A 56,715-nucleotide genomic window follows, 5' to 3' on the forward strand; every position below is an offset into this window, starting at 1 on the left:
GGGGGGAGCGGCCTGCGCCGGTCGTAGGAGTCATCGTCGTCGTCCTCGAGTTCCGCCAGGGGCGCACTGACCGTCGACGGGCCGGGGCTCGACGCGGGCGGGGACTCCAGGATCAGCTTGCCCGCCAGGAACGCGGCAGCGTCGCCTGCGTCGGCGAACACGGCGGGCGCGACGTAGTGCCCGTCGAACCAGCCGACCCGCCAGCCCTCGCCCGTCTGCTCCATCGTCCACGCCGGACCCGACGGGGTCCCCACGGTGTACGCCGACTCCGGCACGCCCAGCTCGTCCAGCCGGGCGCGCAGGCGCTCCACGACCTCCGCCGCGGGCGTGACCGGCGGCAGCGGCTCGTCGACGGTGACCGGGTCGGGCACGTTCGGCTCGTCCTGGGCGGACTCCTCCGGCACCCGCTCCGGGTGGTCGAAGGTCGGCGCGGCGGGCTCGCCCTCGGCGGGCTGCTCGGGCTGGGCCATGTCCGGCGGGCGCACCGGCGGACGCCTCGGCCCGGCGATGAACGCCGCCGCCGCGGTCCTGGCCTGCTCGTCGACCTCCGGCATGTGGAACTCGGCCCGGCGGATGTGCGCCACCAGCTCGGGGTCCGGCGGGACGCCGTGCGTGCGCAGGTAGAAGTTGACCGCGGCGGGCCAGATCCAGACGCCGTCGGTGTGGAAGGCGATCGGGACCGTCTGGCGGCGCTCCTCGTCGAAGAGGTCGGTGTCGTAGCCGCGCGCGGGCAGCGCCAGCGGTGCGGCGTCGAGGTAGTGCTGGACGCGCTCGCGCTCCTCGCCGTCGACGGGCGGGCGGTTGAGCACCGGCCCGGCCGGGCCCATGCCGTCGAAGAGGCGCGCGGTGCGGAACGGCGGCTGCAGCGCCGCCAGCGTCCTGGTCAGCCACTCCGGGACGTTCTCGTCCTCGCGGGGGAACATCCGCAGCTCGTCGAAGAACGCCGGGGGCGGCGGCTGGTTCTGCCAGCGCGGCTCGTCCCGGTCGTACTCCAGGTTGTAGGCGGCGGGCCGGTCGAGCTGGTACCGGGCGTTGAACCAGGTGCCCCGGCCCTCCCGGTACATGCCCGCGCGCAGCCGCGCGAACAGGGCGCCGATCTCGGGGGCGACCGGCAGGTCGGCGGTGGTGTCGTCGGGGAAGACGACCTGGCCGTGCACCTCCGTGTAACGGCCGATGGCGCGGAACGACACCTCGATCGAGGCCCAGTCGGTCGGCGCGGCCCGCAGCAGCGCCAGCCCGATCTGCTTGACCAGGGCGTCCTGTTCGGTCGGGTTGAGCTGGGTAGGTCCTGCCACGCGCCTATCTTCCCCTGTCCCGGGTGCGAGAGCACACGGTGGACCCGCCGCCCCGGTCCTGCCTGCGGCGATGACGCAAAGTCAGCGGCAACGTCAACCCGAGCGGGTGATTTACCGCCCTGTTTGTGCCGGCGGCACAGGTGTGCCAGTCTCCGCGTGCACCGACGGAGGTCAGCATGTCCGACGGCGATCTGGCGCCGCACCTGTCCCGTCTCGGCCTGCCCGACGACGAGATCCACGCCTACCAGTACCTGCTGCGCACCGGCCCCTCCACCGCCGAGGAGATCGCCGCGGGGATCGGCCGCCCGCAGCCGGGCGTGCGCGTGGCGGTGCGGGCGCTCACCGACGCCGGGCTCGTCGGCACCGGCGGCCCGCACGGCACCGTGTTCACCCCGGTGCCGCCCGCGTCCGGCCTGGAGATCCTCAGCCGCAGACGGGCCAGCGAGCTGGAGCAGGCCCGCGTCGCCACCCTCAACGCCTACGACACCTTCCGCCGCGCGGTCTCCCCCCAGCGCACCGACGACCTGATCGAGGTCGTCACCGGCACCGCGATCGCCCAGCGCATCCAGCAGATGGAGCTGAGCGCGCGCACCGAGATCCGCAGGCTGGAGTCCCCGCCGTACTTCACCGAGGGGCACGTCAACAACGCCGAGCTGGAACAGCTCGCGCGCGGCGAGGTCACCTACCGCGTGGTCTATGCGCGCGCGTCCGTTGAGGACCCCGCCCGCTACGCCAACAACATCCAGCCGTGCGTCGCCGCGGGCGAGCAGGCGCGGGTGCTGCCCGAGGTGCCGGTGAAGCTGACCATCGTGGACCAGCAGTTCGCCACGGTGTCGCTGCCGGTCGCCGAGGCCGACGTCAACCGGTCGCTGCTGGTCGTGCACCCCAGTTCGCTGCTCTCCGCGCTGGTCGGGCTGTTCGAGGCGTCGTGGCGGCTGGCGGTGCCGCTGCAGGCCGGGGCGCACGCGGTGTCCCCGGTGCAGCCGATCGAGCAGCGCCTGCTCGGCCTGCTCGCCGCGGGCGCCAACGACGACTCCATCGCCCGCCAGCTCGGCATCAGCAGGCGCACGGTCTTCCGCCACCTCCAGCGGCTGATGGAGCACGCGGGCGCGACCTCCCGCTTCCAGCTGGCCGTCCACGCGGTGCGCCACCGGTGGATCTGAAACGGCTCGCGGGGCTGCTCGCGGCCTTCACCGGCGGCACGGCGATCGCCGTGCAGAGCCGGATCAACGGGGAACTCGCGCGCGGCCTCGGCGACGGGCTGTTCGCCGCGCTGGTGTCCTTCGGCGTGGGGCTCGCGCTGTTGTGCCTGGTCGTGGCCTCGGCGCGGAACCCGAGGGCGGCGGTGGGCCGCTGGGTCCGCGCGCTGCGCTCCGGCGAGCTGCGGCCGTGGCAGTGCCTGGGCGGCGTCGCGGGCGCCTGGTACGTCACCACGCAGGGCCTGACGGCCTCGATCCTGGGCGTCGCGGTCTTCACCGTCGCCGTGGTCGCCGGGCAGGTGGTCAGCAGCCTGGTCGTCGACCGCGCGGGCATCGGCCCGGGCGGTCCGGTCCCGATCACCTGGCCGAGGGCGGTCGGCGCGGCGCTGGCCGTGCTCGCGGTGGCCGTCGCCGTCTCCGACGAGTTCGGCGAGCCGAGGACGCTGTGGCTGGCGGTCCTGCCCGCGCTCGGCGGCGCGGCCATGGGCTGGCAGCAGGCGGTCAACGGGCTCGTGCGGGCCGCCAGCGGCAGCGTCCGGTTCGCCACGCTGGTCAACTTCGCCGTCGGCACGGTCGCGCTGCTCCTCGCGTGTGCCGTCGACGTCGTCGTGCGCGGCTGGCCCGCGCCGCCGCCGACGGACTGGTGGCTCTACACCGGCGGGGCCATCGGGATCGTCGCGCTGACCACGGCCGTCTTCGCCGTCCGCCACATCGGCGTCCTGCTGCTGGGCCTGTGCGCGGTGTGCGGGCAGATCACCGGATCGATCGCCGTGGACCTGCTGGGCCGGGGCGTCTCGACGGCGACGCTCGCGGGCGCGGCGGTCACCCTCCTCGCGGTGGTGGTCGCGGCGGCGCGTCGGCCCGCAATGAGAGGATGACGGCCGTGACGGCGACGATTCTGGACGGCAAGGCGACCCGAGACGCGATCCTGGACGAGCTGCGCGTGCGCGTGGCGGCCCTCGCCGAGCGCGGCGTGGTGCCCGGCCTCGGCACCGTCCTGGTCGGCGACGACCCGGGCTCGCAGGCGTACGTGCGCAGCAAGCACAACTTCTGCCGCAAGATCGGCATCAACTCGATCCGCCGCGACCTGCCCGCCACCGTCAGCCAGGCCGAGCTCGAGGCGACGATCGACGAGCTCAACGCCAACCCGGACTGCACCGGCTACCTGATCCAGCTCCCGCTGCCCGGCCACCTCGACGCGGGCCGCGCCCTGGAGCGCGTCGACCCGGCCAAGGACTCCGACGGCCTGCACCCCACCAACCTGGGCAAGCTCGTCCTCGGCGACGTCGCCCCGCTGCCGTGCACGCCGGTGGGCATCGTGGAGCTGCTGCGCCGCTACGACGTCCCGCTGGCGGGCGCCCGGGTCACCGTCGTCGGCCGCGGCGTCACCGCGGGCCGCCCGCTGGGCCTGCTGCTGACCCGCCGCAGCGAGAACGCGACCGTGACCCTGTGCCACACCGGCACCAAGGACCTCGCCGCCGAGGTGCGCAGGGCCGACATCGTGGTCGCCGCCGCGGGCAGCGCGGGCCTGATCACCGCCGACATGGTCAAGCCCGGCGCGGCCGTGCTCGACGTCGGCGTCACCCGCACCGACCGGGGCCTGGTCGGCGACGTGCACCCGGACGTGCGCGAGGTCGCCGGGTACCTGGCGCCCATGCCCGGCGGCATCGGCCCGATGACCATCGCCATGCTGCTGCGCAACACCGTCGAGGTCGCCGAGCGGACCGCGCGGTCGTGAGCGAGCCGGTCGGCGGCCGGGGCGAGCCGCCAAGGACCCGGCACCCGGCGCTCGTCCACCTGCCGTTCGTGCTGGTCATGGCCGTGGTCGCGGTCGGGCTCGTGCGGATCAGCATGTACCACTGGCGCGAGGGCAGCGTCTGGATCGGGCTCGCGCTGCTGCTGGCCGCGGGTCTGCGCGCCCTGCTCCGCGACGAGCAGGCGGGCCTGGTCGCCATCCGCGGCCGCGCCGTCGACGTGCTGACCTACGCCGCCTTCGGCACGATGGTGATCGCGGTCGCGGTGACCATCGAGGGCGGCCCGCTCAACTAGCCAGCCGCGCGATCCTGGCCAGCGAGTCCTCCTCGGACAGCGCCGTGCTCAGCAGCTCCACCACGACCCGGTCGTAGTGGCGCACCTCGGCCTGGTCCTCGACGAACAGCCGCGACGTGCGCTTGTCCAGCACCACGACCGCGCCCCGGTGCGGGAACTGCAGCCGCTGGAACGGCCCGCCGAGGCCGGGGTGCCCGTGCGGCAGGTCCGGGATCACCCGGATCGTCACCGACCGGCGCGCGCCCGCCTCGACCAGGTACCGCAACTGCTCGCGCAGCACGTCCGGCCCGCCGACCGCGGTGCGCAGGACGGCGTCGGCGATGATCGCGTAGTAGCGCGGCGGCTGCGGCTTGCGCAGCACGGACTGCCGGTGGATGCGCTGCGTCCAGCGGTCCAGCACGGAGTCGTCGTCGAGCATGGCCACCTCGCGCAGCGCGGCCTGGGCGTACGGGACGGTCTGCAGCAGCTCGGGGATCAGCGCCGACTGGTAGTCCACGATCATCGCCGCGCGCGTCTCCAGGAAGCGCAGCGCCGAGTCCGACCCGCCCGCGCCGTCGCTGAGGCTGGCCGCGAGGTCGATCAGGTCGTCGCGGCTGAGCCCGGTGACGCCGTAGAGGCCGAGCAGGGCGGCGACGTCGTCGGGGGCCTGGGGCGCGCGGCCGTTCTCCATCCGGCTCAGCTTGGCCGCGCTGATCCCCACCTTGGCCGTGACCTCGGCCAGGCTCAGCCCGACCCGGTCGCGCTGGGTGCGCAGCTCCGCGCCGAGCAGGGCGACACGCACGTCCGACATCGTTCTCCCTGGGCCAACTGGGGGGACGCGCGCCATGATCGCCGCAGGGTGCCCGCTCGAACGCCCGCGCGTTACGGTGTCGCGTTAGAACCACCCGATGGGGTCGGCCGGAGACCCTGCTCACCGTCTACCGCCGCCGCCCCCGGCGGTTGGTAGCCTCCACTGCGCCGGGCGACGCCGCAGGCATGGCAGCCCGCTGACACCGGGAGGGAACTGCCAAGTGGCACCCGTCAACGTGACCGTCACCGGAGCCGCGGGACAGATCGGCTACGCGCTGCTGTTCCGCATCGCATCGGGGCACCTGCTCGGCCCCGACACCAAGGTCAACCTGCGGCTGCTGGAGATCCCGCAGGCGGTCAAGGCCGCCGAGGGCACCGCGATGGAGCTGGACGACTGCGCCTTCCCGCTGCTGTCGGGCATCGAGATCACCGACGACGCCAAGAAGGCCTTCGACGGGGTCAACGTGGCCCTGCTCGTCGGCGCCCGGCCCCGCACCAAGGGCATGGAGCGCGGCGACCTGCTGGAGGCCAACGGCGGCATCTTCAAGCCCCAGGGCGAGGCCATCAACGCGGGCGCGGCCTCGGACGTGCGCGTGCTGGTCGTCGGCAACCCGGCCAACACCAACGCCCTCATCGCGTCCGCGCACGCCCCCGACGTGCCGCGCGAGCGCTTCACCGCGATGACCCGCCTCGACCACAACCGCGCGCTCTCGCAGCTGGCGGCCAAGGTCGGCTGCGCGGTCACCGACATCAAAAAGATGACGATCTGGGGCAACCACTCGGCCACCCAGTACCCCGACCTGTTCAACGCCGAGGTCAACGGGCAGTCGGCGGCGTCGGTGGTCAACGACGAGGCGTGGCTGGCCGACACCTACATCCCGACCGTGGCCAAGCGCGGCGCGGCGATCATCGAGGCCCGGGGCGCGTCCAGCGCGGCGTCGGCGGCGAACGCGGCGCTCAACCACGTCCACGACTGGGTCAACGGCACCGCCGAGGGCGACTGGACCTCCATGGCGATCCCGTCGGACGGCTCCTACGGCGTGCCCGAGGGCCTGATCTCGTCCTTCCCGGTGACCTGCTCCGGCGGCGAGTACTCCATCGTGCAGGGCCTGGAGATCAACGAGTTCTCCCGCGCCCGCATCGACGCCTCCGTGGCCGAGCTGGTCGAGGAGCGCGACGCGGTGAAGGCCCTGGGCCTCATCTAGAGTCCGATCGCGACGGCCCCTCCCGCTTTCCGGCGGGAGGGGCCGTTCGTCTTGTTACGGTGCCGGGGTGAGCCTGATCGCCTGGCCTGTGCCGGTTCCCGACCTGCCCGCCGACGTCCACCCCGCGCTGGCCGACGCCGCCCGCGCCGCCTCCGCCGCCTACGGCGTGATCCGCCGCTCGCACGGGCGCGCCGCGCTCGCCGAGGAGGTCGGCATGGGCGCGGACGGCACGCCGACGATGCGGGTGGACGCCGTCGTCGAGGAGGCGATCGCGGAGTCGGCGCAGCGCAGCGGGGTCAACCTGCTGTCGGAGGAGATCGGCTTCCTCGACCACGGCTCGGCGCTGACGCTGGTGGTCGACCCGGTGGACGGCTCGGCCAACGCCGCGTCGGGGGTGCCGCTGTCGTGCTTCGCCGGGGCGCTGGTGCGCGACACCCTGCCCGCCGAGGCGCTGACGACCTGGTTGGACACCGGTCGGGCGTGGTGGGCGCGGGTCGGGCACCCGACGGCGTTCCGCACGAGCGGGCGCACGCGGCTGGCGGGCGCGACGGTCAACCTGCTGCGGCCGAAGTCGGCCAACCGGGACGCCTGGCTGCGCGTGGCGGACCGGGCCGGGCGGCTGCGCATCCTGGGCACCACGTGCCTCGAGGCGATCCTCGTCGCCGAGGGCTCGGTCGACGCCTTCGCCGACGCGGGCTCGGACACCCTGCGGATCGTCGACCTCGCGGCCGCGTTGGTGACCGTGCCCGCGGCGGGCGGGACGGTCATCGACGCGCGCGGCCGGGCCCTGGAATTCGACCCGGACCTGACCCGGCGGTGGTCCGGGATCGCCGCGGCGACCCCGGCGCTGGCCGAGGAACTCGCCGCCACGATTCTCGGGTGACCCGAGGCTCACGCGATCGGGTCGCCAACCCGGCAATCAGCGCTACGGAGGGGACGTCCGGATTAACTCCGCCGTAACTCCTTCCCCCGATAGAGGGAAACTGCAGGTAATGGCATCACGGACCGCTGCCGCCCGCGTTTCCCTGTCGACGGACCCGGGAACGACTACCCCGGGGCCTGGAGGACAGGGAGGCACCGATGACCAGCGAGCACACCGAGCAGCTCATCTCGCTCTACAACGGCAGCATTCCGGTTCGGTCCCGGTGGACCTACCGGACGGCCGAGCCGTTCACCATCGCGGCCGCCTTCCAGACCGACAACGACAGCTGGGTCGAGTGGGTCTTCGCCCGCGACCTGCTGCTGGCCGGGCTGTCCTCGGCGGCCGGTGAGGGCGACGTGCGGTTCCGGCCGGGGTCCGACGCCAGCGACCGCGTGCTCTACGTCGAGATCGAGTCGCCCGACGGCCACGCGATGCTCGTCATGAGCCACGCCGACGTCGCCGACTTCGCCGCCGTGACCGCGGCGATGGTGCCGGTCGGCGAGGAGGGCGACTTCTTCGACGTCGACGCCCTCATCGCGGAGATCACCAACGTCTGAACCGGCGATTTCAGATGATCTGATCATATGATCGCGCTATCGGCATGATGCGATCATATGATCGGATCATCTGGAACCCGCTCCCGCGGCGCGATGGCCGCCCTCCCCGAGCGCACGGGGTGGGCGGCCATCGGGGTTCAGCGCGGGGTTACAGGCAGGCCTGGCTCAGCGCGTTGAAGGCGTCCAGCTTCTGCTGGGTCCAGTCGGCGAGGTTCGCCGGGTCGAGGTTGGCGGGGATCTCCCGCAGCTGGGTGGCCATGTCCGTCAACGCGGTGCTCAGCGTCGTGTCGGACACGTCCTGGGCGAGCGTGGTCAGCTCGTCGGCCTTCTGCTGGGCCTCGTCGACCGCCTGCTGCGGGTTGTTGGCGTCCGGGGTGAACCCGGCCAGCTCCAGCGCCTTGACGCACACGCTCGCCTTGTCGGCCGCGTTGCCCGCGGTGTCGGCGGCTTCCTGGATCTCGGCGCAGGCGGTCAGCGCGCCCAGCAGTGCGGCGGCGGTCAGGGTGGTGGCAATCCGAGAACGCATCGTGCCCCTGTCAGTAGGAGTGGACGGCAGCAAGGCTACCGATCAGCCGGGGCCGAAGGCGCTGCCGGTGCGCTCCGCGCCGGGCTCCGACGCCAGGCACAGCACCGACGCCCGGTCCGGGCTCGGCAGGATCTCCACCGCCCATCCTGCCGTGTCGACGCCCGCGCGGGCGGTCATCACCCGGGTCGAACAAGCCGCGCTGACCTGCGGTAACGCCAGGATCTGCGTGCCGGTCATCGTGGCGGCCTCCGGGGGAAGCGGGAGGCCGCTGAACGCCTGCCAGGCGTGCGGGTCGGCGCAGGGGATCGGGCGGGCTGTGATCTGCATGTCGGCGCTGTTGACGAGCCCGCCGAAGCACCGGTCGGCCACGCAATAGCCGTCGGTCTCGTGGCCGGGGCATTCAGCCATCCCGGCGGGCGCGGCGACGGCGCTCTCCGGCGGCGGCTCCGGCTCGGCGGTCCGCTCGTCCGGCGGAAGAAACCCACGGCCGAGGAAGCCCGCCGCGAGCAGGGCGGGGACGGCGAGCACCGCGGCCGCCCTGCGTCGCCGCTCGACCCGGGGCGCCTGCCGGGCGGGCCGCAGTCCGCTCAGCTCGTCGCGCAGCCGCTCGGCCGAGTCCGTCCGCGCGGCCGGGTCGGCGGCGAGCGCGCCGAGCAGGGCGGCGTTGACCGCGGGCGGGGCGTGCTGGATCGGCGGCACCGGCGCGTTCAGCGCGCCGACCAGCTGGTCCAGGGAGTCGGCAGGCCAGGGGATGGTGCGGGGGATGGAGCCCGCGATCAGCGTGTAGAGGGTCGCGGCGAGGGAGTAGAGGTCGCCTGCCGGGCTCGGCGCGGCGTGGGCGAACACCTCGGGCGCGGCGTAGTGCGGGCTCAGCGCGCCCACGGTGACGGTGCTCTCGGCGTGCGCGTCGAGGATCGCGGCCAGGCCGAAGTCGGCGAGCTTCACCGCGCCGAACGCGTTGACCAGGATGTTCGCGGGCTTGATGTCGCGGTGCAGGATGCCCGCGGCGTGCATCCGCGCCAGGGCGTCGGCCAGCCGCGCGCCCATCTCCACGACCTCCTCGACCGGCAGCGGCCCGCGCTCGCGCAGCACGTCGGCCAGCGACCCGCCGGTGCACAGCTCCATGACGATGTAGGGCCTGCCGTCCTCGGCGACACCCGCGTCGTAGACGTTGACGACGTTCGGGTGCCCGGACAGCCGGGCCGCGGCGCGGGCCTCGCGCAGGAAGCGGGCCTGGTCGCGCTCGGTGGTCAGCACCCGGTTGTCGAGCTTGACGGCGACGTCGCGGTCGAGCCGGTGCTGGCGGGCCAGGTGCACCGTGCCGAACCCGCCCTGACCGAGCGGCCGCACGAACGCCAGCCCGGGAACCGTGGGAAGCATGGCGCGGACTCTGGCACAGTGGGCAGACATATGGACGAGCTGCCCACCGTGATCGCCCGCGCCCCCGGCGCGTGCGGCGAACTGGTCCTGCGCCGCGTCGGCGCCCACCACGAGATCATCGCCGACGGGATGTTCCTGATGGACACCCGCGCGGGCGAGTCCGAGCGCCTGCTGGTCGACGCCGCGGCCGACCGCATGCCCGACGGCGCCCCGCTGGTCGTCGGCGGCTTGGGCGTCGGCTTCTCCCTGGCCGCGGCCCTGTCCCACCCGAGGGTGGGCGAGGTCGTCGTGGTCGAGCGCGAGCAGGCGGTCATCGAGTGGAACGCGGGCCCGCTGGGCAACGCCGACCTGCTGGCCGACCCCCGCGCGCACTGCGTCCCGGCCGACCTGGTGACGTGGCTGTCCACTGTGGAGGAGCCTTTCGGGGCGGTGTGCCTGGACATCGACAACGGTCCCGAGTGGACCCTGGACGAGGGCAACGCGGGCCTCTACACCGACACCGGCCTCGACCTGCTCGCCTCGGCCCTGACCCCCGACGGCGTCCTGGCCGTCTGGAGCGCCGCGGCCAGCGCGGACTTCCACACGCGCCTCCGCGCCCACTTCGCCGACGTCGAGGAACTCACCGTCCCGGTCCCCCGGGGCGAACCGGACGTGGTCTACCTGGCTACGCCTTCGCCGCGGCCTTCATCGCCTTCTTGAACGCCCGAACCTCAGCCAACGACCCGGCGTCGACGACATCGGCGACGCTGCGCTTGGACCCCTTCGTCCCGTAGTCCCCGGCCGCCTTGCGCCACCCGTAGGGCGTCACCCCGAGCTGCTTGCCGAGGAGGGCGAGGAAGATCTTGGCCTTCTGCTCCCCGTACCCCGGCAGATCCTTCAACCGCTTGAGCACCACCTCAGCGGTCGGCTTGTCCTTGGTCCAGATCTGCGCCACATCCCCGTCGTAGTGCTCGACGAGGTACTGACACAGCGCCTGCACCCGCTTCGCCATGCTGCCCCCATACCGGTGAATCGCAGGCGGGGTGGTCGCGATCGTGGCGAACGCCTCCGGGTCGTACTCAGCGATCTCCCGCACGTCGAGCTTCCCGAGGCGGTCGTACAGCTTCTTGGGCCCGTTGAACGCGACCTCCATGGGGATCTGCTGGTCCAACAGCATGCCGATGAGCAGTGCCAGCGGACTCTCCTCCAGCAGCGCGTCGGCCTCGGGATTCTGGGCGATGCAGAGCTTCGGCGTCATGGCGGAAGGATCGCATATCCGGCGGTCCGGGCCACCCTTGGACGCGAACAGCGTCGCTCCGCCGCTTGGTGTCGTCCGATCGGGGTGGAGAAGGCACGTGCGCTCGAATCGGGGCGACGAGATGAGCGTCGGTTGGGTGGGTCTTCCGGATTCGGTTCTCGCGGAGTTGCGTCTAGCGGGATGGGCTGCAAGGTGCTCGACCTCGGCGCCGAGCCGTGGCCACCGCCGCCGGGCACGGCCCGGTCCGGGACGGCCTGAGGACGGCCTGAGGCAGAGCGGTCGTGCACGCCCGTTGGGCATCGCCGGAGATGTGATCGGCTGCCCCGGCCGTTCACCCTGGTCACCACGTCCACACGTGGAGGCGGCGATGCTGAAAGAGGCGAGTACCACCAAGCACCGCAAGGTCGCGGTCGCGGCGTTCCTGGCCTCCACTTTCGAGTGGTACGACTACTTCATCTTCGGCACCGCCGCCGCTCTTGTGCTGGGGGACGTCTTCTTCCCCGTCGCCAGTCCTGTCGCCGGGGTGTTGGCGGCGTTCGCGACGTTCGCGGTCGGGTTCGTGGTGCGGCCGATCGGGGCGGCGATCGCGGGGCATATGGGGGACAGGTACGGGCGCAAGCCCACGCTGGTCCTCGCGCTCATCGCCATGGGGGCGGCGACCACCGGGATCGGGTTGACGCCGTCGTACGCGGCCATCGGGATCGCGGCGCCGGTGATCCTCGTGTTGTTGCGGTTGCTCCAGGGGATCGCCGTGGGGGCGCAGTGGGGTGGGGCGATGCTGCTCGCCACCGAGTACGCACCGCCCGGCAAGCGGGGGTTGTACGGCAGTTTCGTGCAGGTCGGCGTGGTCGTCGGGGTCGTGCTGGCCAACATGTCGTTCGCCGTGCTGCAGAAGTCCGACGCGTTCGCGGCCTGGACTTGGCGGATCCCGTTCCTCGTGGGGCCGCTGGTGCTGCTGCTCGCCTGGTTCATCCACGCCCGCATCGCCGAGACGCCGGAGTTCCGGGGGGCTGAGCGGTCGCCGGTGCGGGAGGTGCTGAAGCACCACCGGGGCAAGGTGCTGCTCGCGGGCGGGTCCTTCGCCGTGCACCTGGCGACGTTCTACATCCTCATCACCGGCTCGCTCGACTACACGACCCGCGAGCTCGGCATGGACCGCGGGTCCGTGCTGGTCGTCGCCATGATCGTCGCTGGGGCGCAGATCGTCACGATCCCGCTCGCCGCGCGGCTGTCGGACAAGGTGGGGCGGTTCCGGGTCTACACCATCGGCGTGGTCGGGCTGCTGGTGTGGGCGTTCCCGATGTTCCTGCTCATCGACACCGCCGCCATCCCCGCCCTGATCGTCGCCCAGCTCGTCGGCGCGACGTTCCTCAGCTGCATCTACGGCCCGCAGGCCGCGCTGTTCGCCGAGCTGTTCGCCCCGCAGGTGCGCTACACCGGCGCGTCGCTGGCCTACCAGATCGCCTCGGTGCTCGGCGGCGGCCTGGCGCCGTTCCTCATGGTCCTGCTCCTGGAGTCGACCGGCACCTCCATGGCCGTCTCCGGCTACATCGCCGTGCTCGCCCTGATAGCCCTCGCCTGCGTGGCGCGGCTCCGGGTTGCCGAGCGCTGAGGGCGGGCGCAGGCTGGCGGGGACGGAAGGAGCGCCCCATGGCGGTCTGCGACGTGTGCGGGAACGACTACTGGATGGCCTTCGAGGTCCGCACGGTGAGCGGTCAGGTGCACACCTTCGACTCCCTGGAGTGCGCCGCCCACCGGCTCGCCCCGGTGTGCGAGCACTGCAAGTGCCGCGTCCTCGGGCACGGCGTCGAGGTGCAGGGCAGGTTCTTCTGCTGCGCCCACTGCGCCCGCAACAGCGGCGACGACCTCGGCGCCGAGATCAGGGACGCCGTCGGCGCGCACCCGGGCTAGTAACCGATCACCGCTCGCGCGCGATGATCACGGTGTGGCGCGAGCATGGTGGGCGGTGGTGGCCGCGGGAGTGGTCCTGACCGGGTGCCAGTCGACGGTCGACGGCGGCGCTGTGCGGGAGGCGGCGCTGGAGTTCCGGCCGGTCGTCGTGAGCTACCCGACGAACGCGCTGACACCCGGTGTGACGTCATCCGCGTGCCCGGGGAAGGCGGCCTCCGCGGACAAGGCGTGCAGGCAGTCGGCCGACCTGGCGCCCGCCGGTTCCACCCCCGCCGACCCGGCGGCGCAGATGGCGGCGCTGAACGCGCTGGACTGCGGCGGCGCCGACCCGCTCGACGCCGACCCCGCCCTGCCGCTCGCCGCCTGCGACCGCGACGGCGTCGAGCTGTTCATCCTGGACAAGGCCTTTCTGGACGAGCGGCACGTCGCCGAGGCGACCTCCGGCATCGACCCGCAGGGCGTCGGCTACGTCGTCACCCTCTCCTTCACCGCCGAGGGGACCGACATCTGGGCGAGGCACACCGAGAGCCACGTCAACGAGCGGGTCGCGTTCCTGGTGGACGGCAAGGTCGTCTCGGCCCCGACGATCCAGGGCGCGATCCACGGCGACACCACCATCCACGGCGGCGTGAACGGGTTCACCAGGGACGAGGCCGAGAACCTGGTCGCCGCGCTCGGCGGCTGAGCCTAGGTCCAGGGGATCAGGTCGATGCCCGGCAGCACGTTGCCCGCGCGCTGCAGGGCGACGGCGGACATCCAGACGGCGACCGCGGTGATGAGCGGGCCGACGATGGCCATCTCGACGCGCCCGCCGGTGCGCATGCGCATGATCTTCGGCGGGGCCACCGGGTACCAGGTCTTCCACGCGATCGGGACCGGCCACAGGATGGGGCAGCCCTGCTCGGTGATGGCGTCGCCGAGGTAGTGGGCGACGCAGCCGATCGCCACGGCCACCCCGCAGGCGGCCGCGTCCGGGGAGGTCGGGTCCGTCCACTTCAGACAGGCGTAGGTGAGCACCAGGCTGGTGCCGGTGATCCACAGGGCGTCGTTGCGCGGGCACCACTTGTGCAGGATCCCGCGCACGGCCAGGCCGCAGAAGAAGAACATCAGCACCGGCAGCGCCCACGACTTGCTCGTCTGGATGATCGCGGTGGTGACCACGGCCGCGCCCAGGGCGAACACCAGCGTGTGGGTGAGGCCGCGGTGGCCGCCCTCGCGCTTGGAGTCGCGGTTGGTGCGGGTGGCCTTGTAGACGACGCTGCTGAACCAGTTGAGCATCTTCGACGCCGCGGCCGACACCGGCCCGAACGTCGTCGACACGGTCGACTCGGGGTGGTCGAGGTCGGGTAACAGCGCCGCCCCGGCGGCGAGCACCGCGCCCACGAGCCAGCCCTTGACCGACAGGCTGCCCAGGGCGGTGCCCTCGGCCAGGGCGGTGGCCGCCGCCCACCCCGCCAGTCCGCTCATCGCGTGCGTCGGCCCGGTCGCCATCGGCCCCCCACATCTCGTCTGCCCGTCGCGTCGGGCCACCCTACGATCGGTCGACCGTCGTCAGCGCCGTTTTCGATCACGAAACGCGAACACGTGTTCCCTGAGGGACGGCCCGGGATTTCTCAGGGTGGCGATCCGGGCTGATGCCCGATGGCGGCGGAGTCGATCAAGGACAGGCTTGCGGCCATGCGAATCCGAACCGCCGCGCTCGCCGCGGCCCTCCTGGTCGGCCTCACCACGGCCACCGCCACGACCGCGACCGCCACCACCCCGCAGGCCGCCACGGCCTCCGTCCCCCCGCTCGACCCCGCCGCCATGCGCGCGGCCATCTCCGACCTGGGCGACGACACCAGCGGGGCTTTGGTCCGCGTCCGCGGGTGGGCCGGGTGCTGGGACGGCACCGCGGGCGTCGCCGACATCCGCACGGGCAGGCCCGTGCCGATCGACGGCCGCTTCCGGATCGGCAGCATCACCAAGGTCTTCACCGCCGTCGCCGCGCTGCGCCTGGCCGCGGACGGCGAGCTGGACCTCGACCGGACCGTCCAGCACTACGTCCCCGGCCTGCTGCCCGAGCGCTACCCGCCGATCCCGGTGCGGACGCTGCTCGACCACACCTCCGGCCTGCCCGGCGTGCCCATCGACCACAAGGACCCGGACTGGTTCCTCGCCCACCGGTTCGACACGTGGACCCCTCGGCAGATGTTCGACCTCGCGTTCACCGACCGGGAGATGGAGTTCGCCCCCGGCACGAAGCAGCACTACGGCAACATCGGCTACCTCGTGCTGGGGGCGGTCATCGAGGAGGTCACCGGCAGGCCGTACGCCGAGACCGTCCGGGACGCGGTGGTCAAGCCGCTGCGGCTGCGCGGCACCAGCTTCCCGGGGGCCAAGACGGGCATCCCCGGCCCGCACGCCCACGGCTATGAGCTGGTCGACGGCCAGTACGTCGACATCACCGAGGCCAACCCGACCTACCAGTGGTCGGCGGCCGAGGCGATCTCCACCGCCGAGGACCTCGACCGGTTCCTCGTCGCCCTGATCACCGGCCGCCTGCTGCCGCGCGAGCAGAACGCCGTGCTGTTCGCCGTCCCGGACGTGCCCACCTTCGACGGCGACGACGACCCGGCCAACGACGTCCCCGCCCAGCGCGGCGGCGGGCTCGACCGGTTCCAGGTCGGCGACGTCCTCTTCTGGGGCAAGACCGGCGACCGCCCCGGCTACAACAACGGCATCGGCGCCACGCCCGACCTGGCCCGCCGGGTGGTCTTCTCGGTGAACACGCTGCACATGGGTGTGCCCGAGCAGCCGCGGGTAAGCCAGCGCGTCATCGTGGCGGCCGCGGGGCTGGCCTAGCATCGGCCGGGCGGTGACAGTGCCCACACGGGTGCCCCCGACGGCCCGCTACCAGTACGCTTGTACCGTTTAGCGCGGGCAGACCACAGGCGAGAGGAGCATCGCGGCTCATGGCCAAGATCAAGGTCCAGGGAACCGTCGTCGAACTCGACGGCGACGAGATGACGCGGATCATCTGGCAGTTCATCAAGGACAAGCTGATCCACCCGTACCTGGACATCAACCTGGACTACTACGACCTGGGCATCGAGCACCGCGACGCCACCGAGGACCAGGTCACCATCGACGCCGCGAACGCCATCAAGCAGCACGGCGTCGGCGTCAAGTGCGCCACCATCACCCCGGACGAGGCCCGGGTGGAGGAGTTCGGCCTGAAGAAGATGTGGATCTCGCCCAACGGCACGATCCGCAACATCCTCGGCGGCGTGGTCTTCCGCGAGCCGATCATCATCAAGAACATCCCCCGGCTCGTCCCCGGCTGGACCAAGCCGATCATCATCGGCCGTCACGCGCACGGCGACCAGTACAAGTCGACGAACTTCAAGGTCCCGGGCGCGGGCACGGTGACGATCACCTACACCCCGGCCGACGGCTCCGAGCCGATCCAGCACGAGGTCGTGCGGATGCCCGAGGACGGCGGCGTCGTCATGGGCATGTACAACTTCAACAAGTCCATCGAGGACTTCGCCCGGGCCTCGTTCTCCTACGGCCTGCAGCGCAACTACCCGGTTTACATGTCCACGAAGAACACGATCCTGAAGGCCTACGACGGCGCCTTCAAGGACATCTTCCAGGCCGTGTTCGACGCGGAGTTCAAGGCCGAGTTCGAGGCCAAGGGCCTGACCTACGAGCACCGCCTGATCGACGACATGGTCGCCGCGGCGCTCAAGTGGGAGGGCGGCTACGTCTGGGCGTGCAAGAACTACGACGGCGACGTCCAGTCCGACACGGTCGCCCAGGGCTTCGGCTCGCTGGGCCTGATGACCTCCGTGCTGATGACCCCGGACGGCAAGACCGTCGAGGCCGAGGCCGCGCACGGCACCGTCACCCGGCACTACCGCCAGCACCAGGCGGGCAAGCCGACCTCGACCAACCCGATCGCCTCGATCTTCGCCTGGACCCGGGGTCTTGCCCACCGTGGCAAGGTCGACGGCACGCCCGAGGTCGTCGGGTTCGCCGAGACGCTGGAGCGGGTCATCATCTCCACCGTCGAGAGCGGCAAGATGACCAAGGACCTGGCGCTGCTGATCGGCAAGGACCAGCCGTACCAGACGACCGAGGAGTTCCTGAACACCCTCGACGAGAACCTGCAGAAGGCCATGGCGGGCTGATCCGCCGCTGACGGGGCCCCCGCCGGACGTGCTCCGGCGGGGGCCTTTTCGGGTGACACGGGTTGTCGCCGCCGCCGGGCTTGGGCCACCGTGGGATTCGTCGGAATCCGCCGTACGGGGAGTGTGCTGACGTGTTGGTGCCGAAGCGGGCCCTGCTCATCGGCGGTGTCGCTGTCGTCGCGCTCGTGTACTCGATGGGCATGGAGCCCCCCAACGGCGAAACCGCCCCGACCGGCGGCGAGGGCGCGTGCAAGGTGATCGTCACCGCCGACGTGCTCAACGTGCGCGCCAAACCGGATGTCAAGTCCGAGATCGTGGGCAAGTTCAACATGGGTGCGGAGACCGTGGCCGACAAGGCCGTCGAGAACGGTTTCCGCAAGCTCGCGCAGGACCGCTGGGCCGCCGAGGAGTTCCTCAAGCCCCTGCCCGGCCACGACTGCTGAGCCCCTGCCCGGCTACGGCTGCTGAGGAGCCCCTGCCCGGCTATGGCTGCTGAGCTACTTGCTCGGCCACGGCTACTGAGCTACACCATCGGCCCGGGTGTAGATCCACTACCCCGGGGGACCGTTCACCGCATCGAGAGATACGCTCGGCGACGCCAGCGGGCGATCTTCACCAATGTGGGTCTCCGCTGTTGACACAGTCGGTAGCTTTTCTTCCGGTCCACAGCGGTGCTTAGCCCAATAGAGGGACGGTGCAACGGTGTCAGGCGTATCGGCCACGCTCGCCCAGGTGACGGCGGCAACCGTCAGCGAGGGCGGCGTGCTGGTCGGGAGCATCGCGGTCGCACTCGGCGGCGGTGGTTTGCTGCTGGGCCTACTGCGCCGCAGGCGCGTGGCCACCAAGGCCGTCCCCCTTCCGGCCCCCCGCGTCCCCGTGGTAGCGGACGAGCGCTCACACAGCTGACCCCAGCTCCAAATGATCTGATCATATGTTCAGATCATCCGGATGATAAGACCATCTGAATGTCGAGATCATCCGAACTCGCATTCCAGATGCCCTAATCATCTGGATGATGTGACCAACGCCAAGCCTCAATCGCTGCCCCGGTTCCATCGCAATCGTTCCCCGAGCCACTTCAGATGATGAGACCATCCCGATGGTCAGATCATCTGAATGCTAGTTCGGATGGTCGCGTCATCTGGATGTAGAAGCCCCGGCGATTCGGATGATGTGAACATCCGAATCGCCGGGGCTGCTGTCGTCAGTCCCGATCTTCAGCTGGGTTGGCCCGCGGGCCTGCGGTGAACCACGAGGGGCGGGGCCGCCAGTCGGGCTTGTCGGTCAGGGTGGGCGGGACGGGCAGGTAGAACTGTTGGTTGCAGGCGGACCTGGCAGTGGCCTGGCTTGGCCTGGCTTGGCAGCGGCCTGGCTTGGCAGCCGTCGGGCTTGGCGGCAGTCGGGCCGGTTAGCGGACTGCGTCCAGGGCGTCGATCAGGCCGGAGCCGTAGAAGCCTCGGCCGGAGGTGCCGCCCTGGCAGGTGGCCAGCCAGGCGCCGGTGCCGTCCGGGTCGTAGACCTTGCCCGCCGGGCAGGCGATGCGGTCGGCGTCGCGTTGGAGTTCGACGATCGTGCGGTTCGCGCTCCAGTCCGGGTGGGTCGAGCGGATCAGGGCGACGACGCCCGCGGCGTGCGGGGCGGCCATCGAGGTGCCCTGCTTGTAGCCCCAGCCGCCGTTGAACACCGTCGACAGGATGCGGCCGTTGGCGTCCGGGGTGTCCGGGATCTGCCGGGAGTCGCCGCCGGGGGCGGCCACCTGGGTCTCGCTGATGCCGTAGTTGGAGAAGAACGACTTGCGGTTCTCCACACCGGTCGACGACACGCCCACCACGCCGCGGACCTCGGCGGGGAGCTTCACGCACTGGTTGCCCGCCTCGCGGGTCACCGGGGTGCCGTTGTTGGGGCTGCCCTCGTCCAGGATCGTGTGCGAGAGGTCCCAATTGCTGTTGCCCAGGGCGGCAACGTTCACCACGCCGCGGCGCGCCGAGTAGTCGATCGCCCGCGTCACGGCCACGGCCACCGCGTGCTGGTCGACGTCGTCGTGGCACCACAGGTACCACGGGTCGATGAAGTACGAGCTGTTGGTGACGGAGACACCGTGCTCGGCCGCCCACACGAACCCGCAGATCGCGTACTCCGGGTAGATGTAGCCCGCGTCGTTGACGACCTTGATAGAGGCCATCTTGACATTGGGCGCCACACCGACCACGCCGACGCCGTTGCGCGCCGCGCCGATGATGCCCGCGACGTGGGTGCCGTGGTCGCTGGTGGTCGGGGCCCACGCGGCCGGGTCGGTGTTCGGCACGCCGCGGTCGGTGCAGCCGACGGAGTTGGCAGCGTCGACGTTCGGCGCGAGGTCGGGGTGGCTGGCCTCGATGCCGGAGTCCAGGACGCCCACCAGCACGTCGGCGCTGCCGCCGCTGATCTTGTGCGCCTCGTCGGCGCCGATCGCCCGCAGGTTCCACTGGCTGACGCTCATCGGGTCGCCGGAGGCGGACTCGGTGCCGGGCGCGCCCGCGGCGACGACGTCGGTGGTCGCCTCCAGCGCGCGGGACTCCAGACCGCCAGCGGCCAGCGCGGGCTGGGCCAGCTCGGCGAGGTTCTGCGTCGCGCCCGCGCCCTGCACGCCGGGCTTGGTCCGCACGACCGAGGCGAAGTCCGCGCTGGGCGAGGCGGCGACGATCACGCCGATCTGCGGCCAGCTCTGCACGATGGTGCCGCCCGCGTCGCGCACCGCCTGCTCGACCCGGGACAGGCCCTCGGCGTTCTGCGGTCCGAGCACGACGAAGTGCGCCTCGGGTCCGTCGGCCTGCGCCGCCGCCGCGGGCGCGCCGACCGACGAGACCAGTCCCGCCGCGCAGGCCATGACCGCGGCCGCACCCAGGAAACGGGATCGTTTTCGCACTGAGATACCTCCGAACACCGTGACGTCGTTGTCTGGCCCATCCGTGCCGGTCAGGCGGCGGATCGGCCGCACGCGAACCTGCCACCGCATGACCCTAGGCGGCAATCCACCGGATGGCCCAGAACCTCACCCGACCGGGGCGGGCCATGCCCTGCCTGGGACAATCGGACACGTGTCGACCGAGAACACCGAGCGCAGGCCGCGCGTGCTGTCGGGCATCCAGCCCACCGCCGACTCGTTCCACCTGGGCAACTACCTGGGCGCGGTCCGCCAGTGGGTCGCGCTGCAGGACACCCACGACGCGTTCTACTTCATCGCCGACCTGCACGCGATCACCGTCGAGCACGACCCGAAGCTGCTGCGCAAGCGCACCCGGGTCTCGGCGGCGCAGCTGCTGGCGCTTGGTCTCGACCCGGCCCGCACGACGCTGTTCGTCCAGTCCCAGGTGCCCGAGCACGCCGAGCTGGGCTGGGTGATGCAGTGCCTGACCGGCTTCGGCGAGGCGGGCCGGATGACGCAGTTCAAGGACAAGTCGGCCAAGCAGGGCGGCATGGTCAGCGTCGGGCTGTTCACCTATCCGATCCTGCAGGCCGCCGACATCCTGGTGTACCGGCCGGAGTTCGTGCCGGTCGGCGAGGACCAGCGCCAGCACCTTGAGCTGACCCGCGACCTCGCGCAGCGCTTCAACACCCGCTTCGGCAAGACGTTCCCGCTGCCGGAGCCCTACATCCTCAAGGACACCGCCAAGATCTACGACCTGCAGGAGCCGCAGGCGAAGATGAGCAAGTCCGCGTCCAGCCCCGGCGGCATCGTCGAACTGCTGGACGACCCGAAGGTCTCGGCGAAGAAGATCCGCTCCGCGGTGACCGACGCCGAGCGCGAGATCCGGTTCGACCCGGAGGCCAAGCCGGGCGTGAGCAACCTGCTCGGCATCTACTCCGCGCTCACCGGCCGCACGGTCGACGATCTCGTGAACGCCTACGACGGCAAGGGTTACGGCGACCTGAAGAAGGACCTCGCCGAGGCCGTCGCCGACTTCGCCGGCCCGGTGCGCGACACCGTCAAGTCCTATATGGACGATCCGGCCGAACTCGACAAGATCCTCGCCTCGGGCGCGCAGCGGGCCAGGGAGGTCGCCGCGGCGACGCTGGCGAGGGTCTACGACCGGGTCGGCTTCCTCAAGTAGCGGGCGGCCGCGGCGGCACCTAGGTTTTGTGGGTGACCGACGAGAAAGAGTCGCTGGTGGCCCGGCTCCGCAGGCGCCCGTGGATCGATCACCTGTTCCGCGCGAACGAGGCGTTCACCGATCGCTACGGCAACCACTTCGCCGCGTCGATCACGTACTTCAGCGTGTTGTCGCTGTTCCCGCTGCTGCTGATCTCCTTCGCCGTGCTCGGCTTCGTCCTCGCGGGCCAGCCGGACCTGTTGCGCTCCCTGCAGGAGAGCATCACCTCGGCGGCGCCGGAGAACCTGCGCGGGCTGCTGACGGACCTGGTCAAGGCGGCCGTCGAGGAGCGCGGGCGGGTCGGCATCATCGGTCTGCTCACCGCCGCGTACACCGGTCTCGGCTGGATGAGCAACCTGCGCGACGCCCTGACGGCGCAGTGGGGGCAGAAGCACGAGGACCGGCCGTTCCTCAAGGGCAGGCTCATGGACCTGCTCGCCCTGCTCGGCCTCGGCGTGGCGATCGCCCTGTCCTTCGGCCTCAGCGCGGCGGGCAGCGGTCTGGCGGATTTGTTGTTGAATTGGGTAGGCCTGGGTGAGGCCGGATGGGCGAGGGTGCTCCTCTTCTGCGTCACGACGGCCCTGTCGCTGGCGGCCAACTGGCTGATCTTCCTCTGGGTGATCGCCCGCCTGCCCCGCAAGCCGGTGAGCGCCCGCACCGCGATGCGCGGCGCCCTGGCCGCGGCGATCGGGTTCGAGATCCTGAAGCTGATCGGGACGATCTACCTGAACTCGGTCCTCGGCGGCCCGCTCGGCAGCCTGGTCGGCCCGATCGTCGGTCTGCTGGTCTTCGCGAACCTGGTGGCCCGCTTCCTGCTCTACGTGACGGCGTGGGCGGCCACGGCCAAGGAGAACATGGTCGACGAGCCGATCCCGCCCCCGCCGCCCGCGGTGATCCGCCCGATGGTCACCGTCGCCAACCGCCCGAACGCCAAGCAGACGGCGAGCCTCCTGGGAGCGGGCGCACTGCTGGGCCTGGTCCTCGGCAGGCGACGGTAGCGGCTGGGGGTGCGGGGTCGGGGGTTGTGGAGCGGCTGACGGGGAGTGGGTAACTCGCAGCCTGGCGGGTGGGGGCCGGAGCGGCAGTGCGGCGGAGGCAGAGCGGTTGGGCGGCCGAGTGGTGAGCGGCCGAGCGGCAGAGCAGGGGGTGGCGGAGCGCAGGGTGGCGGAGGCACGGGCGGCCGAGCGGCAGGCGGCTGCGCGGTCGGGGCAGGCTGGCGCGGGCGGCGGCGGGTCCGGTCGGGCTGGTGTGGGCGGTGGGGTCGTACGGAGGCGGAGGGTTGGTCGCCAGGGTGGCGGAGGCAGGCGGCCTAGCGGCAGGTGACCGGGCGGTCGGGGCAGGCTGGCGCTGACGGCGGCGGGTCCGGTCGGGCTCGTTTGGGCGGCGGAGGGGTGCGGGGGCGGAGGGTTGGTCGCCAGCGCGGCGGAGGCACAGGTGGCCGGGCGACAGGTGGCCGGGCGACAGGTGGCCGGGCGACAGGTGGCCGGGCGACAGGTGGCCGGCGACAGGTGCGGGTGGTCGGGGCAGGTCGGCGCGAGCGGCGGCGGGTCCGGTCGGGCTGGGGTGGGCGGTGGAGGGTCGTGCGGAGGCGGAGGGTTGGTCGTCAGCGCGGCGGAGGCAGAACGGCAGGGCAACGAGCGGTTAGTGGCAGGGCGCGTCAGAGCAGAGCGGCAGAGCCACCAGCGGGACTGAGCGGCGGATGGCAGGGCGGCCGAGGGCTGTGCGGCAGTGGGCCAAGCGGCGGACAAGGGGGTTGGCGGCAGGCGGCCGAGGGTGCCCGAGCGACAGAGCGGCAAGGGGCAGAGCAGGACCGAGCGAGCGGCAGGGCCGTGGAGCGGGCCGAGCGGCGGAGGGTGAAACGGCAGTCGGGCAGGGGTGCGGTTTGGCCCGGGGCCGCTTGCGGGTGCGGGGCGGTGGCGGGCTGGCGCGGATGGGACGGGCCGGCGCGGAGGGGGCGGGCTGGGGGTGAGGGACGGCTAAGGGGGGAAGGGGTGCTGGACAGAGGGTCTGCCCAGCGGCCATCGTCAGGCTGTGCGGGCGGCTCGGGCTCGGGCGGCGCGTTTTTTGCGGAGGAACAGGGCCAGGGCTACCAGGATGCCCAGGCCCGCGGCCACCACCAGGGGCATGCCGTACGTGCCGAAGGCTGAGCGTTCGGTGTCTGGGCCCGTTGCGGTCTGGTGGTCCTCGCCGTCGGTTGCGGGGGGTTCGGTGACCGGGACGCTGCCTACGCTGCCGTCGGGTTTGGGTTGGGCGTCGGGGGCGCCGGTGACGAGTTCGCCGACGGGTTTGCGGCCTGCGTCGACCAAGGCGAAGCCGTAGTCCAGCAGGAGTGCGCCCTGGCCTGCCAGGGGGTCGGGGTTGGGTTCGCCGCGCAGGAGGACCACCGCGAGTTGGCGGCCGTCGCGCTCGGCGCTGCCGAGGTAGGTGTGGCGGGCGGAGTCGGTGAAGCCCGCCGTGCCGCCGGTGAAGCCCTCGTACTCGTCCCACAGCTTGTTGTCGTTGTAGATCTCGAACGAGCCGGTGTCGCTGTGGCCGGGGAAGGTCAGCGAGCGGGTGCGGAGGGCCTTGGCGATCTCGGCGTGCTCCATGCCCTCGCGGAAGATCAGCGCGATGTCGTAGGCCGACGTGCTCATCCCGGGCCCGTCCAGGCCCGACGGGGTGGCCGCGCGGGTGTCGAGGGCGCCGAGCTCGCGGGCGAGGGCGTTCATCTTCTCCAGCGCGACCGGCACGCCGCCGAGGGCGCGGGCCAGGGCGTGGGCGACGTCGTTGCCCGAGCGCATCAGCAGGGCGTGCAGCAGCTGGTCGACGGTGTACTCCCCGCCGGGGCCGATGCCGACGCGGGAGCCCTCCTGCTGGGCGTCCTCGGGCGTGCCGACCACGATCTGCTCCGGCCGCAGCTCGCGCACCGCGGTGATGGCCAGCAGCATCTTGATCAGCGACGCGGGCCGCTCGCGCGCGTGCGGGTCCTTGGCGGCCAGCACCGTGCCCGAGCTGACGTCGGTGATGATCCACGCGGCCGCGTTGACCGCGCCCGGCAGCGCCGGGGCCTCGGGCGGCAGCACGAGGCCGCACTCGCCCATCCGCGTCCCGCCGACGGGTTCCGGCGGCACCGGCAGCGGCGTCGGCGACGGATCCCCGGGCTTGGGCTCCTCGGAGGTGTCGATGGCGGGCGGCGGCCGGTCGTGGTTGCGGCACTGGGCGCTGGTCTGCATCAGCGGCTCGCCCGTGGCGGGCTGCGCCGCCGCGGGGGCGGCGGTGAGCAGGGCCAGGAGGGCGGCGACGGTCCCGCGGGCTGCGAAGCGCACCCGGCCAGGGTAGAACCCGCCACGATCAGGGCCCTATCCGGCCTGTCACCCACACGGGCGCGCCCGGTGTCCGCGCCGGTCGGGGCGGGTGTGACACTGCTGTCGGCGAGATCCCGCGATCTGGAAGGGGCGCGACGTGGAGTTCGTGCGACTGCTGCTGGTCTTCCTGCACCTGTTGGGCATGGGTCTGCTCGTGGGCACCTTCCTGATCCAGCTACGCGCGAAGGACGGCGCGCTCAACCCGGGTTGGCTCCACGGCGCGGGTCTGCAGCTGGTCACCGGTGTCGCGCTGATCGCGACCGCGTCGCTGACCGACACCGACTACAACCACATGAAGCTGGGGATCAAGACCCTGGTGCTGGTGGCGATCGCGGGCATCGCGTTCGCGTTCCTGCGCAAGGCCCCGCTGCCGAAGTGGGTCGGGCCGACGCTGGGCGCGCTGGTGGTGGTCAACGTCGGCCTGGCCGTCTTCTGGACCTGACGGCCGGTAGTCGCCGTTCAGCCGATCGGGGATCAGGCCAGCTGGCGGTCCAGCACGACCGGCGACAGCGCGTGCTGGACGACCATGGCGGCGGCGCCGAGCATGGCGGCGTTGTCCGCGGTCTGCGACGGCACGATCCGCAGGTGCTCGGTGGCCAGCGGCAGCGACCGGCGGTAGATGGCCTCGCGCACGCCCGCGAGCAGCATCTCGCCCGCGTTGGACAGCGACCCGCCAATGACGATCAGCGACGGGTTGAACAGGCTGACGCAGCCCGCGAGCACCTCGCCGATGTCGCGCCCGGCCTGGCGCACGGCCTGCCCGGCGACCGGGTTGCCGGACTGCACGAGCGCGACGACGTCGGCGCTGGTGGTGGCCTCGATGCCCGCCTCGCTGAGCCGGGCGGCCACGGCCGGTCCGCTGGCGACGGCCTCGAGGCAGCCGGTGTTGCCGCAGCGGCAGGGCGCGTCGCCCGCGCCGGGGGCGAGGATGTGGCCGAGGTCGCCCGCGGCGCCGACCGCGCCTCGGTGCAGCTCGCCGTTGCTGATCAGGCCCGCGCCGATGCCGGTGGCGACCTTGACGACCATCATGTGCTGCTCGTCGGGGTGGCAGCGGGCGTGCTCGCCGAGGGCCATCAGGTTGACCTCGTTGTCCACCAGGACGGGGACGTCGAAGTCGGCGGCCACGCGGGCGGGCACGTCGTAGCCGTTCCAGCCGGGCATGATCGGCGGGTTGGTGGGGCGGCCCGTGGAGTGCTCGACCGGGCCGGGCAGGCCGATGCCGACGCCTGCGACGGGCGTGCCCAGCGGGGTGACGAGCGCGCGCCAGGTCTTGGTGAGCAGGCCCAGCACGGCGTCGGGGCCGTCGGCGATGTCCAGGGCGAGGCGCTCGGTGGTCAGCGGCTCGCCCGCGAGGTCGGTGACCGCGACGGTGGCGTGGGTCGCGCCGACCTCGGCGGCCAGGACCAGGCGGGAGCGGGCGTTGAAGACGAACCGGCTGGCGGGCCGCCCGCCGGTGGACGCGCCGTTGCCCCTGTCGGTCACCAGGCCCGCGTCGACCAGCGAGTCCAGCCGCGCGCGGACGGTCGAGCGGGCCAGGCCGGTCTCGGTGACCAGCTCGGCGCGGGTGCGGGCCTGCCCGTCGCGCAGCAGCCGCAGCAGCTCGCCGGGAGATGCGGAGGGGGAGATCTGCACGTCGCTCTTTCCTCGTCCGGGCCCAGCCGCCCTGGGCTGACCGAAGTGTAGCGCGGTTCGTGCGAGATTCGCCGGAACTTCGCCATAGGTGGGACGACTTTTGATCGATTCTTGCCAATAGTGCCGACGGGTTTCGCGCATGGTTACCCGTGGGTAATGTCGGGCCATGCCTACCGGCCGTGAGTACGACATCGTCCTGTTCGGGGCTACCGGCTTCACCGGCGAGCTGACCGCCGAATACCTCGCCCGGCACGCCCCCGCGGACTGCCGCTGGGCCCTCGCGGGCCGCAACCAGGCGAAGCTCGCCGGGGTGCGGTCGCGGCTGGCGTCGATCAACCCCGCGCTGGCGTCGATGGACCTGCTGACCGCGGACGTGAACGACGCCGCGTCCCTGGCCGCGGTCGCGTCCGCGACCCGGGTCGTGATCACGACGGTGGGGCCGTACGTGGCGTACGGCGATCCCCTCGTGGCGGCCTGCGCGGCGGCGGGGACGGACTACGTGGACCTGACCGGGGAACCGGAGTTCGTGGACCGGACGTATGTGCGCCACCACGCGACCGCGGTCGCGTCCGGCGCCCGTCTGGTGCACGCCTGCGGGTTCGACTCGATCCCGTACGACTTGGGCGTCTACTACACGGTTCGCGAGCTGGGGGCGTCCGGGCCGGTGTCGGTGGACGGTTTCGTGCGGGCGTCGGCGGACTTCTCCGGCGGGACGTACCACTCGGCGATCACCGCGTTCAGCAGGCTGCGGGAGAGCGCGGCGGTGGCGAAGGAGCGGCGTGCCCTGGAGACGCGGCAGTCGGGGCGTCGGGTGCGGGGTGCGGGGCGGCCGCACCGGTCGGCCTTCGGGTGGTGGGCGCTGCCCGCGCCGACCGTCGATCCGCAGATCGTGCTGCGGTCGGCGCGGGAGTTGGCGTCGTATGGGCCGGACTTCACCTATGGGCACTACATCGCCTTGCGGCGCTTGCCTACGGCGTTGGGGCTTGTGGGCGGGGTCGGGGTGTTGTTCGGGCTGGCGCAGATCCCGTTCACCCGCAACTGGCTGTTGAACCGCAAGAAGCCGGGGGACGGGCCGTCTCCGGAGAAGCGCGCGCGGTCGTGGTTCAAGGTCCGCTTCGACGCGAAGGGCGAGGGGAAGCGGATCGTCACGGAGGTCAGCGGCGGCGACCCGGGGTACGACGAGACGGCGAAGATGCTCGCCGAATCCGCGCTGTGTCTGGCGTTCGACGACCTGCCCGCGACCTCCGGCCAGGTGACCACCGCGGTCGCCATGGGCGACGCGCTGCTGGACCGGCTGATCAAGGCCGGGATCGCCTTCACCGTGCTGGAGAGCTGACGCCTCAACCGGCGCGCGCGAGGATTCCGGGCAGTCGGCGGAGGGCGCCAGGGGTCGCGGCGGAGCGGTCGGCCGAGACGAAGGTCAGCAGGCGGACTCGACCGCCCACCGCCGCCGCGGTCTTGTGGTGGCCGTCGAGGAGGTAGTGGAACAGGCCCCAGTGCGCGTCCTCCTTGTACCGAGGCCCTGAAGGTTGAGGTATCCGAACGCCACCGCCGTCGGATGGCCGACGGAGCCGTGGCGAGGATGACCCGCCGGGCAGGGGGAAGCGAGCGGATAACGACGAAGGCTCCCGCCCTCCGTAGAGGGCGGGAGCCTTCGGGAGAAGGGTCAGACCGTCACTTCACCGCGACGCGCGGGGGCGCTCACGTCGTGGAGGAAGGTGGCGACCTCCTTGTAGGACGCCCAGAAGCCCATCTCCACGTAGGGGATGCCCTTCTCGGCGCAGTACTCCATGGTCAGCTCCCGCGCCCGGGCCAGGGAACCCTGGGGCATGGACGGGAACAGGTGGTGCTCGATCTGGTAGTTCAGCCCGCCGTACATGAAGTCGATCAGCGGGGACGGGTTGATGTTGCGGGAGGTCAGCACCTGCCGCTCCAGCCAGTCGAGGGTCTCCTCATCGCCGTCGCGGATCTCCATGCCCTTGTGGTTCGGGGCGAAGATCATGCCGAAGTAGACGCCCATCACGGCCTGCTGGATCAGCAGGAAGGCGATCGCCAGGCCCGGGGACAGGACCAGGAACGCGCACGTCAGGTAGACCGCCAGGCGCAGGACGATCAGACCGGCCTCCAGCGCCGGGTTCTTGACCTCCCGGCGCAGGATCATCTTCCACGCCGTCTTCTGCATCTTGTACGACTCGAGCGTCAGCAGCACGAAGAACAGGACCGACTGGTGCCGGACGATGAACCGGCCCACCCGGGTGCGCGTGCCGTACTGCTTGATGTCGAAGATCGCCGTGCGGCGGCCGATGTCCGGGTCGAGGGACAGGTGGTTGGGGTGGCTGTGGTGGCGGTTGTGGTGGTTGACCCACCAGCCGTACGAGAACCCGTTGATCAGGTTCGCGTGCGTGTACCCCACCACGGTCGCCGACGACCGGGCGCGGAACATCGACTTGTGGCCGGCGTCGTGGAACATGAACGACGCCTGCGCGCACCACACGCCGATCCAGACGGCGTTGACGAGCTGCCACCAGGTGTCGCCCAGGACGAAGAACGCGGCGATGCCGAGGCCCAGCATCGCCAGGTTGACCGAGATCCGCCGGTAGTACCAGCCCGCCTGCAGGTCCAGCAGGCCCTCCGCCTTGACCCGGCGGAGCAGCTCGGTGAACGAGGCCGAGCCCGTGTTGGCCTGCCGCACATCCGGATCAGGCGTGGTGGTGCTGACTTGCGTGGACTGCATGCCGTGACTCCTTAGCGATGACGACGGAGGCGGGGCCAGCGTGGCGGCCCGGGCTGATCCGGGGCTGACCCTGCGGTGATCAGCCCGCGAGGGCCTCGTGCAGGGCGGCGAGCGTGTCGTCCGCCGCCTCGGCGACCTCCGGGTCGTCCGGGGCGCCGAAGATGCCCATCAGCGCGCCGACGGTGGCCTGCATCAGTTCCTCAGTGGACATGGGTCGTGCTCCCTCAGAAGGCGCCGCAGGCGCGGAAGACGTGGGCGAAGGCGTGCAGGGACGCGCGGTCGGGGAAGGCGATGTACTCCGGGATCACCAGCGTCGGCGCCCACTTCTGCTTGTACGCCAACTGGCTCTGCGCCGGGTACAGGTCGCCGCCCTGGGCGAACAGCGCGTGCATCAGCCACTGGTAGCCGCGGTTGAAGCCGGGCAGCTCCTGGGTGGCGTCCAGCCCGGTGAACGGGGTGAAGCCGAAGTGCAGCCACGGCACGCCCTCGGCGCGGAACTGCTCGATGGCGACGGAGTTGATGGCCTCCATCAGGCCGGGCGAGGTCTCCGGGATGCGCCGGGACAGGTCGTGCATCCAGCCGTGGCGGGTGCCGTACACCGGCGAGTAGGAGATGTAGCCGACCGGCTTGTCCTCGATCGAGCCGACGAACAGCCGCCGGTACGGCTGGCCGTCGCCGCCGATCTCGCCGACGAGGAACTCCAGCTGGTGCGCGCCGTCGCCCTTGGCGCCGAGCCAGGCGCGGTCGATCTCGGTGATGGAGCCCGCGTAGTGGGTGGCGTCGACCTCCTCGACGACCAGCCCGTTGCGGAACGCGCGCGAGATCTTGTTGCGCAGCTGCATGAAGCGGGTGCCGCGCAGGGTGAACTCCGGCAGCGACACCGCCCACGACGCGCCGATCTGGTTCACGGTGAACCCGTGGCGGGCGTAGATCTCCGCGTCGTGGCGCTGGAGCTGGACCGACACCACCTTGCAGTCCTGGGACCGGGCGAAGTCCGTGAAGGCCGCCAGCAGGCGGTCGTAGTCCTCCGGCGGGGCGAACACGCCGCCGAATTGGACGAGGTAGTTCCCGGCACGCCGGTAGGCCACCGCGCCCGGGACGCCCGGGCTGGTGAACGTCGCGGTTCCGGCGTTGAGCGTGAGGAAGGCGGAGGGGTTCTCGGCCTGTGTGTACGCCCGGATCGCGTCCAGCGCCGGGATCTCGGTCCTGCTCACTGTGCTGGTCACGCCTGGCACCCCTTTCTGCGGTTCGTCGGCGAGGCCCGCCAAGTAGAACACCGGGGATATAGCTGGGAAAGGCGCTGTCAGGAGCCCATCAGCAGCTGGTCAGAACCACTGGGGATCGTCGGTGTCGGGCGCCGACCGGCGGCCGGGTCACACGCGCGGGGAGCAGTCGCATGAGCGGTCCACTGTCGGACACCGGCCACGTGCTGGTGATCGCGAATCCGACCGCGGGCAGCGCGCGCGGGCCGCTGTTGGCCGCGGTGCGCGACGCGTGCGCCGCGCACGCCGAGTCCGAGCTGCACATCACCACCGCCAAGGGCGACGCCACCGAGAGCGTGCAGCGCGCCCTGGCCGAGCGCAGGCCGCCGGACCTGGTGGTCGTGGTCGGCGGCGACGGCACCGTCCGCGAGGTCGTCGAGGGCATGGCGGGCACGAGCACGGCCACCCTGCTGGTCGTCCCCGGCGGCACCGGGAACTCCGTCTACCGGATGCTCTGGGGCGAGCGGCCCTGGGCCGAGGCGGTGCGGGCGGTGTTCACCGGCCAGGCCGCGCGCCGCAGGCTCGACCTCGCCCGGCTGGCCGAGACCGGCGCGACGGTGTGCCTGGGCGCCTGCTCCGGCGTCGTCGCCGAGGCCCTGGACTACGCCCGCCGCACCCCGCTGAGCGGGCGCGCCCGCTACGCCAAGGCCCTCGCCGACGCCTGCTCCGCGCACAAGCCCTACCCGGGCCGCGTCACCGTCGACGGCAAGGTCCTCTTCGAGGGCGACACCGTGCTGGCCAACGTCGGCGGCGGGCGCTACCGCGGCGGCCAGTACCTGCTGCTGCCGCTGTCTGAGCTCACCGACGGCCTGCTCGACGTCTGCGTCGTCAGCGGCCAGGTCGAGCCGGAGCGCGTGCCCGAGCTCATCCGCTCCGGCGGGCACCTCGGCGAGCCGGGTGTCTACTACGGACGCGGCAGCCGCATCCGCGTCGAGCGGACCGACGGCGAGACGCTGGTCTTCGAGCACGACGGCGAGCTGATCGCCGACACCGCGGCCAGCATGACCCTGCGCGTGGCGCCCGGGGCGCTGCCGGTGTGGGCGGACCCGGCGATCGCGGCTGGCCCGGCCTGGTGACCAGACTGCGCGCTCTGGCCGGGTGGGCGGCCGGGGTCCGGCCAGAGGACATCCCGACCCGGGTCCGCGAGTACGCGGCCAGCCAGGTGCTCTCCCAGGTCGCGGCCATCCGCGCGGGAGCGCGCCATCCGACCGCGGCCCGGCTGACGGCCGCATTCGGCGGCCCGACCCAGCCCGACCGCAAGGCCGCCGCGTGCGTCCTGGCCGCGCTGGGCTCCTGGCTCAACCTGGACGACACCGCGTACGCGGGCCACCTCTCCAACTCGACCGTCGCCGTCCCCCTGGCCTACGCCCGCGACGGCGCGGACCTCATCACCGCGGTGGTCGTCGCCAACGAGTGCGCGGCCCGCATCACCGCGGCGGCGACCCTGGGCCCGCTGCGCGGGCAGAGCGCGATGCACACCCACCTCGCGGGCGCGGTCGCGGGCAGGCTCACAACCGAGGACGCCGACGCCGAGCGCTGGACCGACGCGCTCGCGCTCGCCTTCGCGATGCCGAACTGGCCGCTGCTGCGTGCGTTCCTGGCCAGCGACGCCCGCCTGCTGTGCACGATGGTGCCCGTCCGCACCGCCCTGGACGCCTGCGACGCCGCCCACGCTGGCCTGACCGGCGCCCACGACCTGATGGAGCACCCGGACGGGTTCCTCGCCCGCTTCGCCGAGGTCCCGCTGCCCGGCCAGATCGACCACGCCCTCGGCGAGCAGTGGCACACCGAGACCCTGTCGTTCAAGCTGCACCCCGGCGGCCCGGGCATCGACGCTGCCGTGGACGCCGCCGCGGAGCTGGCCCCGCTCGTCGACGACGACATCGCCGAGGTGACCGTCGAGGCGTCGGCCTACACGCTCATGGCCCAGCACACCGCCGACCGGTACGCCGACGGTCCGGACACCCCGCTGGGCGCGCTCGTCCTGGACATCGCCTACCCGGTCGCCACGGCGCTCCTCACCGGACACCTCACCGCGGCGGACCTGGAGCGTCCGGCCACAGAGGACCCGGCGCGGTGGTCGCTGGCCAAGAAGGTGCGCCTGCGCGAGGACAAGGCGATGACCCGCGAGCTGCTGGCGTCCGACGCCCCCTTCGGCGCGGCGCTGCGCATGGCGGGCCGCGACGCCGAGCCGTGGCTGCGCAGGTTCGGCCTGACCGCGCCCGAGGGCGGGCAGCGTGACTTCCGGCACGCGACCAAGGCGACCCCGGCCCGCGTCACCGTCCGGCTCCACACCGGCGAGACGCTGACGAGCGAGCGCGCGATTCCGCGCGGCGCGGCCGGGCCCGAAACGCGCGCGGAGCACCGCTCGCTGATCCGCGCGAAATTCCGGGAAAGCGGCGGCAGCGCGGAATCGGCCGATGTGGAACTGGAATCGCTGACCGGCGCGGGACTGCGGTCCTGGCTGCGTGCCGCCCTGAGCTGACCGTTCGTCATCACTGCGGTGTCAGGAGCCGGTCAGACGGTCCTGCGAGAGTCGATCGCGTGGCGCGAGGCGAACGCGCCGGGAATCGTCGCCGGGAATCGTCACAGACCCCGCTGATTGTCGGGAAGGGCATGCGATGATGCTTTTTGAGGGAGATCCCACCCAGTTGTCCGGGGGGACGGCCGACTCCGCGCGGGAAACCCCCCTGCGCAGCTACGACCTGTTCATCGGCGGCAAGGACGTCCCGGGTGACGGCTGGGTCTACACCACCAGCGCCGCTTCCCTGCTGGAAGACGTGTTCACCAGCATCAGCCTCAAGCGGGCGCTGGAGAAGGACCCCGACGACGCCGCGTCGCGGCACCGCTACGTCGTCGGCCGCTGCGCCGTGGCCACCACCGCGCACATCGACGAGTCGCTGCAGGCCGCCGCGGAGGCCGCCAAGGAGTGGGCCAGGGTGCCGCTGGAGCGCCGCCTGCGCCTCGGCGAGCTGTTCCGCGAGACGCTGCTGGCCAACCAGGACGAGTTCCTCGAGCTGCTGGTCGCCGAGTCGCACCCGGTCAAGCTCGCCCGCTGGGAGCTGAGCTGCCTCTACCAGCTCTACGGCCGCGAGTCCGTCGAGTGGTACGCCGAGCAGATGCACAAGGAGTTCAACCACGGCAACCGCAGGCTGATCGTGCGCCGCCAGCCCGACGGCGTGGTGTGCTTCAACCCGCCGCAGAACGCCGCAGGCCCGTCCGCCGCGCTGGCCGTGCTGCCGCTGATGGCGGGCAACGCCGTCGTCGTGCGCGCGCCGCGCAGCATCCCGCTGTCCACGATGTACCTCTGCCGCGAGCTGATCGCCCCGCTGCTTGAGGAGGTCGGCGCCCCGCCCGGCGTGCTGAACGCGCTGTGCAGCAACCCGAAGCAGACCACCGACCGCTGGGTCGAGAGCCCGCTGGTCGACGACATCTTCTTCGTCGGCGGCTCCGAGGAGGGCCTCAAGCTGCAGGAGCGCTGCATCGCCAACGGCAAGAAGCCGATCCTGGAGCTGGCGGGCAACGACTCCATCGTGGTCTGGAAGGACGCCGACCTCGACGCGGCCACCGAGGCGATCCTGGAGTGCTTCTACGGCTCCGGCCAGATCTGCATGGTGCCCAACTGCGTCGTCGTGCACCCGGAGGTCGCCGACGAGCTGATCGCCCGCATCAAGGCGCAGATCGTCGACGTCAAGCCCGGCTACCCCGACCAGGAGGACGTGCTGCTCTCGCCGGTGCGCCGCGCGGAGAAGTTCTTCGCCCTGCAGCGCCAGGCGATCGAGCGCGGCGCCGAGCTGATCTCCGGCGGCGGCCGGATGGAGGTCGACGGCACCCCGTCGGAGACCGGCGTGTTCCTGCAGCCGACCGTGCTGCGGGTCAACGGCCTGGACACCTCCCGCGAGATGGACATGGTCAAGCACGAGACCTTCTTCCCGCTCCTGCCGGTCATCGTCCCCGACGCCTCCACCGACCCGGAGCTGCTGGACGCGTTCATCGAGTTCGTCAACACCAACGACTACGGCCTGCGCAACTCGCTGTGGGCCCGGTCCGACGAGGTCATCGACCAGTTCGTGCAGCGGATCGTCAACGGCGGCCTGCTCAAGGTCAACGACTCGCACATCGGCTTCCTGCCGTACCTGCCCAGCCACGGCGGCACCGGTCTGACCGGCGGCGTCTACGGCGAGGCCAACTACCCGATGCTCAAGACCTCGCACGTGCAGGGCGTGAGCGTCGCGACCGGTATCCGCCCGCGCCAAGCCGTCTTCGACGGTGCCTGATCTCGGAGGTCTGAGGACAAGATGCGTACCCTCGAAGCCGCTCGCGCGGTGTGCGAGCAGTTCCACCCCGGCCTTGTCGGCGCGCTCAAGGAGCTGACCTGGGCCGAGCGGGAGAAGCCCGGCAGCCCGGTGATCGAGCTGTTCCGCGCCCACGAGGGCGTCGGGCTGCTCGTCCCGCGCGAGCACGGCGGCGCTGGCGCCGACCTCGTGCAGGCCGTGCAGGTCATGCGCGCGCTGGGCTCGCTGTCGCCGTCGCTTGCGGCCGCGGCCACCATGCACCACTTCACCGCGGCCACCCTGTACGCCCTCGCGCCCACCGAGGGCAGGCTGACCGGCGCGCAGATCGACGTGCTCAAGTCGGTCGTGCCGGACCGCAGGATCATGGCGTCGGGCTGGGCCGAGGGCCGCACCGAGCAGAACATCCTCGCCCCCGCGGTGAAGGCCGAGCGCGTCGACGGCGGCTATGTGCTCAACGGCAGCAAGAAGCCGTGCAGCCTGTCCGGGTCGATGGACATCCTGACCGCCAGCATCGCGGTGACCGGCCCGACCGGCGAGCCCGAGCTGGCGATGGCGCTGATCCCCGCCGACAGCCCCGGCATCACGACGCACCCGTTCTGGGGCAACGACGTGCTGGCCGCCGCGGAGAGCGAGGAGGTCAGGCTCACCGACGTGTTCATCACCGAGGACCTGGTGATCCGCACCACCGACGAGGACCCCGAGCGCATGCAGGCGCTGCAGCTGGCCGGGTTCGTCTGGTTCGAGCTGCTGATCTCGGCCGGGTACGTCGGCGCGGCGGGCGCGCTGGTGGAGAAGGTGCTGGAGCGCAAGCGCGGTGGCGCGCAGGACCAGGTCCAGCTCGCCATCCGGGTCGAGTCGGCCTACGCGCTGCTGGAGGGCGCCGCCCGCGCGGTCCTCGACGGGGTCGACGGCGAGGAGGCCGTCGCCAACGCGCTCATCGCCCGCTACGGCGCGCAGCAGCTCATCGCCGAGTCCACCGCGACCGCGCTGGAGCTGCTGGGCGGGCTGGACTTCATCACCTCGGCCGACAGCGCCCGGCTGGCCTCCGGCGTGCGCCCGCTGGCCTTCCACCCGCCGTCGCGGGCCTCGGTCGCCGAATCGCTCATCGCCTACCTCGGCGGCGAGCCGCTGGTGCTGGGCTGAGGGGGCCGCGATGACCGCCATGGCGAAGGGCCACACCACCCACGCGCCGGTCGCCGACCACGGCGCGGCCGAGCAGCACGTGCTCGACCTCTACCGCAGGCACCTCAGCCGCGGCCGGGCCACCCTGGCCGAGCTGTTCGGCTGCCACGTCGAGGCGCACTCCGACGGCGCGTGGATGACCACCACCGACGGCGAGCGCTTCCTCAACTGCGGCGGCTACGGGGTGTTCATCCTCGGCGCCCGCCACCCCATCGTGCTGGAGGAGGTGCAGCGCCAGCTCGCCGCCAACCCGATGGGCACCCGCATCCTGCTGGAGCCGACCGCGGCCGAGGCCGCCGAGATGCTGTGCTCGGTCGTGCCCAAGGGCCTGGAGCGCGTGCACTTCTCGCTCTCCGGCGCCGAGGCCGTGGAGACCGGGCTCAAGCTGGCCAGGGCCAACGGGTTCAAGCACACCGTGTCGATGGTCAACGGCTACCACGGCAAGTCGCTCGGCGCGCTGTCGGCCACCGCCAAGGAGGTCTACCAGCGCCCGTTCCGCCCGCTCATCCCCGACTTCACGCACATCCCCTTCGGCGACTCCGACGCGCTGGAGGCCGAGCTCAAGGCGCACCCGGGCGAGACCGCGGTGATCCTGGAGCCGGTGCAGGGCGAGGCGGGCGTGATCCTGCCGCCCGCTGGCTACCTGCGCCAGGTCGAGTCCCTGGTCCGCGAGTACGGCGGGTTCCTCATCCTCGACGAGGTGCAGACCGGCATGGGCCGCCTCGGCGAGTGGTGGGGCGCCGACCTGGAGGAGATCACCCCGGACGTCCTGCTCACCGGCAAGGGCATCGGCGGCGGCGTCATGCCGGTGTCGGCGGCCGTGGCCACGCGCAAGGCGTTCAAGCCCTTCGACAAGGACCCGTTCGTCCACACCGGGACGTTCGCGGCGATGCCCGTGCTGATGGCCGCCGTCAAGGGGTCCATCCGGGCGCTGCAGGAGGAGCGGCTGGTCACCAGGGCCATGGAGCTGGGCACCCAGCTGCTGCCCAGGATCGCCGACATCGCCTACCGCAACATCGGCCACCTGGTGAAGGACGTGCGCGGCCAGGGCCTGCTGATCGGCGTCGAGCTGGTCGAGCCGGGCCTGGCAGGCGAGCTGCTGACCGAGCTGTTCAACAACGGCGTCGTGGCCAACCACTCGATGACCGGCAGCGCGGTCGTGCGGTTCACCCCGCCCGCGATCCTCACCGACGTCGAGGTGCAGACCCTGCTCTCGGCGTGGGACCAGGCCACCCGCGACCTCATCACCAACTCGGCCACGATGCCGGACTCCCACACGCCGGAGGGCAAGTAATGCGACACGTAGACCTGGAAGCCACCGTCCGGAACGCCACGGCCGAGGACGTGCTGCGCGCGCTGATCCGGTTCGACCGCTACCCCGACCTCGCCCCGCACGTGCGGGCCACCGAGGTGCACAAGACCCTGCCGGAGACCGCGGCGTCCTCCAGCTGGGAGCTGTACTTCCGCAGCGGCATCCTGCGCTGGACGGAGAACGAGACGATCGACCTCGCCGCGCTGACCGTCGAGTTCGCGCAGGAGGACGGCGACTTCGACGTGTTCGAGGGCGTCTGGCGGTTCACCCAGGACGGCGCCGACACGCGCGTGCGCTTCGACGGCGACTTCGACTTCGGCATCCCCTCCATGGAGGGCATCCTCGACCCGATCGCCGAGCGGGTCATCCGGGAGACGGTGGCCTGGGCCATCGACGGCTCCTTCCCCGAGGTCAGCTTCGCAGGCGGCCTCGCGCTCACCCCCGTCGCCGCGGCAACGCCCGGCCAGTAGCACCTCGGGAGTCCACAATGGACCAGCTCAACCCCTACGAGACGCCCAACACGTTCAAGGCCCACCGCGCGGAGTACCTGTTCGGCCTGGCGGTCGTCACCGGGCTGCTCGTCTGGAACATCGCGGAGGTGCGCTGGTGGGTCGCCGTCGCGCTGTTCTTCTACATCGACCTGATCGGCTACCTGCCCGGCGCCATCGCCTACAAGAAGGCGAACGGCGGGCCCATCCCGAAGGTGTACCACGTCCTGTACAACGTGATGCACTCGATGATCACGCAGGGCGCGGTCATCCTCGTGTGGTGCCTCACCATCGGTCCGGAGTGGGCACTGCTGATCATCCCGTTCCACCTGTTCGGCGACCGCGGCATCTTCGGCAACTTCATGAAGCCGCTGGGCCTGCCGTTCGAGCCCGTCGCCCAGCCCGCCTACCAGCGCATGCTGGACGAGCTGGGCATCGACCAGAAGGGGCCGGAGCACGCAGCCGCGCCCGCCAAGCCGGAACCCGCGCTCACCGGGAGCTGAGAGCATGACCAACACGATCGCGCCCGAGGCCGACTTCGACAGCGCGCCCAGCCTGCTGGACGGCGCCAAGGAACTCGTCCTCACCGCGGAGCACTGCAACCTCGCCTACTGGTTCACCGACGTCGCCCAGGGCACCCTGGCCGGGCGCGGCGCCACCGGGCACGCCCCGGACGCGCTCGTCCCGGACTACATGCGCCAGCCCGGCCACCCGCTGCGCGAGGCGCTGGTGCTGGAGTTCGGCTTCCGCGCCCTGTCGGAGGAGCTGGCCACCCGGGTCCTGTCGTACTACGTGGCCAACGCCCCGGGCATCCCGGAGATGGAGTTCTTCGCCACCCAGCTCATCGACGAGGCCCGCCACGCCCGCGTCTTCCGCGAGCACCTGGTGTCGATGGGCGTGCCCCGCGACCGGCTGTTCGCCGAGATCGAGGAGATGACCGCGGACTACCGCCGCAGGGTGCTCGCGCCGGTGGAGGAGTACGCGCTGGACATCGTGCGCGACCGCAAGGACTTCTACGGCGGCGTCGCGGTGTTCACCATCGTCATCGAGGGCGTGCTCGCCCCGGCCGCCGAGCTCAGCGAGCGCAAGTGGGGCGTGCTGGACCCCGCGGCGGGCGAGATCTCCCGGGGCACCTCCATCGACGAGATCCGCCACCTGGTGGTCGGCTCGACGATCCTGCGCGACCACCTGGTCCGCACCCCCGAGTACCGCCCCCGGCTGCTGGAGATCCTGGAGGCCGGGCGGCAGCTGTGGAACGAGGTGCCCGACCGCGAGTACGTCATCCACCGCGAGGAGCTGTTCCAGGAGGGCATGCTCCGCCACGCCGACCTCGTCGCCGACTACGAGCTGTGGCCCGGCGTGCGGATGCTCGACACCACGCCCGAGGAGCGCTACGACGCCGCCGAGCGCTGGACCGACGAGATGGCCGAGGCCCGGATGGGCTTCATGGGCCTGCCCACCGACTGGCTGTCCGGCAGCGTCGCCGTCTCAGCCTGAACCGGCGTCCCGCCGGAGGAGATCCCCACCACAGGTAAGGAGAACGCCGTGTTCGAGACCCTGAAGAACATCCTGGTCGACAAGCTCAAGATCAGCGGGGACCAGATCGTCGCCGAGGCCACCAAGGAGGACATCGAGCTGGACTCGCTGGCCGTCGTCGAGCTGTCGCTGGTGCTGGAGAAGGAGCTGGGCCTCAAGATCAGCGACGACGAACTGATGGAGCTGGACACCGTCGGCGAGATCGTCGCCCTGATGGAGCAGCGCGCCGGGAGCGTGACGGTCTGATGGCAGGCCCCGACGACGTCGCGGTGACCGGGCTCGGCCTGGTCACCCCCGGCGGGATCGGGGTCGAGCCCAGCTGGGCGGCCGTGCTGTCGGGCCGGTCCCGCGCGGCGCACGACCCCGTCCTGGCCGACAACCCGGTGTCGATCTCCTGCCGGGTGCCGGGCTTCGACCCCGCCGAGCGGCTGGGCGGGCGCAAGGCCCACCGGCTGGACCGGTTCGTCCAGCTGGCCCTCGTGGCCGCGCACGAGGCGGTCGCCGACGCCGGGCTCGACACCGAGACGTGGGACGGCGCCCGGGTCGGGGTGGTCATCGGCAGCGCGGGCGGTGGGGCGGAGACGTTCGAGGCCAACCACAGGGTCCTCCTCGAGGAGAACCCGGCCTGGGTCTCGCCGCTGCTGCTGCCGATGCACCTGTCCAACATGGCCGCAGGCCAGGTGGCGATGGAGTTCGGCGCGCGAGGGCCGAACATGGTGGTGGCCACGGCCTGCGCGTCCGGGGCCACCGCCATCGGCATCGCCCGCGACCTGCTGGTCATGGACCGCTGCGACATCGTGCTCGCCGGTGGCACCGAGGCCCTGCTCAACCCGGTGACCATGGCCGGTTTCGCCCGCATGGGCGCGCTGTCCAAACGGGAGGAGGCCGGGCTCGCGTCCCGCCCGTTCGACATCGACCGCGACGGGTTCGTCGGCGCGGAGGGCGCGGGGATGATGGTGCTGGAGCGGGTGCCCGACGCCGTGGCGGCGGGCAGACGCGTCCGGGGCAGGGTGCTGGGCTACGGCGCCACCGCCGACGCCCACCACGTCACCTCGCCCGACCCCGGCGGGGTCGGCGTCCAGGCCGCGATCCAGGCGGCGCTGGCCGAGGCGGGCGCGTCGGCGCGCGATGTCGTGCACGTCAACGCGCACGGCACGTCCACGCCGCTCAACGACCTGGTCGAGGCGCAGGTGCTCGCCAGGGTGCTGCCGAACCGGCCGGTCGTGAGCTCGACCAAGGGCGTCACCGGGCACATGATGGGCGCCGCGGGCGCGGCCGAGGCCGTGTTCTCGGTGCTCGCCCTGGAGAACGGGCTGGCGCCGCCCACGGCGAACACCAGCAGGCTCGACCCGCGCATCGACATCGACGTGGCCTTCGAGCCGAGGCCGGTGCCGAAGGGCATCGTGCTGAGCAACTCCTTCGGGTTCGGCGGGCAGAACGCGGTGCTGGCCATCGCGGCCGCCTGACCCCGTGCCCCGACGGGGGTCGTGCGCCTCGAGCGCGCGGCCCCCGTCAGCTGTGTTTCAGGGTCCGATCAGGACCCCATTGTTGGATTGCCGCGACATGAACCGCGCGCCGGACCACTTTTCCCTCCCGGAGGCCGCCATGACCGCACCCACCGTCGAGGCGCTGCTCGCGCTCCCCGCCTCGGAACGCGCCGACGCCCTGGAGGCGACCGTCGTCGCCGAGTTCCGCGCGGCGATGCTGATGGACGAGACCGAGACGCTGCCGCTGGACAAGGCGTTCTTCGAACTCGGTCTGACCTCCTTACGCATCACCGACATCAAGCGCCGCCTCGAGGCCGCGCTGGACTGCGAGATCAGCGCCAACGCGCTGTTCAACCGGCCCACCGTGCGCGAGCTGGTCGCGTACCTGATGTCCGACGTGCTGGTCGAGGTGTTCCCGGCGGCCGCGAGCCCCTCGGCCGCCGCGTCCGGGGTGAGCGCGTCCGACAAGGCGCTCGTCGACGACCTGCTCCAGGACCTCTACCGGGCGTAAGGGACTAACCATGACTGAGCCGGACCTGCGCGCCACCGTCGCGCGTCAGCAGGCGACCATCCGCGAGCTGATGCTGGAGAAGTACGAGCCGATCGCGATCGTCGGCATCGGGCTGCGCTTCCCCGGCGAGACCCGCACCCCAGCCGAGTTCGCCGAGTTCCTGCGGGAGGGGCGCTCCGGCATCGGACCGCTGCCCCGCGACCGCTGGGACTTCGACACCTACGCCCCGACCGGCGAGTCCGAGCCGGGCAAGATCCGCGCGGAGAACGGCGGCTACCTGGAGCGGCTGGACCAGTTCGACGCGCCGTTCTTCAACATCTCGCCGAAAGAGGCCCAGTACATGGACCCCCAGCAGCGGCTGCTGCTGGAGACGTCCTGGGAGGCGCTCGAACACGCCAACATCGACCCCACCCCGCTGCGCAAGGGCACCGGCGGGGTCTACGTCGGGGCCAGCTCGATCGACTACGCCTTCGAGATGGACCAGCTGGCCCCCGCCGAGCTCGACGGGCACCTGGCCTCCGGCGTCACGTTCTTCCCGCTGTCCGGGCGGCTGTCGTACTTCCTGGGCTGGCACGGCCCCTGCATGACGGTCGACACCGCGTGCGCGTCCGGCCTGACCGCCATCCACCTGGCAGTCAAGGGACTGCGCTCGGGGGAGTGCGAGATCGCCCTGGCGGGCGGGGTCAACGCGCTGCACCACCCGCGCACGCAGGTGATCTTCTCCGCGGCGAACATGCTGGCCCCCGACGGCCGGTGCAAGACCTTCGACGAGGCCGCCGACGGCTACGCCCGCGCCGAGGGCTGCGGAATGCTGGTCCTCAAGCGCCTCTCCGACGCCCGCCGCGACGGCGACACCGTGCTCGCGCTGGTCCGCGGGTCCGCCGTCGGCCAGGACGGCGACAGCGCGGGCCTGACCGTGCCGAACGGGCCCGCGCAGGAGAAGGTCATGCGCGCGGCGATCGCCGCGGCCGCGCTGGAGCCCAAGGACATCTCCTACGTCGAGGCGCACGGCACCGGCACCCCGCTGGGCGACCCGATCGAGATGGGCGCCATCGCCGACGTCTTCCGCGACTCGCACACGAGCGCCGCGCCGATCCCGGTCGGCTCGGTGAAGACGAACCTCGGCCACATGGAGCCGGTCGCAGGCGTGGTCGGCGTGATCAAGACCGTGCTGCAGATGCGCGAGTCCACGATCTTCCCGCACCTGAACCTGACGACGCTGTCCGGCCGCATCCCGTGGTCGAGCTACCCGGTGGAGATCCCGACCGAGTGCCGCCCGTGGACCGCCGAGGTCAAGCGCGCGCTGGTCAACAGCTTCGGCTTCGGCGGAACGATCTCCGCCGCGGTCATCGAGCAGGCCCCGCCCGCTCCCGTGCGCGCCGTCGAGCCGATGCCGGAGGCCGGGACGGTCTTCGCGCTGTCGGCCAAGAACCGGCGGTCGCTGGCCGGGCAGATCGCCCGGTACCGCGAGTACCTGGCCGAGCACCCGGACGTCGACATCGCCGAGCTGGCCCGCACGGCCACGACCGGCCGCGCGCACTTCCCGCTGCGGGTCGCCGGGCTCGTCCGCGACGCCGCCGGGCTCGACGCGTTCCTGGAGCGCCAGGGCGATGTGTCGGTGCCGGAGGCGCGCAAGCTGGCGTTCCTGTTCACCGGGCAGGGCTCGCAGTACCTGGGCATGGGCGCGACGCTGTACCGCGACTACCCGCTGTTCGCCGCGACCGTGGACGAGATCGACGCGCTGTTCGCGCCGCTGCTCGGCCGCTCGGTGCGCGCGCTGCTGCTCGGTGACGCCGAGGACGGCGTGATCGACCAGACCCGCTACACCCAGGCGTCGCTGTTCACCCTGGAGTACGCGCTGGCCCAGCTGTGGATCTCCTGGGGCGCGCGGCCCACCGCGCTGATCGGCCACAGCATCGGCGAGGTCGTCGCGGCCACGGTCGCGGGCCTGTTCACCCTGCCCGACGCGGTCAAGCTGGTCGCGGCCCGCGGGCGGCTCATGCAGTCGGTGAGCGCGCCGGGCGGGATGGTCGCGGTGACCGCGCCCGCGTCGGACGTGGAGCCGCTGCTGGAGGGCTACGCCGACCTGGCGATGGCCGCCTACAACGCGCCGTCGCAGTGCGTGGTGTCGGGCGGGGCGGACTCGCTGGCCGAGGTCGTCGCGGCCCTGGAGGAGCGCGGCGTCAAGGCCAAGGCGCTCGCGGTCTCGCACGCCTTCCACTCGCCGCTGATGGCCGAGGTGTTCGACGAGTTCCGCGCGGTCTTCGCCGACATCGCCTTCCACGAGCCCAAGCTGACGCTGATCTCCAACCTGACCGGCAAGGTCGCCCGCTTCGGCCAGATCTCCAAGCCGGACTACTGGGTGCGCCACATCGGCGAGGCGGTCAACTTCGCCGCCGGGATGGCCGCGCTGGAGCGGCGCGGCAAGCACGTGTTCATCGAGGTCGGGCCGTCGGCGCAGCTGTCGGGCCTGGCGAAGAAGTGCGTCGACGCCGACGAGCACCGCTGGCTGACCAGCGTGCACGCCAAGGACCCCGAGGGCGCCACGATCCGCAAGTCCGTCGCCCAGCTCTACACCGCGGGCCTCCCGGTCGACTGGGCAGCCTTCCACGGCGTCCCCGCGACCCCGCTGACGCTGCCGACCTACGCCTTCGACCGCAAGCGCTACTGGCTGCCCGAGGGCAAGGGCGCGCTCGTCGCCCGCTCCGGCGGGCACCCGCTGCTCGGCGCGGAGGTGGCCGCGAACGAGTTCCGGTCCTCGGTGCCCGCGTTCCCGGTGGGCGCGGTGCTGGACCTGCTGTGCGCGGTGCAGGACAAGGTGTTCGGCGAGACGTCCCGGGCGGTGAGCGGCGTGCGGCTGTTCGAGCCGCCCGCGGTCGCCGACGACGAGCTGCTCGACCTGCGCACCGTCGTCCACCCGGCCAACGGCGGCGCGCGGGTCGAGGTCTTCGCGGGGGAGTCGGCGCTGGCCACGGCCGTCATCGGCGGCGAGCCCGCGCTGGCGGGCATCGAGCTGTCCGACGGCATGGCCGAGGCCACGCTGCCGGTCGCCGAGCCCGCCGAGTACCTGCCCGCGTCCCTGCTCGACGACGTGTGGCGGGCCGTGCTGCCCGACGCCGCGTACCGCCCGGTGCGGGTCTCGCGGGTCGTGCTGGCGAAGAAGCCGCGCGCGGCGGAGCTGCGCGCCGTGATCCGGCGCTCGGCCGCGGTCCAGGTGGACGAGGACCTGGTGATCGACGTCCTGGTCTTTGAAGGCGCGCGGGTCGTCGCGTCGCTGGAGGGCGTCGGCCTGCGCCAGGTCGACGCCGAGGGCCCGAGGGACTTCCTGCACCGCATGCACTGGGTCCCGATGGCCGCCGAGCCCGCCGCGGCCGAGCGCCGCGTGCTGCTCCTGGGCGCGGAGGCGCCCGAGTCGGCGCCGGTGGTGTCCTCTCTGGACGACAACCCGACCGACGTCGTCTTCTGCTGGCAGCCCGTGCCCGGCACTGGCGTGGAACGCCTGCGCGCGGAGAACGAGCACAACTTCACCCGCCTGCTGGACACGCTCAAGACCCTGGCCGACGCCAACTTCGGCCGAGGCCAGCGCCTCTGGCTCGTGACCCGCGACGGACAGACGCTCCCCGGGGACGACGCCGGGCTGCCGGTCGCGTCGACGCTGTGGGGCTTCGCGCAGGTGCTGCTCAACGAGTACCCGTCCTACCGGCCGACGCTGGTCGACACCGACCGGCTGGAGTCCGTGTTCGCCGAGGTTGCGGCCGTCGACACCGGAGACTTCCAGGTCGCCTACCGCGACGGCGAGCGGTTCGTGAAGCGGCTGCGGCCCTACCGCCCTGACCTGGAGCCGGACGTGCGCGAGACGCCCGTCCGCCCCGACCGGACCTACCTCATCACCGGCGGTCTGGGCGCGCTGGGCCTGGTGACGGCCGAGAAGCTGGTCGACCTCGGCGCGCGGCACATCGCGCTCGTCGGCCGTCGCGGCACCCCGGCAGCCGACGCCGCAGGGATCTGGGAGCGGCTGCAGGCCAGGGCGCGGGTGCGGGTGCTCAAGGGCGACCTGAGCGACCCGGCCGACGTGGCCCGCATCGTGGGCGAGGTCGCGGGCGGGGAGCACCCGCTCGCGGGCGTCGTGCACGCGGCGGGCGGCCTGGCCGACGCGCCGATCGCGGCGCAGACCTGGGAGTCCATCGACGGGCTGTTCGGCCCGAAGGTCTACGGCTCCTGGCTGCTCCACGACGCCACCGCCGGGCTCGACCTGGACTTCTTCGTCGCGTACTCGTCGGCGGCGTCCGTGGTCGGCGGGATGTCGCAGTCCAACTACGCCGCCGCAAACGCTTTCCTCGACCAGCTCTGCCACTACCGCGCCGCCCGGGGACTGCCCGCGCTCGCGGTGAACTGGGGCCCGTGGTCGGAGGTCGGCATGTCCGCGCGGCTGTCCGACCTGCACGTCAAGGCCCTGGAGCACGAGGGCGTCTTCTACTTCACCCCGGAGAAGGCGCTGCGGGCGCTGGCCGTGCTGCTGCGCAGGCCGTGGCCGCAGGTCGCCGCGGGCGAGGTCGACTGGGCCCGGTTCACCTCGGCCAAGCCGGTCGCCAGCGGCCTGTACTCCGAGCTGCACACCCGGGTCGAGGACGCGGGCGGGCTCGACGTCATCGCGCTGGCGGCGATGTCCACCGAGGACCGGATCGCGACCCTGCGGGAGCACATCCGCACGACCGTGGCCCGCATCCTGCACATCGACGACCTCGCCGACGTCGACCCGAACACCGAGTTCGTCCGGCTCGGCATGGACTCGCTGGCCTCGGTCGACCTGAAGAACTCCGTCGAGAACGCGACCGGCGTGGCGCTGCCGTCCGGGGTCACCTTCGACCACCCGACGCCGACCCGGCTCGCCGAGTTCGTGAACCAGTGCATGACAGCGTCCGTCGTGGCCGCGTGAGGGAGCACCGATGAGAGAGAACTGGACGCTGACGGCGACGTCGGCCCGGCACGCCGCCGAACGCGGCGAGCACCCCGCGATCCTCTGCGAGGACCGGGTCGTCACCTACGACCAGCTGCACCGCGAGTCCAACCGCACCGCGCACCGGCTGCTCGCCGCCGGGCTCGGCGTCGGCGACCGGGTCGCCTACCTCGGCCTGGAGTCCGAGCACTACTACGAGATCGCCCTCGGCTGCGCCAAGGCGGGGGTCGTGCTGGTCCCGGTCAACTGGCGGCTCACCGCCGACGAGGTCGACCACATCCTGCGCGACTCCGGCGCGGCGCTGCTGTTCGTCGAGCGGGAGTTCCTGGCCATCGCGGAGAAGATCGCGGTGCCGGCGATCGTGGAGATGGACGCCGTCGCGCGCGGCGCGGGGTTCCAGGACTGGAAGGGCGACGCGTCCGCCGCCGACCTGGCCGCCGCGACCGGCCCGGACGACGCCATCCTGCAGATCTACACCAGCGGCACCACCGGCTTCCCCAAGGGCGTCGTGCTGGCCAACCGGGCGTTCTTCACCCTCCCCGCCGCCCAGGCCGAGGCCGGGGTGTCCTGGTTGGACTGGCTGCCGAGCGACCGCAGCCTGATCTCGCTGCCCGGCTTCGGGATCGCGGGCATGGGCTGGTTCATGCACGGCTTCAACGCGGGCGCGACCAACGTCGTCATGCGCATGTTCATCAGCGAGGAGGCCGTCAAGCTGATCGAGCGCGTCGGCGTCACCACGACGTTCGCCGCGCCCGCCATGCTGCAGATGATGATCGAGGAGCGCGGCGTCACCCGCGAGACCTTCCGGTCGCTGCGCAAGGTCGCCTACGGCGCCGCGCCGATCTCCTCGGAGCTGCTCGAGCGGCTGATCGACATGATGGGCTGCGAGTTCGCCCAGATCTACGCCGCCACCGAGACCGGCACCTGCGCGGTGTGCCTGCCGCCGGAGGACCACGTGCCGGGCAGCCCGCTGCTCAAGGCCGCTGGCAAGGCCTGCCCCGGCCACGAGCTCAAGGTGATCGACCCGGCTGGCAACGAGCTGCCGCCCGGGGAGATCGGGCAGGTGTGCATCAGGACGCCCGCGCACATGCTCGGGTACTGGAACCTGCCGGAGGCCACGGCCAAGACGCTGGTCGGCGACTGGCTGCACATGGGCGACGCCGGTTATCTCGACGAGAACGGCTACGTCTACCTCTGCGACCGGATCAACGACACGATCATCCAGGGCGGGCAGAACATCTACCCGGCCGAGATCGAGCGCGCGCTGGCCGGGCACCCCGCCGTGCAGGACTCCGCGGTGATCGGCCTGCCGCACCCGCTGTGGGGCGAGGCCGTGCACGCCTGCGTCGTGCTGCGGCCCGGGGAGACCGCGACCGCGCGCGAGCTGATGGTGTACCTGTCCGGCCGCATCGCCGACTACAAGATCCCCACCGAGTGGGAGTTCCCGGACTCCGTGCCGCGCAACCCGTCCGGGAAGATCCTGCGCCGCGTGCTGCGCGAGGAGCGCATGACCGAAAGGGCATCCCGATGACGACCCCGGCCGTGCGGATCGGCGCGCTGCTGCCGACCCGCGAGATGGCGATCCTCAACGACTTCTCGGTCGCCCCGCTGCTGGACTTCGCCCGGCGCGCCGAGAACCTGGGCTACGACTCGCTGTGGACCGGCGACTCGCTGACCGCGCGCACCCGCCTCGACCCGTTCGTCGTGCTGTCCGCGGCCGCCGCGGTCACCTCCACGATCGGGCTGGGCACCGCCGCGCTGACCGCGTCCCTGCGGCACCCGCTGCTCGGGGCCAACATGGCGACCTCGCTCGACCACGCCTCCGGCGGCGGCAGGCTCGTCCTCGGCCTCGGCGCGGGCTTCCCGATGCCGGAGAGCGAGGACGAGTTCACCAGCGTCGGCGTGCCGTTCAGCGGCCGGGTCGGGCGGCTGGACGAGACTGTCCGGTACTGGAAGACGACCTGGTCGGGCGGGACGTCGCACGAGGGCAGGTTGTGGCGGCAGGACGGTCTCGACCGCCTCGCCGCGCCCGCCACCAAGGGCGGGCCGCCGGTGTGGCTGGCCAGCAGCGACACCCCGAAGGTGCTGGCCAGGGTGGCGCGGCTGTACGACGGCTGGTTGCCGTTCCTGCCCTCGGCGTCGGCGTACTCCGCGGCGTGGGAGCGGATCCAGGAGCAGGCCGACGGGCGGAGCATCACGCCCGCCCTGTACGCGACCGTGAACATCAACCCGGACGCAGGCAAGGCCAAGCAGGCCCTGGAGGACTACCTGCAGGGCTACTACGGCCGCTCGCTGGAGGTCATGTCGACCTTCCAGGCGTACGGCTACGGCAGCGCCGACGACTGCGCGGAGTGGCTCGCTGGCTACGTCCGGGCGGGCGCGCGGCACATCATCATCCGCATCGGCTCGCTGGACCCGGGCGACCAGCTGGAGCAGCTCGCCGCGGCCGTCCTGCCCGCCGTCCGCAGGCTGGGAGGCCAGGCATGAGCGCGAGCTGGTTCGAGACCGCGGCGGGCAACCCGGACGCGCCGCTGCGGCTGTTCCTGCTGCCGCACGCGGGCAGCGGCGGCACCATCTACCGCAACTGGGGCTCGCTGCTGCCCGGCGACATCGCCCAGCACATCGTGTGCGCCCCCGGCCGCGAGCGGCGCTTCGCCGAGGAGGCGTTCACCGAGATCGAGCCGCTGGTCGACGCGCTGTACGACGCGCTGCTCGACGAGCTCGACGACCGCCCGTACGCGATGTTCGGGCACTGCCTCGGCGCGCAGCTGGCGTACCGGGTCGCGGTGAACATCCACCGCGACGGCGAGCGCCCGCCGCTGCTGGTGGGGGCGTCGGGCTGGGCGCCGGAGGGCTTCCAGCAGTCGACCTACGAGCAGAGCCAGATGCCCGAGCCCGACCTCATCGAGTGGATGCAGACGCTGGGGTCGTTCCCGGCCGAGGTCTACGGCGACCCCGCGGTCATGGCCCGGATCATCCCGGCGCTGCGGGCGGACCTGGCGGTGGTCTCGACCTACGTCGACGACGCCGCCGACTGCGGGGTCCCCCTGGTGAGCTACAGCGGCAAGTCCGACCCGCTGATGTACCCCGGCGCGATGGAGTCCTGGCGCACCCGGACCCCGGAGTTCCTGGGCAACAGCGAGTTCACCGGCGACCACTTCTACATCGACACCCCCGAGCACGCGGTCGCCGTGACCGCGGACCTCACGCGCCACCTGCAGCGGCGGATGGCGCTGGTATGACCGCCGTCAGCTCACCCGCCGAGCTCATCCTTGCCCAGCTGCCGTTCGCGCGGCTGCTCGGCGTCCGGCTGGTCGAGGCCACCGCCGCCGAGGTCAGGGGCGAGCTGGACTGGTCCCCGGAACGCTGCACCGTCATGTCGGCGATGCACGGGGGCGCGCTGATGGGCCTGGCCGACACCGTGGGAGGCGTCCTGGCGTACCTCAACCTGCCCCCGGGCGCGGCCACCACGACGGTGGAGTCCAAGACCAACTTCCTGCGCGCCGTGCGCGGCGGCGTCGTGACCGCGGTGTCGCGACCCATGCACGTCGGCGCCCAGTTCATCGTCTGCCAGACCGACCTGCTGGACGACACGGGCGCGCTGGTCGCCCAGACGACCCAGACCCAGGCCGTGCTCCGCCGCTGACAGTTCACTGACAGTGTGCTGACAGAACACTGTTTCACCCTGATAGGCAATGGCTTTCTCGTCCGAGGTTCGAGACCCTGGGACGGAACCACTCTGATAGGAGAATCGTCGTGACCACGACCGCGCACGGCTCCTCGCGACTGACCGACACCCCCGCCCCGGCCACGTCCGCGGCGACCCTGCTCCGTCGGTTCCTCGCGCTGGACGCCGTAGTAACCACCGGCAACGGCCTCATCTACCTGGCGTTCTCGTCCTGGGCGGCATCCCTGCTCGGCGTCGACGCCACCGCCCTGGTCTACATCGGCGCCTTCCTGACGGCCTTCGGCCTCGGGGTGGGCGCCCTGGCCATCTCCGCGAACCCCTCCACCGCGGGCACCACCGTGGTCGCCGACGTCAACATCCTGTGGGCCGTCGGCAGCATCGTGGTGGCGGCGTTCGGCATCATGGGGGCCAACACCATCGGCACCCTGTGGACCATCGCCCAGGCCCTGGTTGTGGGCCTGTTCGCGGTGCTGCAGCTGTGGGGCCTGAAGAAGTACAAGGCCACCCGCTAGCCCTGATCGCCGGAAGCCGCTCCGCCCTCCGGGGTGGGGCGGCTTTCCGGCGTCCTGGTGGCTGGCGCCTCGGACGCAGGATGTCGACCGGGTACGGCTAACCGTGCCCCGGATGCGTCATGGTTGTCGGCTGGGCGTGGTTCACTGCAGGCGTGCCCCAGGAACTGGAGACCGTCACGTTCGAGTCCGCCGAGACATTCGAGGAATGGCTCGGCGAGAACCACGCCGTCTCGCCCGGCATCTGGCTCAAGCTGCGCAAGAAGGGCCCGGGAATCGCCGCGCTGGACTACACCCAGGCGCTCGACGTGGCACTCTGCTACGGCTGGATCGACGGCCAGAAGGCCAGGTTCGACGACCAGTGGTGGCTCCAGCGGTTCACCCCGCGCAGGCCGAACAGCAAGTGGTCCAAGGTCAACCGGGACAAGGTGGCCGCCCTGATCGAGCAGGGCCGGATGCGTCCGCCGGGACAGGCCGAGATCGACCGCGCCAAGGCAGACGGCCGCTGGGATGCCGCCTACGACAGCGCGAAGACCGCCACGGTGCCGGAAGACCTCGCCGCCGCCCTGGCCGCCAACCCGACCGCCGCGGCGTCCTTCGAGACGCTGGACCGACGCAACCGCTACGCGATCCTGTACCAGATCCAGGACGCCAAGAAGCCCGAGACCCGAACGCGCCGAATCGAGAAGTACGTAACGATGCTGGCGAAGGGCGAGAAGCCGTACCCGTAGTCGCGGAGGCCGTGTGGACTGGTGCCCGCGGCCACCAGGTGTGCTCACTGAACGCAGCTAGTCCTGATCACTGGAAGCCGCTCCGCCTTCGGGTGGGACGGCGTCTCCTGTCGCGCGCACGCGAAGACCGAACGTCCGCAGCCGGAAGTCGGTGGGATAATTCACCGCACCGTCTTCCCTGATACTGGCCAAGGTAGTTGAAGAAGTTGGAAGACCGCCAGCAGGCTAGCGGTATTCTCCGTTATGATGGATGGCTGTGTCGCTAGCGGGAGGAGTGTGATGGATAGTTGCTCGGCTACTGCTCCGCTGTACCGCTTGGTCGACGAGGACTCGGAAGCGCCGTACATTCTTGCGCAGGATATTGAGGGATTCTTCGCGGATTCCCGGCACGCTCACGACGAGGATGTCCTGATCTTCGGGTCGGCGGTAGGGCCAATTCGCGTCGGCGCGGACCTGCTGGATGTGGAACTGCAAGTAGTCGATGCGATGGGAAGGATGATTGGAAGGTACTTCGTCGGGCGAGTGGGTTTGCGGTCTGAATTCGGTGCGGAAAGTGGTCGCGCCTCACCGGGCTTCGTAGCCACGTTCTACGGCTACACCTCCCCGTACGCCGCTGCGGGAGCGGTGTGGAGACGATGGGCCACTGGAGGTCCGATGCGACGGGGGGAGTGGGCGAGGAGCCCGGTCTCATGCCACGCCAGCTGGCTGCACGTGGCGCAGAACGCATGGTTCGCCGCCGGTCATGCGGCTCAGAGGTATGGGGTTGGCGATATATGCGAGCTGGATGGTGAACTGATTCTGGGGGAAGCCAGCTTCTATTGCGCGCTCGGCGAATCCGTCAACGGCCCGGGTGGGTACTTTGGGTCCACGCTCGACGGCCTCGCCGACTGTCTGGCGACGACCCGGGCCACCAGTTCGATGTTTGAATTGATCTGGAAGCGCTACGACGACACGCGAGAAAGGATGGGCGAAGCGCTAGTAAGTCCGATCATCGAGGTCTTGCGGGAGTTCGGGGTACGAGTAACGCTCCGGTGAGAACAAGGGGAGCGCACTGCCTGGTGGTCGGTGCCGTGAATGGATGTCCATGTGGGCGAATTTGCGGGGTGAACCGTCGTGGCCTCTTCGACCTAGGTCAACCCTGTAGGAACGAGGCCGTGTGCTGGTCTGCTGGCAGGAACGCCTCGACGGCCAGCTCGGACACCGTCACGTCCAGTGGGGTGTTGAACGTCGTCGCCGTGGTGACGAAGGACAGCACGGTGCCGTCGCATTCCAGTTGGAAAGGCTGGGCCACCAAGCCTGCGTCGGGGAGCGGGCCGTTGCCGCCTACGGCTCCGCGGACCACCTCATAACCCGACACCTCGTCGTACAACGCTCGCAAAGCCGGCCAAGCGGGCAAAGCGCGTTCCAGGCGCTCCAACATGTACAGCCGCCAGGCCGGGAAGTGCACCACGCGAGGCGCCAGGCCCGAAGGGTGCAGCAGGGCCCGCATCAGGTTGTCGCACAGGGACGAGTCCACGCCCGCCAGCAGCCGCTGGACGCCGGCGTTCGCCGCCACCACCTGGTAGCCGCCGTCGAACACCAGAGCCGGGTACGGCTCGTAAGCCGCCAGCAGCCGCTCCAACCCCGCCCGCACCGGGGCCAGTGGCGGCGAGTCCAGCGCCAGAGCCGAGTACACCGGCGCGTACCCCGCCGCCACCAGCAGCGCGTTGCGTTGGCGGAGTGGGACCTCCAGGTGTTCGGCCAGCTTCAGCAGCATCGCCTGCGACGGCCGGGCCCGGCCGGTCTCCACGAAGCTCAGATGTCTCGCCGAGCTGTCCACGGCCAGGGCCAGGTCCAGTTGGCTTATCCGGCGCAACTGCCGCCACTGCCGCAACAGAGGTCCCACCGCCATCGGGTTATCCCTTCACGTACTGCTCCACCTCGACGCCCGTGGTTCGGTCGCCTAGGGCCAGGAGGACGACGACCATCACCACGATGCACGCCGTGATGACGGTGAACAGCGCGCCCGCACCGTGGGCGGACAGGACCGGCAGGAGCGCGAACGGGATCACCGCGGCGCTGAGCCGGGAGAACGAGTACGCCATGCCCGCCGCTGTCGAGCGGATCTGGGTCGGGTACTGCTCGCCGAGGAACACGTGCGACGCGTTGGCGAAGATGTTGCTGACCAGCGTGTAGCCCACGCCGCAGGCGACCATCAGCGGCACCGAGCCTGCCAGGCCGAAGCCGAGGCCGAACGCGGCCATCGCCAGGGCGGACCCGGCCAGCAGCGTCTTGCGCTCGAAGCGGTCCATCAGCGGCACCGACAGCAGCGACCCGATCGGGTACCCGATGAACGACACCGCCACGTAGCCCAGGCTCGCCAGGATGCCGTACCCCTTGGCGGCCATCACCTGCGGCGCCAGCGTGCCGAAGCCGTAGTACGCCGTCACCGACAGGATGCTGAACGTCCACAGCACGAGCGTCCGCTTGCGGTACTCACGGGTCAACAGGGACCGGATGCCGGGCCGCTTGCCGGGCGCGGGCGAGGGCGCCAGCGCCGGGCTCTCCACGCCGGCCTCCCGCTCCATGGCCCGCACGAGGACGTCGGCCTCGGCGTCGCGGCCCTGCACCGACAGCCAGCGCGGGGACTCGATCAGCGCGCGGCGCAGCATCCACACGACCGCGGCGCCCAGCGCGCCCAGGACGAACAGGATGCGCCAGCCGTCAATGCCCATGATCTGCTGCGGGGCCAGCCACAGCGCCGCGAACCCGACCGCGGGAACGCCGCAGAAGCCCGCGGTGTAGGCCCAGGCGATGAACCGGCCGCGCTTGCGGGCGGGCAGCATCTCGGCGAGGTAGCTGTCCGAGAGCGCGTTCTCCGCGCCGATGCCGACGCCCGCGATGAACCGGGTGACGATCAGCCACGCCGCGTTCGGGGCCAGCGCGCCCAGCAGGGTGAAGAACGAGTAGATGCCCAGGTTGAGCATGAACGCCCGGCGCCTGCCGTAGTGGTCGGCGAAGCGGCCGAGGAAGATCGAGCCGAAGAACTGGCCGACGAACGCCGAGGCCAGCATCAGCTTCAGCGCCGTGCCGTCGAAGGCGAAGTCGGCCTGCAGCACCTTGGCGATGGTGCCGGATAAGTTGCTGTCGAAGAAATCGAAGAACAGCCCGATCCCGATGACCAGCGTCAGGTGCCGATGGCTGGTCAGCACCGGCAGCCGTTCCATCCGCTCGGAGATGGTGGCCGCTGGCGTGGTTCGGGTGAGGGTTTCGGTCATGACGGCTCCCCACTGGAAACGACAAAAGGGAGAGCCCGGCTCCCCCCTCTGTCCATTGTGGTGCGCAAGCCTGACCGACCGCTGACGGCAGGCGCGCCCGGCGGATCCCGCCCGGGGTGATCCGCCGGGCACGCCCTACGGCCGGATGCGGTCGTAGCGGACGAACAGCCGTGCGGGACCGCGCAGGTTCACGTGCGGGCGGTAGGTGAGCAGCTCCTCGTCGACCTCCGGGTTCTGCACGCGCCGGGCGAACTCGGACAGGGCGATGCCCGCCTCCAGCTTGGCCAGGCTGGCGCCGATGCAGAAGTGCGGGCCCGCGGCGAAGGCCAGGTGGTGGTTGGCAGCGCGCCTGGGGTCGAAGCGGTCCGGGTCGGCGAAGGCGGCCGGGTCGCGGTTGGCGGCGGCGAGCAGCAGCATGATGACGCCGTCCTGGGGCACCGGGACGCCGTCGATGTGGGTGGCGCGCCGGGCCACGCGGGTCACCATCTGCGCGGGCGTGTCGTAGCGCAGCACCTCGTCCACGGTGGTCGAGGCCAGCGCCGGGTCCTCGCGCAGCGCGGCCAGCGCCTCCGGGTGGCGGGTCAGCGCCAGGACGCCGTTGGCGATCAGGTTCGCGGTGGACTCGTAGCCGCCGACCAGCAGCAGCGAGCACGTCGCCAGCAGCTCGGCCTCCGACAGCGCGTCGCTGGTGCGCTCCAGCTGGACCAGCCGGGAGAGCAGGTCCTCGCCGGGGCGCACCCGCCGGTAGGCGATCAGGTCGGCGAAGAACGACCGGAAGCCGTTCTTGGCCAGCTCGACGTCGGCGATCACCATCGGGTCGCCGATGTCGGTGGCCGGGTCGAGGGCGCGCACCAGCCGGTTCGACCAGTCCTGCAGGATGTCGTGCTCGCCCGGCGGCACGCCGAGCAGCTCGTTGATGATGGTCACCGGCAGCACGTTGGCCAGCTGCGACACCGCGTCCATCGCGGTCGCCTCCGAGGCGGAGTCGAGCTGGCGGCGGACGATCTCGCGGATGCGCGGCTCCAGCGCGGCGATGACGCGGGGGGTGAAGGCCTTGGCCACCAGGCCGCGCAGCCGGGTGTGGTCGGGCGCGTCCATGGACAGGAACGAGTCGGTCGGGACCTCGTCCGGCGTCGCGCCGAAGGTGGCGCCCAGCAGCGAGCGCTGCCGGTCGCTGCTGACCGTCGGGTCGCGCAGCACCGCCGAGCAGTTGCGGTAGTCGCCGACGACGACCAGGGCGCCGCCCAGCTCGGCCCGCGGCGCGCTGCGCAGTCCAGCCAGCACCGGGTACGGGTCGGGGCGGGCGGCGGGGTCGAACAGTGTCGCCAGGGAGGGTTCCGCGGTCACGGTCATGGTCTTCACCCCTCGTGTGCAAGCCCCGCGGGGCGTGTGATGAGTCGAGGACCACGATATCAGGGTACTGGTATAGATCAAGGTTCGAATACGTGAGGAATCCTTATCCCGCACCGCATCCGCGCAGGTCGAAACCGGACTGGGTCGTCAAACCCGGCCCGGTTTCGCCATCCCAAGGTCGCAGGGGGGTCTGACCGGCTGCTGACACCGGCCGCCGCGCCCGTCAGCGCGCGTCGTCGGGCGCTGGACTGAACGCGTCGATGACGCGCTGCAGGTAGTCGCGCAGCTGGCTGCGCTCGGCGGGCCGCAGGACGCCGGTGAGGCGCGCGCCCGCGGACTCGGTCAGCGCGTCGGCCTTGCGCAGCGCGGCCCAGCCCTTGGCGCTCAGCCGCGCCAGCAGGACCCGCTCGTGGACGTCCGACGGGGTGCGCTCGATGAGCTCGCGCTCGGCGAGCTTGGCCAGGATGGCGGCCATGCTCTGCGGGGTCACCAGGCACAGCCGGGCCAGGTGCGCGCCGGAGAGGTCGGGGCGCTCGGCGAGGACCATCATCGTCGAGTACTGGCGCACGGTGAGGTCCAGCGTGCGCAGCAGCTGCGCGGTCCTCGTGCTGATCGCGTGCTCGGCCGACCGGATGGTGGCGCCGAGTTCCCGCAGGCCCGGTGCGGCCGGACCACCAGGGGATGCGGTCTTCATGTGGTCCCCTCCCGGCCGTGAGTATGCGCCCGAAGTATAGCAGGGCACGGTCTCATGTCAGAACTCGAACATGGGAGAGGGGCCGCAGTCCGCTGCGGCCCCTCTCCTCGCGGCGGGTCACTTGCCGCCGAGCACCTTCACCGCGCGTTCGAGGTAGTCGGCGAAGCGCGCCAGCTCCTCCTCGGTGAACTCGGCGGCGAGGCTCTCCTCGACCGCGTGCGCCTTGACGTCGGCCCGCTTGAGCAGCGCGCTGCCCGCCCGGGTCAGCTTGGTGACGAACACCTTCTGGTGCACGCTCGACGGGGTGCGGGTGATCAGTCCCTTGGCTTCCAGATTCGCCAACACCGTCGCCATGGTCTGCGGGGTGA

At 71.7% G+C, this 56,715-nt stretch carries 55 protein-coding genes (2 of these 55 only partly in view); 38 read left to right on the plus strand and 17 right to left on the minus strand.

The window, feature by feature from the left end; all coding sequences use genetic code 11:
* Positions 1-1,295: the beginning of a glycohydrolase toxin TNT-related protein gene (locus IEY98_RS33265; RefSeq protein ID WP_308425859.1), read on the minus strand. 3,067 nt of this gene lie to the left of the window's left edge; only the first 1,295 of its 4,362 coding nucleotides appear in the window; its start codon is at positions 1,293-1,295; its stop codon lies beyond the left edge, outside the window.
* Positions 1,296-1,471: 176 nt separating this feature from the next.
* On the opposite strand from IEY98_RS33265, the gene IEY98_RS08175 reads away from it, so the two are divergent.
* From IEY98_RS08175 to IEY98_RS08190, 4 genes are all read left to right on the plus strand, one after another.
* Complete coding sequence (locus tag IEY98_RS08175; RefSeq protein ID WP_189209601.1) at positions 1,472-2,458, plus strand: helix-turn-helix transcriptional regulator; 987 nt, start codon at positions 1,472-1,474, stop codon at positions 2,456-2,458.
* On the plus strand, positions 2,449-3,372 hold the full coding sequence (locus tag IEY98_RS08180; RefSeq protein ID WP_189209602.1) for a DMT family transporter: 924 nt from the start codon (positions 2,449-2,451) through the stop codon (positions 3,370-3,372). Before IEY98_RS08175 ends, IEY98_RS08180 begins: the two co-directional genes overlap by 10 nt.
* 5 nt (positions 3,373-3,377) lie before the next feature.
* Positions 3,378-4,232 (plus strand): bifunctional methylenetetrahydrofolate dehydrogenase/methenyltetrahydrofolate cyclohydrolase, encoded by an 855-nt coding sequence (locus IEY98_RS08185; RefSeq protein WP_189209603.1) that lies wholly within the window; start codon positions 3,378-3,380, stop codon positions 4,230-4,232.
* Between the two features lie 77 nt (positions 4,233-4,309).
* Positions 4,310-4,543, plus strand: coding sequence for a DUF3017 domain-containing protein (locus IEY98_RS08190; RefSeq protein WP_189210135.1), 234 nt, complete (start codon positions 4,310-4,312; stop codon positions 4,541-4,543).
* Here the strand turns inward: IEY98_RS08190 and IEY98_RS08195 are convergent.
* On the minus strand, positions 4,536-5,333 hold the full coding sequence (locus IEY98_RS08195) for a helix-turn-helix domain-containing protein (RefSeq protein WP_189209604.1): 798 nt from the start codon (positions 5,331-5,333) through the stop codon (positions 4,536-4,538). The two genes, IEY98_RS08190 and IEY98_RS08195, sit on opposite strands and share 8 nt — an antisense overlap.
* A gap of 220 nt (positions 5,334-5,553) precedes the next feature.
* On the opposite strand from IEY98_RS08195, the gene IEY98_RS08200 reads away from it, so the two are divergent.
* The 3 genes from IEY98_RS08200 (at position 5,554) to IEY98_RS08210 (ending at position 8,016) form a co-directional block, all read left to right on the plus strand.
* Positions 5,554-6,537, plus strand: a complete 984-nt coding sequence (locus IEY98_RS08200) for a malate dehydrogenase (RefSeq protein WP_229786673.1) — start codon at positions 5,554-5,556, stop codon at positions 6,535-6,537.
* Between the two features lie 67 nt (positions 6,538-6,604).
* Complete coding sequence (locus IEY98_RS08205) at positions 6,605-7,420, plus strand: inositol monophosphatase family protein (protein ID WP_189209606.1); 816 nt, start codon at positions 6,605-6,607, stop codon at positions 7,418-7,420.
* Between the two features lie 197 nt (positions 7,421-7,617).
* Complete coding sequence (locus tag IEY98_RS08210; RefSeq protein WP_189209607.1) at positions 7,618-8,016, plus strand: SsgA family sporulation/cell division regulator; 399 nt, start codon at positions 7,618-7,620, stop codon at positions 8,014-8,016.
* A gap of 148 nt (positions 8,017-8,164) precedes the next feature.
* Here IEY98_RS08210 and IEY98_RS08215 read toward each other — a convergent pair whose 3' ends face one another.
* Entirely contained in the window at positions 8,165-8,542 is a 378-nt protein-coding gene (locus IEY98_RS08215; RefSeq protein ID WP_189209608.1) for a bacteriophage spanin2 family protein, read from the minus strand.
* Positions 8,543-8,584: 42 nt separating this feature from the next.
* Complete coding sequence (locus IEY98_RS08220; protein WP_189209609.1) at positions 8,585-9,922, minus strand: serine/threonine-protein kinase; 1,338 nt, start codon at positions 9,920-9,922, stop codon at positions 8,585-8,587.
* A gap of 18 nt (positions 9,923-9,940) precedes the next feature.
* Here IEY98_RS08220 and IEY98_RS08225 point away from each other — a divergent pair, with 18 nt between their 5' ends.
* Positions 9,941-10,621: a spermine/spermidine synthase domain-containing protein gene (locus IEY98_RS08225; RefSeq protein WP_229786674.1), complete on the plus strand. Its 681-nt coding sequence runs from the start codon at positions 9,941-9,943 to the stop codon at positions 10,619-10,621.
* On the opposite strand, the gene IEY98_RS08230 is transcribed toward IEY98_RS08225, so the two are convergent.
* Positions 10,587-11,159 carry an HhH-GPD-type base excision DNA repair protein gene (locus tag IEY98_RS08230; RefSeq protein WP_189209610.1) on the minus strand — a complete coding sequence of 191 codons (573 nt, stop codon included), beginning with the start codon at positions 11,157-11,159 and terminating at the stop codon, positions 10,587-10,589. The genes IEY98_RS08225 and IEY98_RS08230 overlap by 35 nt on opposite strands.
* Before the next feature lie 367 nt (positions 11,160-11,526).
* Here IEY98_RS08230 and IEY98_RS08235 point away from each other — a divergent pair, with 367 nt between their 5' ends.
* The 3 genes from IEY98_RS08235 to IEY98_RS08245 are packed head-to-tail and all read left to right on the plus strand — an operon-like array spanning position 11,527 to position 13,755.
* Entirely contained in the window at positions 11,527-12,771 is a 1,245-nt protein-coding gene (locus IEY98_RS08235) for an MFS transporter (RefSeq protein WP_189209611.1), read from the plus strand.
* A gap of 38 nt (positions 12,772-12,809) precedes the next feature.
* Positions 12,810-13,070: a metallothionein gene (locus IEY98_RS08240; RefSeq protein WP_189209612.1), complete on the plus strand. Its 261-nt coding sequence runs from the start codon at positions 12,810-12,812 to the stop codon at positions 13,068-13,070.
* 34 nt (positions 13,071-13,104) lie between these two features.
* Positions 13,105-13,755: a SecDF P1 head subdomain-containing protein gene (locus tag IEY98_RS08245; protein WP_189209613.1), complete on the plus strand. Its 651-nt coding sequence runs from the start codon at positions 13,105-13,107 to the stop codon at positions 13,753-13,755.
* A 2-nt stretch (positions 13,756-13,757) separates the two neighbouring features.
* Here IEY98_RS08245 and IEY98_RS08250 read toward each other — a convergent pair whose 3' ends face one another.
* Entirely contained in the window at positions 13,758-14,561 is an 804-nt protein-coding gene (locus IEY98_RS08250; protein WP_189209614.1) for a metal-dependent hydrolase, read from the minus strand.
* Between the two features lie 186 nt (positions 14,562-14,747).
* Here IEY98_RS08250 and IEY98_RS08255 point away from each other — a divergent pair, with 186 nt between their 5' ends.
* From IEY98_RS08255 to IEY98_RS08270, 4 genes are all read left to right on the plus strand, one after another.
* Positions 14,748-15,914, plus strand: a complete 1,167-nt coding sequence (locus tag IEY98_RS08255) for a serine hydrolase domain-containing protein (protein ID WP_189209615.1) — start codon at positions 14,748-14,750, stop codon at positions 15,912-15,914.
* Between the two features lie 110 nt (positions 15,915-16,024).
* Positions 16,025-17,245 (plus strand): NADP-dependent isocitrate dehydrogenase, encoded by a 1,221-nt coding sequence (locus IEY98_RS08260; RefSeq protein WP_189209616.1) that lies wholly within the window; start codon positions 16,025-16,027, stop codon positions 17,243-17,245.
* A 131-nt stretch (positions 17,246-17,376) separates the two neighbouring features.
* Complete coding sequence (locus tag IEY98_RS08265; protein ID WP_308425861.1) at positions 17,377-17,688, plus strand: SH3 domain-containing protein; 312 nt, start codon at positions 17,377-17,379, stop codon at positions 17,686-17,688.
* A 289-nt stretch (positions 17,689-17,977) separates the two neighbouring features.
* Positions 17,978-18,151 carry a hypothetical protein gene (locus tag IEY98_RS08270; RefSeq protein ID WP_189209617.1) on the plus strand — a complete coding sequence of 58 codons (174 nt, stop codon included), beginning with the start codon at positions 17,978-17,980 and terminating at the stop codon, positions 18,149-18,151.
* A gap of 502 nt (positions 18,152-18,653) precedes the next feature.
* On the opposite strand, the gene IEY98_RS08275 is transcribed toward IEY98_RS08270, so the two are convergent.
* Entirely contained in the window at positions 18,654-20,150 is a 1,497-nt protein-coding gene (locus IEY98_RS08275; RefSeq protein WP_229786675.1) for a S8 family peptidase, read from the minus strand.
* Positions 20,151-20,322: 172 nt separating this feature from the next.
* On the opposite strand from IEY98_RS08275, the gene trpS reads away from it, so the two are divergent.
* Both trpS and yhjD read left to right on the plus strand, forming a co-directional pair.
* Complete coding sequence (gene trpS / locus IEY98_RS08280) at positions 20,323-21,336, plus strand: tryptophan--tRNA ligase (protein WP_229786676.1); 1,014 nt, start codon at positions 20,323-20,325, stop codon at positions 21,334-21,336.
* A gap of 32 nt (positions 21,337-21,368) precedes the next feature.
* Entirely contained in the window at positions 21,369-22,373 is a 1,005-nt protein-coding gene (gene yhjD, locus IEY98_RS08285) for an inner membrane protein YhjD (protein ID WP_373292341.1), read from the plus strand.
* A gap of 1,026 nt (positions 22,374-23,399) precedes the next feature.
* Here the strand turns inward: yhjD and IEY98_RS08290 are convergent.
* The gene (locus IEY98_RS08290; protein WP_229786677.1) at positions 23,400-24,680 is read right to left on the minus strand and encodes a D-alanyl-D-alanine carboxypeptidase family protein; all 1,281 of its coding nucleotides are present in this window, start codon (positions 24,678-24,680) and stop codon (positions 23,400-23,402) included.
* Between the two features lie 136 nt (positions 24,681-24,816).
* Here IEY98_RS08290 and IEY98_RS08295 point away from each other — a divergent pair, with 136 nt between their 5' ends.
* Positions 24,817-25,161 carry a hypothetical protein gene (locus IEY98_RS08295; protein ID WP_189209620.1) on the plus strand — a complete coding sequence of 115 codons (345 nt, stop codon included), beginning with the start codon at positions 24,817-24,819 and terminating at the stop codon, positions 25,159-25,161.
* A gap of 32 nt (positions 25,162-25,193) precedes the next feature.
* Here IEY98_RS08295 and IEY98_RS08300 read toward each other — a convergent pair whose 3' ends face one another.
* Positions 25,194-26,351 carry an ROK family transcriptional regulator gene (locus IEY98_RS08300; RefSeq protein ID WP_229786678.1) on the minus strand — a complete coding sequence of 386 codons (1,158 nt, stop codon included), beginning with the start codon at positions 26,349-26,351 and terminating at the stop codon, positions 25,194-25,196.
* Positions 26,352-26,517: 166 nt separating this feature from the next.
* Between IEY98_RS08300 and IEY98_RS08305 the strand changes: the two genes are divergently transcribed.
* Positions 26,518-27,687, plus strand: a complete 1,170-nt coding sequence (locus tag IEY98_RS08305; RefSeq protein ID WP_189209622.1) for a saccharopine dehydrogenase family protein — start codon at positions 26,518-26,520, stop codon at positions 27,685-27,687.
* Positions 27,688-28,017: 330 nt separating this feature from the next.
* On the opposite strand, the gene IEY98_RS08310 is transcribed toward IEY98_RS08305, so the two are convergent.
* The 3 genes from IEY98_RS08310 to IEY98_RS08315 all read right to left on the minus strand — a co-directional run bounded on the left by IEY98_RS08310 (position 28,018) and on the right by IEY98_RS08315 (position 30,311).
* Entirely contained in the window at positions 28,018-29,085 is a 1,068-nt protein-coding gene (locus IEY98_RS08310) for a fatty acid desaturase family protein (RefSeq protein WP_189209623.1), read from the minus strand.
* A gap of 79 nt (positions 29,086-29,164) precedes the next feature.
* A complete protein-coding gene (locus tag IEY98_RS33055) occupies positions 29,165-29,296 on the minus strand; it encodes a hypothetical protein (protein WP_258904996.1) in 132 nt (43 codons plus the stop codon).
* A 13-nt stretch (positions 29,297-29,309) separates the two neighbouring features.
* Entirely contained in the window at positions 29,310-30,311 is a 1,002-nt protein-coding gene (locus IEY98_RS08315; RefSeq protein ID WP_189209624.1) for a bifunctional lysylphosphatidylglycerol flippase/synthetase MprF, read from the minus strand.
* A gap of 170 nt (positions 30,312-30,481) precedes the next feature.
* On the opposite strand from IEY98_RS08315, the gene IEY98_RS08320 reads away from it, so the two are divergent.
* The 19 genes from IEY98_RS08320 to IEY98_RS08410 all read left to right on the plus strand — a co-directional run bounded on the left by IEY98_RS08320 (position 30,482) and on the right by IEY98_RS08410 (position 52,078).
* Positions 30,482-31,423: a diacylglycerol/lipid kinase family protein gene (locus IEY98_RS08320; RefSeq protein ID WP_189209625.1), complete on the plus strand. Its 942-nt coding sequence runs from the start codon at positions 30,482-30,484 to the stop codon at positions 31,421-31,423.
* A complete protein-coding gene (locus IEY98_RS08325; RefSeq protein WP_189209626.1) occupies positions 31,420-32,832 on the plus strand; it encodes an MmgE/PrpD family protein in 1,413 nt (470 codons plus the stop codon). The genes IEY98_RS08320 and IEY98_RS08325 overlap by 4 nt, the downstream gene beginning before the upstream one ends.
* Positions 32,833-32,998: 166 nt before the next feature.
* Positions 32,999-34,624 carry an aldehyde dehydrogenase family protein gene (locus tag IEY98_RS08330; protein ID WP_229786679.1) on the plus strand — a complete coding sequence of 542 codons (1,626 nt, stop codon included), beginning with the start codon at positions 32,999-33,001 and terminating at the stop codon, positions 34,622-34,624.
* A gap of 21 nt (positions 34,625-34,645) precedes the next feature.
* Complete coding sequence (locus tag IEY98_RS08335) at positions 34,646-35,785, plus strand: acyl-CoA dehydrogenase family protein (protein WP_189209627.1); 1,140 nt, start codon at positions 34,646-34,648, stop codon at positions 35,783-35,785.
* 10 nt (positions 35,786-35,795) lie between these two features.
* Positions 35,796-37,118, plus strand: coding sequence for an aspartate aminotransferase family protein (locus IEY98_RS08340; protein WP_229786680.1), 1,323 nt, complete (start codon positions 35,796-35,798; stop codon positions 37,116-37,118).
* Positions 37,118-37,606 (plus strand): type II toxin-antitoxin system RatA family toxin, encoded by a 489-nt coding sequence (locus IEY98_RS08345; RefSeq protein ID WP_189209628.1) that lies wholly within the window; start codon positions 37,118-37,120, stop codon positions 37,604-37,606. The genes IEY98_RS08340 and IEY98_RS08345 overlap by 1 nt, the downstream gene beginning before the upstream one ends.
* Positions 37,607-37,623: 17 nt before the next feature.
* Positions 37,624-38,127: a hypothetical protein gene (locus IEY98_RS08350; RefSeq protein ID WP_189209629.1), complete on the plus strand. Its 504-nt coding sequence runs from the start codon at positions 37,624-37,626 to the stop codon at positions 38,125-38,127.
* A gap of 4 nt (positions 38,128-38,131) precedes the next feature.
* On the plus strand, positions 38,132-39,121 hold the full coding sequence (locus tag IEY98_RS08355) for a VlmB-like protein (RefSeq protein ID WP_189209630.1): 990 nt from the start codon (positions 38,132-38,134) through the stop codon (positions 39,119-39,121).
* Between the two features lie 48 nt (positions 39,122-39,169).
* Positions 39,170-39,406, plus strand: coding sequence for an acyl carrier protein (locus IEY98_RS08360; RefSeq protein ID WP_189209631.1), 237 nt, complete (start codon positions 39,170-39,172; stop codon positions 39,404-39,406).
* Positions 39,406-40,626, plus strand: coding sequence for a beta-ketoacyl-[acyl-carrier-protein] synthase family protein (locus IEY98_RS08365; protein WP_189209632.1), 1,221 nt, complete (start codon positions 39,406-39,408; stop codon positions 40,624-40,626). The genes IEY98_RS08360 and IEY98_RS08365 overlap by 1 nt, the downstream gene beginning before the upstream one ends.
* A 139-nt stretch (positions 40,627-40,765) precedes the next feature.
* Complete coding sequence (locus tag IEY98_RS08370; RefSeq protein WP_189209633.1) at positions 40,766-41,158, plus strand: acyl carrier protein; 393 nt, start codon at positions 40,766-40,768, stop codon at positions 41,156-41,158.
* A gap of 10 nt (positions 41,159-41,168) precedes the next feature.
* Entirely contained in the window at positions 41,169-46,094 is a 4,926-nt protein-coding gene (locus tag IEY98_RS08375; protein ID WP_189209634.1) for a type I polyketide synthase, read from the plus strand.
* Between the two features lie 10 nt (positions 46,095-46,104).
* Positions 46,105-47,646 carry a long-chain-fatty-acid--CoA ligase gene (locus tag IEY98_RS08380; protein ID WP_189209635.1) on the plus strand — a complete coding sequence of 514 codons (1,542 nt, stop codon included), beginning with the start codon at positions 46,105-46,107 and terminating at the stop codon, positions 47,644-47,646.
* On the plus strand, positions 47,643-48,602 hold the full coding sequence (locus IEY98_RS08385) for an LLM class flavin-dependent oxidoreductase (protein ID WP_189209636.1): 960 nt from the start codon (positions 47,643-47,645) through the stop codon (positions 48,600-48,602). The genes IEY98_RS08380 and IEY98_RS08385 overlap by 4 nt, the downstream gene beginning before the upstream one ends.
* Positions 48,599-49,357, plus strand: coding sequence for a thioesterase II family protein (locus tag IEY98_RS08390; RefSeq protein ID WP_189209637.1), 759 nt, complete (start codon positions 48,599-48,601; stop codon positions 49,355-49,357). Before IEY98_RS08385 ends, IEY98_RS08390 begins: the two co-directional genes overlap by 4 nt.
* The gene (locus IEY98_RS08395) at positions 49,354-49,761 is read left to right on the plus strand and encodes a PaaI family thioesterase (protein ID WP_189209638.1); all 408 of its coding nucleotides are present in this window, start codon (positions 49,354-49,356) and stop codon (positions 49,759-49,761) included. Before IEY98_RS08390 ends, IEY98_RS08395 begins: the two co-directional genes overlap by 4 nt.
* 110 nt (positions 49,762-49,871) lie before the next feature.
* Complete coding sequence (locus IEY98_RS08400; RefSeq protein WP_229786681.1) at positions 49,872-50,315, plus strand: hypothetical protein; 444 nt, start codon at positions 49,872-49,874, stop codon at positions 50,313-50,315.
* A 152-nt stretch (positions 50,316-50,467) separates the two neighbouring features.
* A complete protein-coding gene (locus tag IEY98_RS08405; RefSeq protein ID WP_229786682.1) occupies positions 50,468-51,043 on the plus strand; it encodes a YdeI/OmpD-associated family protein in 576 nt (191 codons plus the stop codon).
* A gap of 315 nt (positions 51,044-51,358) precedes the next feature.
* Positions 51,359-52,078 (plus strand): barstar family protein, encoded by a 720-nt coding sequence (locus IEY98_RS08410; protein ID WP_189209640.1) that lies wholly within the window; start codon positions 51,359-51,361, stop codon positions 52,076-52,078.
* 97 nt (positions 52,079-52,175) lie between these two features.
* Here the strand turns inward: IEY98_RS08410 and IEY98_RS08415 are convergent, their stop codons facing one another.
* From IEY98_RS08415 to IEY98_RS08435, 5 genes are all read right to left on the minus strand, one after another.
* A complete protein-coding gene (locus IEY98_RS08415; RefSeq protein WP_189209641.1) occupies positions 52,176-52,934 on the minus strand; it encodes a helix-turn-helix domain-containing protein in 759 nt (252 codons plus the stop codon).
* 4 nt (positions 52,935-52,938) lie between these two features.
* On the minus strand, positions 52,939-54,300 hold the full coding sequence (locus tag IEY98_RS08420; protein ID WP_189209642.1) for an MFS transporter: 1,362 nt from the start codon (positions 54,298-54,300) through the stop codon (positions 52,939-52,941).
* A gap of 135 nt (positions 54,301-54,435) precedes the next feature.
* Positions 54,436-55,653 carry a cytochrome P450 gene (locus tag IEY98_RS08425; protein WP_189209643.1) on the minus strand — a complete coding sequence of 406 codons (1,218 nt, stop codon included), beginning with the start codon at positions 55,651-55,653 and terminating at the stop codon, positions 54,436-54,438.
* Between the two features lie 223 nt (positions 55,654-55,876).
* The gene (locus IEY98_RS08430) at positions 55,877-56,347 is read right to left on the minus strand and encodes a MarR family winged helix-turn-helix transcriptional regulator (RefSeq protein ID WP_189209644.1); all 471 of its coding nucleotides are present in this window, start codon (positions 56,345-56,347) and stop codon (positions 55,877-55,879) included.
* Between the two features lie 117 nt (positions 56,348-56,464).
* Positions 56,465-56,715: the 3' portion of a MarR family winged helix-turn-helix transcriptional regulator gene (locus IEY98_RS08435; RefSeq protein WP_189209645.1), read on the minus strand. The gene runs 190 nt beyond the window's last position; only the last 251 of its 441 coding nucleotides appear in the window; the start codon falls outside the window, past its right edge — the gene reads right to left on this strand; the stop codon is at positions 56,465-56,467.

The sequence above is a fragment of the Actinokineospora fastidiosa genome (genome assembly GCF_014648415.1).
Taxonomy (GTDB): domain Bacteria; phylum Actinomycetota; class Actinomycetes; order Mycobacteriales; family Pseudonocardiaceae; genus Actinokineospora; species Actinokineospora fastidiosa.

Coding starts and splice junctions, on each gene's coding strand:
- IEY98_RS08365 (WP_189209632.1), top strand. CDS start 39,406: ATGGCAGGCCCCGACGACGTCGCGGTGACCGGGCTCGGCCTGGTCACC.
- IEY98_RS08395 (WP_189209638.1), top strand. CDS start 49,354: ATGACCGCCGTCAGCTCACCCGCCGAGCTCATCCTTGCCCAGCTGCCG.
- IEY98_RS08255 (WP_189209615.1), top strand. CDS start 14,748: ATGCGAATCCGAACCGCCGCGCTCGCCGCGGCCCTCCTGGTCGGCCTC.
- IEY98_RS08320 (WP_189209625.1), top strand. CDS start 30,482: ATGAGCGGTCCACTGTCGGACACCGGCCACGTGCTGGTGATCGCGAAT.
- IEY98_RS08190 (WP_189210135.1), top strand. CDS start 4,310: ATGGCCGTGGTCGCGGTCGGGCTCGTGCGGATCAGCATGTACCACTGG.
- IEY98_RS08430 (WP_189209644.1), bottom strand. CDS start 56,347: ATGAAGACCGCATCCCCTGGTGGTCCGGCCGCACCGGGCCTGCGGGAA.
- IEY98_RS08415 (WP_189209641.1), bottom strand. CDS start 52,934: ATGGCGGTGGGACCTCTGTTGCGGCAGTGGCGGCAGTTGCGCCGGATA.
- IEY98_RS08420 (WP_189209642.1), bottom strand. CDS start 54,300: ATGACCGAAACCCTCACCCGAACCACGCCAGCGGCCACCATCTCCGAG.
- IEY98_RS08350 (WP_189209629.1), top strand. CDS start 37,624: ATGGACCAGCTCAACCCCTACGAGACGCCCAACACGTTCAAGGCCCAC.
- IEY98_RS08345 (WP_189209628.1), top strand. CDS start 37,118: ATGCGACACGTAGACCTGGAAGCCACCGTCCGGAACGCCACGGCCGAG.
- IEY98_RS08220 (WP_189209609.1), bottom strand. CDS start 9,922: ATGCTTCCCACGGTTCCCGGGCTGGCGTTCGTGCGGCCGCTCGGTCAG.
- IEY98_RS08355 (WP_189209630.1), top strand. CDS start 38,132: ATGACCAACACGATCGCGCCCGAGGCCGACTTCGACAGCGCGCCCAGC.
- IEY98_RS08380 (WP_189209635.1), top strand. CDS start 46,105: ATGAGAGAGAACTGGACGCTGACGGCGACGTCGGCCCGGCACGCCGCC.
- IEY98_RS08425 (WP_189209643.1), bottom strand. CDS start 55,653: ATGACCGTGACCGCGGAACCCTCCCTGGCGACACTGTTCGACCCCGCC.
- IEY98_RS08240 (WP_189209612.1), top strand. CDS start 12,810: ATGGCGGTCTGCGACGTGTGCGGGAACGACTACTGGATGGCCTTCGAG.
- IEY98_RS08340 (WP_229786680.1), top strand. CDS start 35,796: ATGACCGCCATGGCGAAGGGCCACACCACCCACGCGCCGGTCGCCGAC.
- IEY98_RS08215 (WP_189209608.1), bottom strand. CDS start 8,542: ATGCGTTCTCGGATTGCCACCACCCTGACCGCCGCCGCACTGCTGGGC.
- IEY98_RS08260 (WP_189209616.1), top strand. CDS start 16,025: ATGGCCAAGATCAAGGTCCAGGGAACCGTCGTCGAACTCGACGGCGAC.
- IEY98_RS08305 (WP_189209622.1), top strand. CDS start 26,518: ATGCCTACCGGCCGTGAGTACGACATCGTCCTGTTCGGGGCTACCGGC.
- IEY98_RS08235 (WP_189209611.1), top strand. CDS start 11,527: ATGCTGAAAGAGGCGAGTACCACCAAGCACCGCAAGGTCGCGGTCGCG.
- IEY98_RS08250 (WP_189209614.1), bottom strand. CDS start 14,561: ATGGCGACCGGGCCGACGCACGCGATGAGCGGACTGGCGGGGTGGGCG.
- IEY98_RS08310 (WP_189209623.1), bottom strand. CDS start 29,085: ATGCAGTCCACGCAAGTCAGCACCACCACGCCTGATCCGGATGTGCGG.
- IEY98_RS08230 (WP_189209610.1), bottom strand. CDS start 11,159: ATGACGCCGAAGCTCTGCATCGCCCAGAATCCCGAGGCCGACGCGCTG.
- IEY98_RS33055 (WP_258904996.1), bottom strand. CDS start 29,296: ATGTCCACTGAGGAACTGATGCAGGCCACCGTCGGCGCGCTGATGGGC.
- IEY98_RS08370 (WP_189209633.1), top strand. CDS start 40,766: ATGACCGCACCCACCGTCGAGGCGCTGCTCGCGCTCCCCGCCTCGGAA.
- IEY98_RS08375 (WP_189209634.1), top strand. CDS start 41,169: ATGACTGAGCCGGACCTGCGCGCCACCGTCGCGCGTCAGCAGGCGACC.
- IEY98_RS08195 (WP_189209604.1), bottom strand. CDS start 5,333: ATGTCGGACGTGCGTGTCGCCCTGCTCGGCGCGGAGCTGCGCACCCAG.
- IEY98_RS08335 (WP_189209627.1), top strand. CDS start 34,646: ATGCGTACCCTCGAAGCCGCTCGCGCGGTGTGCGAGCAGTTCCACCCC.
- IEY98_RS08210 (WP_189209607.1), top strand. CDS start 7,618: ATGACCAGCGAGCACACCGAGCAGCTCATCTCGCTCTACAACGGCAGC.
- IEY98_RS08390 (WP_189209637.1), top strand. CDS start 48,599: ATGAGCGCGAGCTGGTTCGAGACCGCGGCGGGCAACCCGGACGCGCCG.
- IEY98_RS08385 (WP_189209636.1), top strand. CDS start 47,643: ATGACGACCCCGGCCGTGCGGATCGGCGCGCTGCTGCCGACCCGCGAG.
- IEY98_RS08175 (WP_189209601.1), top strand. CDS start 1,472: ATGTCCGACGGCGATCTGGCGCCGCACCTGTCCCGTCTCGGCCTGCCC.